At 48.5% G+C, this 57,671-nt stretch carries 49 protein-coding genes, 1 riboswitch and 1 other annotated feature (1 of these 51 only partly in view); of the genes, 12 read left to right on the top strand and 37 right to left on the bottom strand.

Annotated elements, in window-relative coordinates; all coding sequences use genetic code 11:
- Positions 1 to 316: 316 nt before the first annotated feature.
- The 5 genes from AB3N00_RS28615 to AB3N00_RS28595 all read right to left on the bottom strand — a co-directional run bounded on the left by AB3N00_RS28615 (position 317) and on the right by AB3N00_RS28595 (position 6,563).
- Positions 317 to 1,693: an NCS2 family permease gene (locus AB3N00_RS28615; RefSeq protein ID WP_413037546.1), complete on the bottom strand. Its 1,377-nt coding sequence runs from the start codon at positions 1,691 to 1,693 to the stop codon at positions 317 to 319.
- A 176-nt stretch (positions 1,694 to 1,869) separates the two neighbouring features.
- Positions 1,870 to 1,969: riboswitch (purine riboswitch) on the bottom strand.
- A 204-nt stretch (positions 1,970 to 2,173) separates the two neighbouring features.
- On the bottom strand, positions 2,174 to 3,019 hold the full coding sequence (locus AB3N00_RS28610) for a carbohydrate ABC transporter permease (protein WP_413037545.1): 846 nt from the start codon (positions 3,017 to 3,019) through the stop codon (positions 2,174 to 2,176).
- A gap of 45 nt (positions 3,020 to 3,064) precedes the next feature.
- Positions 3,065 to 3,940 (bottom strand): carbohydrate ABC transporter permease, encoded by an 876-nt coding sequence (locus AB3N00_RS28605; RefSeq protein ID WP_175395381.1) that lies wholly within the window; start codon positions 3,938 to 3,940, stop codon positions 3,065 to 3,067.
- Positions 3,941 to 4,051: 111 nt separating this feature from the next.
- The gene (locus AB3N00_RS28600; RefSeq protein WP_413037552.1) at positions 4,052 to 5,269 is read right to left on the bottom strand and encodes an extracellular solute-binding protein; all 1,218 of its coding nucleotides are present in this window, start codon (positions 5,267 to 5,269) and stop codon (positions 4,052 to 4,054) included.
- Positions 5,270 to 5,579: 310 nt separating this feature from the next.
- A complete protein-coding gene (locus AB3N00_RS28595; RefSeq protein ID WP_413037544.1) occupies positions 5,580 to 6,563 on the bottom strand; it encodes a family 43 glycosylhydrolase in 984 nt (327 codons plus the stop codon).
- Positions 6,564 to 6,861: 298 nt separating this feature from the next.
- Between AB3N00_RS28595 and AB3N00_RS28590 the strand changes: the two genes are divergently transcribed.
- On the top strand, positions 6,862 to 7,785 hold the full coding sequence (locus tag AB3N00_RS28590) for an ArsR/SmtB family transcription factor (protein WP_413037543.1): 924 nt from the start codon (positions 6,862 to 6,864) through the stop codon (positions 7,783 to 7,785).
- A 174-nt stretch (positions 7,786 to 7,959) separates the two neighbouring features.
- Here the strand turns inward: AB3N00_RS28590 and guaA are convergent, their stop codons facing one another.
- From guaA to AB3N00_RS28565, 5 genes are all read right to left on the bottom strand, one after another.
- Positions 7,960 to 9,498 carry a glutamine-hydrolyzing GMP synthase gene (gene guaA / locus AB3N00_RS28585; RefSeq protein WP_413037542.1) on the bottom strand — a complete coding sequence of 513 codons (1,539 nt, stop codon included), beginning with the start codon at positions 9,496 to 9,498 and terminating at the stop codon, positions 7,960 to 7,962.
- 274 nt (positions 9,499 to 9,772) lie between these two features.
- Positions 9,773 to 12,091: a DUF4129 domain-containing transglutaminase family protein gene (locus tag AB3N00_RS28580; RefSeq protein WP_413037541.1), complete on the bottom strand. Its 2,319-nt coding sequence runs from the start codon at positions 12,089 to 12,091 to the stop codon at positions 9,773 to 9,775.
- Positions 12,078 to 13,352 carry a DUF58 domain-containing protein gene (locus AB3N00_RS28575; RefSeq protein WP_413037540.1) on the bottom strand — a complete coding sequence of 425 codons (1,275 nt, stop codon included), beginning with the start codon at positions 13,350 to 13,352 and terminating at the stop codon, positions 12,078 to 12,080. The genes AB3N00_RS28580 and AB3N00_RS28575 overlap by 14 nt, the downstream gene beginning before the upstream one ends.
- Positions 13,352 to 14,326, bottom strand: coding sequence for an AAA family ATPase (locus AB3N00_RS28570; RefSeq protein WP_413037539.1), 975 nt, complete (start codon positions 14,324 to 14,326; stop codon positions 13,352 to 13,354). The genes AB3N00_RS28575 and AB3N00_RS28570 overlap by 1 nt, the downstream gene beginning before the upstream one ends.
- 119 nt (positions 14,327 to 14,445) lie before the next feature.
- Positions 14,446 to 15,765 carry a polysaccharide deacetylase family protein gene (locus AB3N00_RS28565; RefSeq protein WP_413037538.1) on the bottom strand — a complete coding sequence of 440 codons (1,320 nt, stop codon included), beginning with the start codon at positions 15,763 to 15,765 and terminating at the stop codon, positions 14,446 to 14,448.
- 308 nt (positions 15,766 to 16,073) lie between these two features.
- On the opposite strand from AB3N00_RS28565, the gene AB3N00_RS28560 reads away from it, so the two are divergent.
- Positions 16,074 to 16,724, top strand: coding sequence for a DedA family protein (locus AB3N00_RS28560; RefSeq protein ID WP_413037537.1), 651 nt, complete (start codon positions 16,074 to 16,076; stop codon positions 16,722 to 16,724).
- Between the two features lie 44 nt (positions 16,725 to 16,768).
- Here AB3N00_RS28560 and AB3N00_RS28555 read toward each other — a convergent pair whose 3' ends face one another.
- From AB3N00_RS28555 to AB3N00_RS28535, 5 genes are all read right to left on the bottom strand, one after another.
- Positions 16,769 to 18,013 (bottom strand): MFS transporter, encoded by a 1,245-nt coding sequence (locus AB3N00_RS28555; RefSeq protein WP_413037536.1) that lies wholly within the window; start codon positions 18,011 to 18,013, stop codon positions 16,769 to 16,771.
- A gap of 229 nt (positions 18,014 to 18,242) precedes the next feature.
- Entirely contained in the window at positions 18,243 to 18,707 is a 465-nt protein-coding gene (bcp, locus tag AB3N00_RS28550; protein ID WP_413037535.1) for a thioredoxin-dependent thiol peroxidase, read from the bottom strand.
- Between the two features lie 46 nt (positions 18,708 to 18,753).
- Complete coding sequence (locus AB3N00_RS28545) at positions 18,754 to 19,539, bottom strand: ABC transporter permease (RefSeq protein WP_175395397.1); 786 nt, start codon at positions 19,537 to 19,539, stop codon at positions 18,754 to 18,756.
- A 4-nt stretch (positions 19,540 to 19,543) separates the two neighbouring features.
- Positions 19,544 to 20,338: an ABC transporter permease gene (locus tag AB3N00_RS28540; protein ID WP_413037534.1), complete on the bottom strand. Its 795-nt coding sequence runs from the start codon at positions 20,336 to 20,338 to the stop codon at positions 19,544 to 19,546.
- Positions 20,339 to 21,385, bottom strand: a complete 1,047-nt coding sequence (locus AB3N00_RS28535) for an ATP-binding cassette domain-containing protein (RefSeq protein WP_175395399.1) — start codon at positions 21,383 to 21,385, stop codon at positions 20,339 to 20,341.
- 212 nt (positions 21,386 to 21,597) lie between these two features.
- Here AB3N00_RS28535 and AB3N00_RS28530 point away from each other — a divergent pair, with 212 nt between their 5' ends.
- Complete coding sequence (locus AB3N00_RS28530; protein ID WP_413037533.1) at positions 21,598 to 22,641, top strand: LCP family protein; 1,044 nt, start codon at positions 21,598 to 21,600, stop codon at positions 22,639 to 22,641.
- 96 nt (positions 22,642 to 22,737) lie between these two features.
- A complete protein-coding gene (locus AB3N00_RS28525; RefSeq protein ID WP_413037532.1) occupies positions 22,738 to 24,063 on the top strand; it encodes a glutamate-1-semialdehyde 2,1-aminomutase in 1,326 nt (441 codons plus the stop codon).
- A 97-nt stretch (positions 24,064 to 24,160) separates the two neighbouring features.
- On the opposite strand, the gene AB3N00_RS28520 is transcribed toward AB3N00_RS28525, so the two are convergent.
- Positions 24,161 to 25,537: a PLP-dependent aminotransferase family protein gene (locus AB3N00_RS28520; protein WP_413037531.1), complete on the bottom strand. Its 1,377-nt coding sequence runs from the start codon at positions 25,535 to 25,537 to the stop codon at positions 24,161 to 24,163.
- Positions 25,538 to 25,696: 159 nt separating this feature from the next.
- Between AB3N00_RS28520 and AB3N00_RS28515 the strand changes: the two genes are divergently transcribed.
- The 5 genes from AB3N00_RS28515 to AB3N00_RS28495 all read left to right on the top strand — a co-directional run bounded on the left by AB3N00_RS28515 (position 25,697) and on the right by AB3N00_RS28495 (position 31,988).
- Positions 25,697 to 26,632, top strand: a complete 936-nt coding sequence (locus AB3N00_RS28515; RefSeq protein WP_413037530.1) for a DMT family transporter — start codon at positions 25,697 to 25,699, stop codon at positions 26,630 to 26,632.
- A 27-nt stretch (positions 26,633 to 26,659) separates the two neighbouring features.
- Positions 26,660 to 26,986, top strand: a binding site (T-box leader).
- A gap of 159 nt (positions 26,987 to 27,145) precedes the next feature.
- The gene (gene trpS, locus AB3N00_RS28510) at positions 27,146 to 28,141 is read left to right on the top strand and encodes a tryptophan--tRNA ligase (protein WP_413037529.1); all 996 of its coding nucleotides are present in this window, start codon (positions 27,146 to 27,148) and stop codon (positions 28,139 to 28,141) included.
- A 136-nt stretch (positions 28,142 to 28,277) separates the two neighbouring features.
- Entirely contained in the window at positions 28,278 to 29,384 is a 1,107-nt protein-coding gene (locus AB3N00_RS28505) for a GerAB/ArcD/ProY family transporter (RefSeq protein ID WP_413037528.1), read from the top strand.
- Positions 29,365 to 30,834, top strand: a complete 1,470-nt coding sequence (locus AB3N00_RS28500) for a spore germination protein (RefSeq protein ID WP_413037527.1) — start codon at positions 29,365 to 29,367, stop codon at positions 30,832 to 30,834. Before AB3N00_RS28505 ends, AB3N00_RS28500 begins: the two co-directional genes overlap by 20 nt.
- Before the next feature lie 29 nt (positions 30,835 to 30,863).
- The gene (locus AB3N00_RS28495; RefSeq protein WP_413037526.1) at positions 30,864 to 31,988 is read left to right on the top strand and encodes a Ger(x)C family spore germination protein; all 1,125 of its coding nucleotides are present in this window, start codon (positions 30,864 to 30,866) and stop codon (positions 31,986 to 31,988) included.
- 61 nt (positions 31,989 to 32,049) lie between these two features.
- Here AB3N00_RS28495 and AB3N00_RS28490 read toward each other — a convergent pair whose 3' ends face one another.
- From AB3N00_RS28490 to AB3N00_RS28460, 7 genes are all read right to left on the bottom strand, one after another.
- Positions 32,050 to 32,466: a sensory rhodopsin transducer gene (locus AB3N00_RS28490; protein ID WP_413037525.1), complete on the bottom strand. Its 417-nt coding sequence runs from the start codon at positions 32,464 to 32,466 to the stop codon at positions 32,050 to 32,052.
- Positions 32,467 to 32,518: 52 nt separating this feature from the next.
- Positions 32,519 to 33,700 carry a rhamnogalacturonan acetylesterase gene (locus tag AB3N00_RS28485; RefSeq protein WP_413037551.1) on the bottom strand — a complete coding sequence of 394 codons (1,182 nt, stop codon included), beginning with the start codon at positions 33,698 to 33,700 and terminating at the stop codon, positions 32,519 to 32,521.
- Between the two features lie 101 nt (positions 33,701 to 33,801).
- Positions 33,802 to 34,641, bottom strand: a complete 840-nt coding sequence (locus tag AB3N00_RS28480) for a carbohydrate ABC transporter permease (protein WP_413037524.1) — start codon at positions 34,639 to 34,641, stop codon at positions 33,802 to 33,804.
- A gap of 2 nt (positions 34,642 to 34,643) precedes the next feature.
- Positions 34,644 to 35,546 carry a carbohydrate ABC transporter permease gene (locus tag AB3N00_RS28475; RefSeq protein ID WP_175395411.1) on the bottom strand — a complete coding sequence of 301 codons (903 nt, stop codon included), beginning with the start codon at positions 35,544 to 35,546 and terminating at the stop codon, positions 34,644 to 34,646.
- Positions 35,547 to 35,685: 139 nt separating this feature from the next.
- Positions 35,686 to 36,969, bottom strand: coding sequence for an ABC transporter substrate-binding protein (locus tag AB3N00_RS28470; RefSeq protein ID WP_413037523.1), 1,284 nt, complete (start codon positions 36,967 to 36,969; stop codon positions 35,686 to 35,688).
- A 223-nt stretch (positions 36,970 to 37,192) separates the two neighbouring features.
- Entirely contained in the window at positions 37,193 to 38,746 is a 1,554-nt protein-coding gene (locus tag AB3N00_RS28465; protein WP_413037522.1) for a response regulator transcription factor, read from the bottom strand.
- Positions 38,721 to 40,508 carry a histidine kinase gene (locus tag AB3N00_RS28460; RefSeq protein WP_413037521.1) on the bottom strand — a complete coding sequence of 596 codons (1,788 nt, stop codon included), beginning with the start codon at positions 40,506 to 40,508 and terminating at the stop codon, positions 38,721 to 38,723. Before AB3N00_RS28460 ends, AB3N00_RS28465 begins: the two co-directional genes overlap by 26 nt.
- Positions 40,509 to 40,822: 314 nt before the next feature.
- On the opposite strand from AB3N00_RS28460, the gene AB3N00_RS28455 reads away from it, so the two are divergent.
- The gene (locus tag AB3N00_RS28455) at positions 40,823 to 42,307 is read left to right on the top strand and encodes a serine hydrolase domain-containing protein (RefSeq protein ID WP_413037520.1); all 1,485 of its coding nucleotides are present in this window, start codon (positions 40,823 to 40,825) and stop codon (positions 42,305 to 42,307) included.
- A 2-nt stretch (positions 42,308 to 42,309) separates the two neighbouring features.
- Here the strand turns inward: AB3N00_RS28455 and AB3N00_RS28450 are convergent, their stop codons facing one another.
- The 7 genes from AB3N00_RS28450 to AB3N00_RS28420 form a co-directional block, all read right to left on the bottom strand.
- Positions 42,310 to 43,632, bottom strand: a complete 1,323-nt coding sequence (locus AB3N00_RS28450; RefSeq protein ID WP_413037519.1) for a stalk domain-containing protein — start codon at positions 43,630 to 43,632, stop codon at positions 42,310 to 42,312.
- A 218-nt stretch (positions 43,633 to 43,850) separates the two neighbouring features.
- Positions 43,851 to 44,117 carry a hypothetical protein gene (locus AB3N00_RS28445; protein ID WP_413037518.1) on the bottom strand — a complete coding sequence of 89 codons (267 nt, stop codon included), beginning with the start codon at positions 44,115 to 44,117 and terminating at the stop codon, positions 43,851 to 43,853.
- Positions 44,118 to 44,384: 267 nt separating this feature from the next.
- The gene (locus AB3N00_RS28440; protein ID WP_217506375.1) at positions 44,385 to 45,248 is read right to left on the bottom strand and encodes an inositol monophosphatase family protein; all 864 of its coding nucleotides are present in this window, start codon (positions 45,246 to 45,248) and stop codon (positions 44,385 to 44,387) included.
- Positions 45,249 to 45,355: 107 nt separating this feature from the next.
- Positions 45,356 to 46,357 (bottom strand): UV DNA damage repair endonuclease UvsE, encoded by a 1,002-nt coding sequence (gene uvsE, locus AB3N00_RS28435; RefSeq protein WP_413037517.1) that lies wholly within the window; start codon positions 46,355 to 46,357, stop codon positions 45,356 to 45,358.
- A gap of 158 nt (positions 46,358 to 46,515) precedes the next feature.
- Positions 46,516 to 46,839, bottom strand: coding sequence for a hypothetical protein (locus AB3N00_RS28430; protein ID WP_413037516.1), 324 nt, complete (start codon positions 46,837 to 46,839; stop codon positions 46,516 to 46,518).
- Positions 46,840 to 46,863: 24 nt separating this feature from the next.
- A complete protein-coding gene (locus AB3N00_RS28425) occupies positions 46,864 to 47,964 on the bottom strand; it encodes a D-alanine--D-alanine ligase (RefSeq protein WP_413037515.1) in 1,101 nt (366 codons plus the stop codon).
- 131 nt (positions 47,965 to 48,095) lie between these two features.
- Positions 48,096 to 49,115, bottom strand: coding sequence for an amidase domain-containing protein (locus tag AB3N00_RS28420; protein ID WP_413037514.1), 1,020 nt, complete (start codon positions 49,113 to 49,115; stop codon positions 48,096 to 48,098).
- A 362-nt stretch (positions 49,116 to 49,477) separates the two neighbouring features.
- Here AB3N00_RS28420 and acnA point away from each other — a divergent pair, with 362 nt between their 5' ends.
- Positions 49,478 to 52,192 (top strand): aconitate hydratase AcnA, encoded by a 2,715-nt coding sequence (gene acnA / locus AB3N00_RS28415; protein ID WP_413037513.1) that lies wholly within the window; start codon positions 49,478 to 49,480, stop codon positions 52,190 to 52,192.
- A 153-nt stretch (positions 52,193 to 52,345) separates the two neighbouring features.
- Here acnA and AB3N00_RS28410 read toward each other — a convergent pair whose 3' ends face one another.
- The 7 genes from AB3N00_RS28410 to AB3N00_RS28380 all read right to left on the bottom strand — a co-directional run bounded on the left by AB3N00_RS28410 (position 52,346) and on the right by AB3N00_RS28380 (position 56,840).
- A complete protein-coding gene (locus AB3N00_RS28410; RefSeq protein ID WP_413037512.1) occupies positions 52,346 to 52,660 on the bottom strand; it encodes a hypothetical protein in 315 nt (104 codons plus the stop codon).
- A gap of 29 nt (positions 52,661 to 52,689) precedes the next feature.
- Entirely contained in the window at positions 52,690 to 53,040 is a 351-nt protein-coding gene (locus AB3N00_RS28405; protein WP_413037511.1) for a hypothetical protein, read from the bottom strand.
- A 262-nt stretch (positions 53,041 to 53,302) separates the two neighbouring features.
- Entirely contained in the window at positions 53,303 to 53,509 is a 207-nt protein-coding gene (locus tag AB3N00_RS28400) for a hypothetical protein (protein ID WP_413037510.1), read from the bottom strand.
- 12 nt (positions 53,510 to 53,521) lie between these two features.
- Entirely contained in the window at positions 53,522 to 54,073 is a 552-nt protein-coding gene (locus tag AB3N00_RS28395; protein WP_413037509.1) for a VanZ family protein, read from the bottom strand.
- Positions 54,074 to 54,101: 28 nt separating this feature from the next.
- Entirely contained in the window at positions 54,102 to 54,965 is an 864-nt protein-coding gene (locus AB3N00_RS28390) for a D-alanyl-D-alanine carboxypeptidase family protein (protein ID WP_413037508.1), read from the bottom strand.
- Positions 54,966 to 55,063: 98 nt separating this feature from the next.
- Positions 55,064 to 56,152, bottom strand: coding sequence for an ATP-binding protein (locus tag AB3N00_RS28385; protein WP_413037507.1), 1,089 nt, complete (start codon positions 56,150 to 56,152; stop codon positions 55,064 to 55,066).
- Positions 56,145 to 56,840 (bottom strand): response regulator transcription factor, encoded by a 696-nt coding sequence (locus tag AB3N00_RS28380; protein ID WP_413037506.1) that lies wholly within the window; start codon positions 56,838 to 56,840, stop codon positions 56,145 to 56,147. The genes AB3N00_RS28385 and AB3N00_RS28380 overlap by 8 nt, the downstream gene beginning before the upstream one ends.
- An 83-nt stretch (positions 56,841 to 56,923) precedes the next feature.
- Here AB3N00_RS28380 and AB3N00_RS28375 point away from each other — a divergent pair, with 83 nt between their 5' ends.
- Positions 56,924 to 57,671, top strand: the 5' portion of a protein-coding gene (locus AB3N00_RS28375) for a helix-turn-helix transcriptional regulator (RefSeq protein WP_413037505.1). The gene runs 203 nt beyond the window's last position; the window shows 748 of its 951 coding nt (coding positions 1-748); the start codon lies at positions 56,924 to 56,926; the stop codon falls past the right edge of the window.

Here is a 57,671-nt window from a genome sequence, read left to right as displayed (position 1 = left end):
CCCTATGGTCTAACGATTACACCATCCGAATTACTCACATCGCAAATCCGATTTTGTGCTTCGCTGCCAATTGGAGAACCGTATTGTACGAAACTCCTCTCGATGTACAGGGACCTTTTCCGAATCAACAACCATTGGATCATAACTCATTGTCAGCCCCTCCTACATAATAGAACGAAAAGTTTCTACTATATTTAGTAGAATAAAGTTCAAGCACACATTTTATAGAGTTTCGAGTCCCTTATAGATAAAAAAAGAACGAAAGCTCTGGTAACGTCCAGAAGCTCCCGTTCTTTTTCATCAATAGATGACTGAACTATTCTCCGCCCATAAAGATGTAGCGGCATAGAACAATGATTGCGAGAATCCACATCAACCAGTGAATTTTCACTTTGCGATCCGTAACCAGGTTACTGAATACAGCCAAAATGACATAAGACAGGATACCTGCCGAAATTCCGTTTGCAATTCCGCCTGTGAAAGGCATCAGTACAATTGTAAGGAATGCAGGGAAAGCCTGAAGGAAATCATCCCACTCAATGCTTCGCACTTGGCTCATCATCAATACTCCTACGATGATCAGTGCCGGAGCTGTAGCAGCGGACGGAACAACCAGTGCAAGCGGCGCGATGAACAGAGCCAGAACAAACAAAACCCCTGTTGTTACCGAAGTCAGACCTGTACGTCCACCGGCTTCAACGCCCGATGCACTTTCTACGAAAGCAGTGATTGTGCTTGTACCTAATGCCGCACCCGCACTGACACCCACTGCATCGACGAACATCGCTTTACCGATCGTTTTCTCGCCTTTTTTCTTGTCATTCATAATCCCCATCCGTGTTGCAGTCCCTACCATCGTACCAAACGTGTCGAACAGTTCAACGAAGGTAAAGATAAAGATAATTTCGAACAATCCGAGACTGATAGCACCTTTCAGGTCCAGCTGTCCAACAGCCAGATCACTGAAGTTAGGTAGCCAGCTTGCACCGGACAGTCCACTAAGATCCGTAACACCCATCGGAATACCGATCAGAGTAGTAGCAACGATACCAATGAGCAGCGCACCCTTAACGCGCATAACCATCAGTATAGCGATAAGGATCAAACCAATCAGAGCCAGTAATGCGTCATGATGCGTTACAAAGTTACCTAGCGACAGATTGAAGCTGCTGCCCGGAATCGGTTGGCTCAGATCCGCATCAGGCGCAACATTTACTGTGACAGCAACGAGATTGGCCAGTTTGAAACCTACAATAGTAATAAAGAGACCGATACCGACCGTGATGGCCATTTTTAACGTTTGTGGAACGGCAACAAGCAGCATCTGACGAATCTTGGTCACGGTCAAAATAATAAACACGATACCCGAAATGAATACTGCTCCGAGAGCGGCTTGCCAGGTGATTGCACCATTAGAGCTCAATACCACAGTCATGAAGTAGGCGTTCAATCCCATACCCGGTGCAAGCGCAATCGGGATATTAACGAACAATCCCATAATGATGGTCATTAGACCAGCGCCTACGGCTGTTGCAAAAAATACTGCGTTATCTGACATCCCAGCCCCGGCAGACCCGAGGAACAATGTGTTGACAAAAAGAATGTACGCCATTGTCATAAAGGTAGTGAGACCCGCAACAATCTCCGTTCTAACATTTGTTCCGTTTTCTTTTAGTTTAAAGAAACGATCCATAATTCACTAACTCCCCCTTAGAGATGTTGAAGCCATATTGAAAAACGACAAAAGACCCTGGTGTTCTTGCTCCACCCAGGGTTAGCTATAAGGAGAGGCTTCGCCTTTCGCTAAGAACAAAAAAAATTCTAATGTGCGTCCAATATTGTAAATCACGCAGTCATGTAGAATTTATGTGCTTAGCTTCTCCTGTTCGTAGCCAGATCATTAGGGTGATCTCGTAGAGACTCCCGGGCCAATCCCCAGGATTATACGAAGTAGTATGCGCTATTTGTTTGTTTCCCATCACTATTTTAGAAGCGTGACCCGTTTCTGTCAATGGTAAAAACGAATGTTTTGTGTGTAAGTCTACGGAAACGTTCGTGTTCAAACGAAGGCCATAGTATAAACGCAAAAAAGCCACCGCAAATCACGGCAGCTGATGTATTTAAGTAATGCTTTCCTAGACCTTACTTAAGCCGAATCAGAAGCAATAGGGCGTTATCCTTTAATCCCCGAATTCAAGTTAATGGATTGCAGGAAATACTTTTGTGCAAAAATAAACAGAACGAGCGTTGGAATGATCGCCAGAATAGCCGAACCCATCAGCTGTCCAATCATCCGGTAATTGCCGTAAATATCCTGCAGCAACAGCAGTCCGGCGGTGATTGGCATTTTCTCAACGTCTGTGTATACGATGACAGGCCATAGGAAATCATTCCAGGACCCGATGAACGAGAATAGACCACACACGATCAACACCGGTTTCACCAGCGGTAAAATGATGGAGTAATAGATCCGGAAGTCGCTTGCACCGTCTACCTTTGCAGACTCGTCCAGTTCCCCCGGTATCCCCTTCATGAATTGACGAACGAGGAAGATATTGCCCATACCTGCCAATCCGGGAATGATCATTGCCCATGCAGTATTGACCCATCCAAGTGCTTCAATGATTTTATATGAAGGGATCAGGTTAACGACACCCGGGAAAAACGAAATACCGAGAAGTGTGAAGAACAAGGCATCTCTTCCTTTGAACTTCAACCTTGTGTATCCGTATCCTGTAAGAGAGATTATAAAAACGACAAGCAATGTATGAGAGACCGCAATGATCAGTGAATTGCTCAACCATCTCAGAATCGGAGCGGTTGACGTGTTTTCCAGTATGGCAACGTAGTTGTTAAAGTCCCATTCTTTAGGAAATAGGCGGAAGCCAGCCGACACCACTTCTGCCTGCGAGCGAAATGAAGTCGTAATCCCGAAAATAACGGGCACCACCCAAACGACACAAATGGATACCAAAAATAGATACGATATATATTTGGATATACTTATTTTTTTGACCATGTTGATATACCTGCTCCTTCCCGATCCACGTTCGATCCTGCTCCTTTAATTGGCATTCCGGTTCATCACGTAATACTGCAATGCGGAGATGACCAGAATAACCAGTCCTAACAGCACAGCCATGGCGGAAGCCATACCTGCCACTGACTCACCGGAGCCGAACGCAAGCTGGCGAATATACATCATGAGAACATGGGTAGTCTGCTGCGGTCCACCATCGGTCATCATCAAAGGCTGACCGAAAACGTTGAACGCACCAGCTGTCGTCATGACAAACGTAAAAATCAGCGGGAAACGGATGGAAGGCAGCGTAATACTGAAAAATCGACGTACAGGTCCAGCACCATCCATCTCGGCTGCTTCATACAGATCACTGGGAACTCCATTAATGGAGGCACGATAAATAATCATGTTTCCTCCGACAGCTCCCCACACCGATATCACAATAATAATGATCCAGGCATACGGTTGATTGGCTGCCCAGGATACCTCCGATCCGAAAACATTACCGGTGATACCAAGCTGTTTATTGAAAATAAGAGACCAGATCAACGCCGCAGCTGAAATGGAAATCATGCCTGGAATGTAGATAATCGCCTGCATGAATCCTTTGAATTTCACTTTTTTATGTTCAAGAGCTACAGCAACAAGCAATGGAATGATGATCAACGGCGGGACACTCAGCGCGACGAAGATCAACGTATTCTTCAAGCCATTGAAGAATTGAAAATGAAATGAAGAATCCTGGTCAAACAAGATGGTTCTATAATTTTCAAATCCGACCCATACCGGATCGTTTATCAAATTCCATCTCGTAAATGAGGCATATATTCCGTAGATCGTTGGCAGCAGTATAAACACCAGAAACAGGATCAGATGAGGACCAACAAACAGGAACGGTGCAAATGATCGTTTATTCATATCCTTTCATTTCTCCTTTGGGAAAAGCAATGTGCCACCCTTGCGGCACATTGCTTCTATTACAGTAGAATGGCGGGATGTGCAGCACATCCGTTTTATGCGATTCAAATGTTATTGGGCTCCACTGCTTCCTTGAGCAATTTTGTCCTCAACCTCTTTTTGCATGGTCTGCAGTGTCGCATCCAGCTCAACATTGCCGCGCACGATATCTGCAGCGTATTTGTCAACCGCTTCAGCTACATAAGGATAGTGCTCGTACGTATAGATGTAGAGTGATTCAATCTCCTTCTCGTTGGACGTGAAGAACGATTGCATGTAGTCTTTGTATTCCGGGCTCTCAATGACCTGTCTACTCGCAACGGTCTGCCCTGCTTTGGCCCATTCCATTGAATTTTGGCGGATAAACTCCAGGAATTTCCCTATACCCTGTTCCTTCTCATCTGTTCCGGCCTCATTCTTCAACATCGTAAACAGGTGAGAGGAAGAACGGTTTGTAAACTTATCAGCAGTAGATGAATATACATTCGTTACACCGAAATTCAGCCCTTCAACAGTCGCATGTGCAGTTGAACTCCATGTACCATCTGTGGAAAACAGTACGTTACCGGATTGGAACATCAAGTAACCATCTTCACCGAACGGGGTCATGAGACCCGCATCTGCAATCTTTTTGACACTTTCAAAAGCAGCCTTCATTTCAGGTGTGTTCAGCGCCGGCTTTCCGTCTTTCTGTACATCACCGCCCACATTTTGCAGCTGGCCAAGGATAACCCATCCGAGCAAAGCGTCATTGACAACAAAGTCTCCTTCGTCCAGCTTGCCCTGTAAAGAAAGCATCTCGTCAATTGTAACAACATCATCGTCCAGGAAAGATTCCGCGTTATACTTTTTCAGCAAATCCTTGTTGTAATACATGACATTACTATGAATATCGAGAGGCACAGTATATTGCGTTCCATCAATGGTTCCCGTTGACCATGCTTGCGGCAGATAGTTCTCTTCCTTGATCTCTGGCTGTGCAGCCAGCATTGCCGTCATTGGCTCAAGCACGTCTTGTTTTACAAAGCCCGGTACACGGTCAGCATGGATAATAGCCAGATCAGGAATACCCTTGCCAGAGTTGATTACCGTCGACAGCTTGGTGTACATATCAGAGGTGATCACATGTTTTAATTTGATTTCTGGTTCGGTGGCGTTATATTCTTTAACTAACTGGTCCATATAGGCGCCATCCTCTCCAGTCAGTGGTGTCCAGAACGTAATCGTATTTTTGTCGTCCGAACTGCAACCGGACAGTACAGTGACCAGCAGGAGTAGCATAGATACCATGGTTACAAAACCTTTTTTTGTACGTTTCACACAAGAACCCCCCTAGAATGATCAATCCTAAGCACATTTGTAAACGCATTCAATTAATCAAGAAAATCACAGGGCGCTGCAATTTTCTCCTTGGAAACCGGCCCTGCTTACAATGTAGAACTTGCTGAAGGAAGCTTGCCTAGGAGCACTCCCTTCATCCTTCTTCCAAACATTAATGTATTAATTAATCATTAATGTTTATGTGAATTTATCGTAATTCATAGCGCTTACATTTGTCAACCACTTTGTTCCACTTTTTTAGTGAAAGTTCGACTTTTTATTATGCATTCACCTGTCTACCATCCGGAACGGGTCTGCCGAAGTGTGGAAATCCATGCTCATCCCATCCAAAAACCTGCGCTCGCATATGGCGGTTGGGATCATAAAGTGGGTCTCCCTCGATTTCCTTGTAATTCCGAGCATGATAGACCAAAATGTCCTGACTTCCGTCCGGCGATACGGTAAAGCTGTTATGCCCAGGGCCGTATTGTCCCGCCTCTTCATCGGTTTGGAATACAGGTGCAGGCAGCTTCGTCCAGCTCTCGGGCGACAACAGGTCGCTACCTTCCTCGGCATACAACAGACCCATACAATAATTGTGGTCTGTAGCACTTGCCGAAAACGAAATAAAAATTTTTCCATTTCTATTCAGGACAGCTGCACCTTCATTGACCAGGAATCCGATTTTCTCCCAATCATGTGTCGGTTCGGCGATCATGACTTGCTCGGAAGCAAGCGTCCACGGATTTTCCATTGACGCAATGTACAGGTTGGAATTGCCAACGATGTTTGGATCCTTCTGTGCCCATACCAGATATTGAACACCTTTATGCAAGAATGAGGTTGCATCAAGTGCGAAACTTTCCCACTTCGTCTTGATTTGCCCCTTTTCTTCCCAAACGCCTTCAAGCGGATTGGCCGAAGCATTCTCCAACACGAACATGCGATGGTCGAAAAGTCCTTCCACCGTATCCGTTGTACGTGCTGCAGCGAAATAGATGTACCATTTACCTTGGAAAAAATGAATTTCTGGCGCCCAGATGTTGGCACTCATCGGTCCCTCATCGTACTTACGCCAAACCACAACGGGTTCTGCGTTATCCAGTTCTTGAACTGTACGGGCCCTTCTGACCTCGATCCGGTCATATTCAGGTACTGAACCAGTAAAGTAATAATAGCCGTCAGCATGTTTATATACCCACGGATCGGCTCGTTGCGGTATAATCGGATTAACAAATGATTCCTTCTTCGAAACTGTACTCACGCTGTCATCTCCTGTTCTGCAATGAATAGTTAATGCTTTTGTTTATAAATTCGTAAATATGTTATTAATTCACCTAAATATTAAGATACAGAGCATCGTGTGTCAATATTGAAGCAGGATTTTTTTGGTTATTTCATGGTTTGTTTTTACATTTTTCTGAATTATTTTGTTTTTGTGTTGTATTTTTGGTATTATTTATCTAAATCCGTTGTGATTATATCCAGAATCCGATATTATAATATTCTACGTTTACCATTCATATAAATGTTAATATTTCATTTCTTTCGGAGGAATTACATTGAAAATCGACCTGAACGAAAAAAACCTGCATATCTTCGAAGCCCTATCCAGCAGTGTACGCATTCAGATCGTTCATCTGCTGTCCAAGAACTCTATGAATATAAAAGAATTGGCCGAAGCCCTTGGACTTAGCAGCGCCATTATGACCATGCATGTCAAAAAGCTGGAAAAGGCTGGTGTCATTGAATCCAACATGGCGCCGGGTAAAGGCGGAGCTGCCCAAAAGGTCTGCTCTCTTCGCATGGATACTCTTGAAATCGCATTCCCGACCAAGGACGTCATTCAACGGGAGATTCACAAAACTGAAATCTCTGTAGGACATTTCACTGATCTGCAGATCAAACCGACTTGCGGCATATGTACAAGGGATTCCATTATCGGAATTTTTGATGATCCCCGTTATTTCCTGGATCCTGATCGGTTGAAGGCAAAAATTCTGTGGTTTGGGCAAGGTTACATTGAGTACAAAGTACCGAATTATTTAATGGGAGATGAGAATCCCGAGGAGCTTGAAATTTCGATGGAAATTTCCTCGGAGGCCCCCCTGACCAACAACAATTGGCCTTCTGATATAACGTTTATCGTTAATGATGTTGAGGTAGGGATGTGGACGAGCCCGGGTGACTTCGGAGGAAGAGGCAAGCTGAATCCGCCTTGGTGGTTCGAGAGTGTGAACCAGTATGGACTGCTGAAGCATCTGATTATCAAAAAGGAAGGCACGTTCATGGATGGCGTAAAATTGTCTGATGTAACCATCGATGATATCGGCATTCGCAACAGTTATTGGTCTCTTCGCATTGCTGTCAAGGAGGATGCAGAGCACATTGGTGGGGTGACAATATTCGGACAAGGATTCGGTAACCATAATCAGGACATCATTTTCCGTTTGTACTACACACAAAATAATGAAAAACCTGAATAAAAACGTAGAGGTTCTGCAAGCAGGATGTTATGCCACACCTCATACATTTCTGAAGTTATGTTGTCTCCAATCAGTACTTCGGAGTTAGGTATCTCTAACCGAAAAAACTCCCTTTAACATGTGCGATACATGTTTAAAGGGAGTTTTTTAGTTATTTACCGTTTGAACGTAAACCTATTCCCACTCGATCGTTGCTGGTGGTTTGGATGTTACGTCATACACGATACGGTTAACGTTATCGACTTCATTAACGATACGTACGGAGATTTTCTCCAGCACATCCCAAGGGATACGCGCCCAATCGGCGGTCATACCGTCAATGGATGTTACGGCACGAATACCTACAGTATAGGAATACGTACGAGCATCACCCATAACGCCTACGCTCTTCATGTTCGGCAGAGCCGTGAAGTATTGCCAGATTTCGCGGTCCAGACCCGCTTTGGCAATCTCCTCGCGCAGGATGTAATCCGAATCACGCACGATTTTAAGCTTCTCTTCCGTAACTTCACCAAGAACACGGATCGCAAGACCCGGACCCGGGAAAGGCTGACGGTGTACGATTTCGTCCGGCAGACCGCACTCGGTACCCACTTTGCGCACTTCATCTTTGAACAGGGTGCTCAGTGGTTCGATAAGCTTAAAGTTCATATCTTCAGGCAATCCACCCACGTTGTGGTGAGATTTGATCGTTTGAGCTGTCGCTGTGCCACTTTCCACGATGTCCGTGTACAGTGTACCTTGAGCCAGGAATTCAAAATCATCAAACTGCTTGGACTCTTCGTCAAAAACGTAAATAAACTCGTTGCCGATGATTTTACGTTTTTGTTCCGGATCATCCACACCAGCCAGCTTGGACATAAAGCGCTCTTGTGCATCAATTTTGACAACTTTCATGTCGAATTTGCCGACAAACGTCTCCATTACGCTCTCCGCTTCGCCTTTGCGCAGCAGACCATGGTCGATAAACATACATGTCAATTGATCACCGATCGCTTTGTGAAGCAGTGCCGCAACAACGGAAGAATCCACACCACCGCTCAGTGCGCACAGCACTTTACCGTCGCCCACTTTTTCGCGAATATCTTTGATTGTATCATCGATAAATGTTTCCATGCTCCAGTTGCCTTCGCAACCACAGATTTCGAACAGGAAGTTGCGAATCATATCGTTACCACGAACAGAGTGACGTACTTCCGGATGGAACTGAACAGCATACAATTTGCGCTCCTCGTTGCTCATCGCTGCGATTGGCGCACTTTCCGTGCCTGCATCCAGTTTGAATCCTTTCGGAAGAGAAACCACGTGATCCCCGTGACTCATCCATACCGTATGATCGCCTTCAATACCTTTTGCCAGAGCAGCACCTGGAGCAAAAGCGATATCTGCCTTACCGTATTCGCGCTTCTCGGAACGTTCTACTTTACCTTCAAGCTGCTGGGCCATAAGCTGCATACCGTAGCAGATCCCGAAGATCGGAACTCCCAGGTCATAAACACCTGGATCCACGTGCGGAGCGTTCTCAGCATATACGCTGGATGGGCCTCCGGAGAATACGATACCTTTTGGTGACAATTCTGCGATCTTCTCAGCCGGTGTGTTATACGGCAAAAGCTCGCTGTATACGCCAAGATCCCGGATTCTTCTGGCGATTAACTGGTTGTATTGGCCCCCAAAGTCAAGGACAACCACAATTTCATTTTGCTTATTCATTACCGTGCCTCCCTCAATTAATGAAACTAATTATACGCAACGACAAAACATACCGTCAAGGAAAGACGAAACTCCTTTTTGTGGACGGTTTGAACATTTGATATGAAGGCCCCTTTATTGCCAGTTTTCCTACAGAATTCCCACTTCCAATCAATTCATTCCCGAAAGAGTTATTTATGCCAATTTAATGAGAAAATACACAGGCAATATACCGAAAAAAATCGTCGAAAGACGCCTCGCTCGCATGCAGCGAGGAAGGCGTCCATGGACGATGTTACGGTGCCAGCAGGCGCCGGGCCAGACGAAGTGCCCGGCGCAGGAAATCTAGACTGTCCGCGCGCAGCGGACGGTCTGGCCCGTACAGCAGCCGTTCCCAGTCGGCTGCAAACCGCGCGATGTCCGCGCTGTCCGTGCCTGCGGCCAAGGCGGGTGACGCTGCATATTCACGCAGCGTCATCCCCGGCGGCCGCGGGCCGTACCGGCGCGCGAGCGCGGCCCAGACCGGAGCGGCGGCGCTGAGCAGCCGCTCGCGGTCGGGAAAGCTGCTGCGCGGCCACGCCAGCAGCAGCCCTAGCCGCAGCGCGGGGCGAAGCCGCCGCATGCGCACGGCCCCGGCAGCGGCCAGCAGAGCCGCTGCCGCAAGAGCTGCCGCGAGCCACGGCTCCGCGGCAAGAGCACGCACGCGCGCCAGCAGCCAGGCGCCCGCACTCCCCAACCCACCGCCAGACTGCGGTGGGTTCACCTCGCCGGGCTGCGCCTCGGCGGCCACTGCGGCGTCTGTGCCTTCGCCTTGCGGCATGGCAAAACCCGGCGTAGCCTCAAACGGCATCCAGCCTGCGCCGGGAAAATACACTTCCACCCAGGAATGGGCATCCCCCTGGGTAATGATGTACTGTCCCGACACCTCTGGGTCCGGAACCCCGGCTCCGAATCCCTTCACCCAACGTGCAGGAATACCTTCTGCGCGCAGCAGAACGACCATCGCTGTTGAGAAGTGATTACAGTACCCCTCTCCCGTAACAAACAGAAAGTCATCCACAAAATCTGTCCCGCGGGGCGGCATACGTGTGTCCAAGGTGTATTCCGCGTGCTCTGCCAGATAGGTACGCACCGCCTGGACCGCATCATAACGCGTTTCACTTTCCTGGATAATGTCACTTGCAAGTGAGCGTACCCGCTCAGGCAAAGATGCCGGTAGCTGCAGATAGGTTCTGCGAATTTCTGCCGGATCTTGGCTCGTACTGCTCGGCTTCCCTAATAAACGAAGCTGTTCCGGCGTTGCGGTGGGAATCATGACATCTGTTGTATAGGTCTTGATCGGTTCACGATTGCTTGAACCTGCGAGCCATAGCGTAGCCGAATCTGCATTGGAGAGCAGGGAAAGCCTGTTTTTCTCGTTATGATCATTCTTATCTTGAAAGGACAGGTTTAAGGGTACTCCGCCGGTAAAGAGCGGATTCGGCCCTCTCCAATCCCGCTTCAGCGTGACCGTTTGACGAATGCGAGTCCAGTAGGCCTGATTCTCCCAACCATCGGTACGGAAAAGAGCTGCCGGACTGGCCGTTTGGAAGTTTTGTCCAGGATCACTCCATGTACTGCCGTTATAATATGAACGAGTCTCTCCTCGCCAATACGTAACTTCAGGACTTCTCGCTGTAAAAAAGATGGCGTCCCCTTGAACCAACGGGGAACCCATCGGCGCATCCGCCGTGCTGTACCCCGTGACCGATGCTGAAGCAGGGATGCTGCCGTTTGGTGTATAACCTGCCCAGCGGGCAAGACGTTCCCCCATTTGTTCCAGGGATATTCGCTCCGGCCCAGGGACGGTGGCAACTCGGCCCGGCACAACAGAGATCAGCACCATGCCCACTGCGGCAGCAACAGCCACCGCACACCAGCGTCCAAAGGGATATCGGCGGAAGGTTGGTGTCGTAACTCCTTCAAGCAGACGGAGCAATTGCAGTATGGCCTGTATCAGCAAAATCCATAGAACAGACCGGACAACGGAGGCATACACATCCAGCCCGGCCAATGTTTCCAGGAGCAGCAAGTAGAGCAGGGTAGCACTCCCGAACAGCATGACACTTCGCCGCATCAACACAAGGGATTGTACGGAAGCCATGAGCATGCTCCAGCCACACATCATCAGTAACCCTCTTGTCTCTGTACTGATGGAATAAAAACGCCTGCTCTCCATAAATGAACGGATATCCTCCATCCATGTTCCCGGATATTCCAGAGCCCACCCGGCAGGATCACTGCCTCCATACATCAGGCATAGAGCCGTCAGAGCCATGAGCAAGCGAAGCAGTATCCCCATAATCCAGCCCACACGCAGCAGTCCCGCGATAAGGAGCGCACCTGTTAGGCCCGCCATCACTGCCAGAAAACGCTCGCTTCCCTGTTGTCCCGAAGACGTGACCGGATAGATCCACTCCAGGGACAGGAGCAGCAAAATGGCAGAAATGCTTATGCTGTAAACGGCAGGCTCTCTCTTGGAACGGTTGGCTTTGGCATCCAAACCGAGGTTTGGAATCTCTTCCGCAGATTGGAAGCCCGACGTCGATGGATTACTGTAACTACGCTCCCACATCCGAGACACCTGCCTTTCCCGCGGAAGGCACTGCACTGTCTGCGATTGTACTGATCTTCACCCCGCTGAGACGAAGCTGTTCCGTCCACTGTACTGATGGGTGCTCCGCCCCTTCCGGTACAGTATTCGTTGTCACTTTTTCCTCATCAAAAGGTGTCTCGGTCAGCTGTACTTCTATCTCGTGTCCCCGCTCAGCAGCGCCCAGTATCCATTCAGTCAGTACAGCGTCCAACCTGCCGGTTAGGACGACGACGCGTGTACCGGTTGGCCATTCGTCCAGCATCGTTGGTTCCAACAGGGATGAGACGGATGAGGCAGCACTTGCTATGTTCGCTTGGGCCAGCCTATCCAGTGAGAGATTTACATGCTCCGCATGGATTAAGTCACTTAACCAATACTTTTCCCCGTTCGAACCCGCATCTTCACCTGTTCTCCACAGCTGGTAGGGTACATGATCCCGAACAGCTGTAAACACCCAGCGGGCAGCCATGTTAACCGCACGTTCAAAAGCAGGATGCTCCTTCGCCTCCTGAGTTCGACGTCCATATCCTGTCTTGCCTTCGTACACTATTATGCCTAATGACGTTGATTCTGATATTTCGGGCAAAAAGGTTTGAAGCTTGCCTGTCTTGGCCGTGCTTTTCCAATGAATGCGTCCCATCGGATCTCCTGGCTGATACTCACGGAACTCGGGACTCCGACTTCCCTGACCCGTTATCCGTTCAATAGGAGCCCCTTCATCTGTATTCGCAAATGATGCAGACTCACGATCTGCGTACGTTGATCCGGATGGAACAACAACGAGGGGTGTACTGCCCGCTGTCTCTGCAGCGACCGTATTCCAGCCAAACGCATCCCCCCAGTACAATTGTCCTGAACCCCATTGATACAGGCCTCTTCGCAAACCGGACATTTGATATTGATAGGCGAATTTGCGCCTGTTTCCCGGAAAAAATAATTTGCGATGCACGCCAGCAGGAGTATCTTCACAGAGCACCATCCACAGTAGTGGAATGCGGGATTCAAACTCCACTTCCACCCGAACCCGCACTATTTCCCCAACCATAATCCGTTCCGAGTTCATTTGCCGGCGAATGCGAATCCGTTTAGGCCCCAACAAATGAATGATCAGACCACTGATCAGGATGAGGGACATCATAATGGACAGAAACAGTGCAGCCTTCCCCCCATGCCATATATATAAGGAAGTGAAAGCTGCCACCAGAACAGCATGAAACAACCATTGAACAGGGGCTGTCATCACCGCCGGCCCCTTCCCTGAACTGTCATTTGCACAGGTACGGGAACAGATGATAATGCATCCTGAATGACCTGTTCCTGCCCCTGGAATGCCTCTGTCCTGTTCTGGGCTTTCAGCCCAATCCGATGTGCAAGAACCGGAAGAGCCATCTCTTTCACGTCATCCGGAATAACATAGCTGCGCCCCTGCAGGTAGGCATATGCCTGTGTGGCAGTCATCCAGGCCAATGTTCCGCGCGGGCTGATGCCAAGTCTCACCGCCGGATGAATTCGAGTGGCAACAGCGACAGCAACCAAATATTGTTTGACCACGGGATCAACATGCACATGCCTGATCTCACGCTGCATTGCAACCACTTCTTCAGCGAGCACGACCGGACGGAGTTCATCCAGCAATTCTCTACTGTGCACTCTGGTTAGCAGCTCCACTTCCTGTTCCGGCTCAGGATAACCGAGCCCAATTCGCATAAGAAAACGGTCCAGCTGAGCCTCAGGCAAACGATATGTGCCTTCAAACTGCAGCGGATTCTGTGTAGCCAGCAAGAAGAATGGCCTTGGCAAAGCATGTGTTATACCGTCTACCGTAATACGCCGTTCTTCCATGGCTTCAAGCAAGGCAGACTGAGTCCGAGGTGAAGCACGATTAATTTCATCTGCCAGTACAATGTTGGACATGACTGGGCCGGGCCGAAATGTAAACTCACTTGTGTGTGGATGATACATGGACGTACCCGTTACATCTGCAGGCATGACATCGGATGTGAATTGAATACGGCCCATGGAGCAGTTCAGTGAAGAAGCGACAGCACGAACCAGCATTGTTTTCCCCGTCCCCGGTACATCTTCCAGAAGCACGTGACCCCCACTGAGCATTGCTGTAAGAACATATTGAATCTCTTGTTTTTTGCCAATAATCACACTTTCGACCCGTTTGGTAACCCTGTTCAACAGCTCGACCGCATGTTCATGTTCCATTCGAATATACGACATATCCCTCATTCTCCTTCCATCCATCGGCATTCCCAGAGTCATAGTAATCTATGATTCATTGTTGCCCGGAAGTAGAGAGATTAGTCCTGCCTGAAGCAGTTTATTCAGATTGTTCGGTGCAAATAGATGCTTAATGCTGCTGCAAGGGGCATATTGGCTTTCACAACCCACTCCGAGTCATTTGCATGTAATGAAGATAGATTCAGTCCCATCATCTCCAGTAATTCCCGCAGCGGAACCCAGATGGTTCCTCCCTGGCTCTGCACCCCTCCCTGAATGGTCCTGTCATTCAATAGACTCGTCGATGTGGTTTTCAGTTCCCCGCTGACACTGTCAGCCTGAATAACTCTATCCTTCCATACTGCGGTTGCCGTTCTGGATTCCACGTCCCAGCGGGTGCTGCCGCCAAACTTTTTCATAAAAGGTCGTAGTGGCACCATGATCCGCTGATCTTCCACGCGAAACTCGCCTTGTTTCAATGTGGCTGCCGCAAGACCAATCTCGACCTTCAGTTCCTTGCCGGTCAACCACAGGTTACTGTTTGCTTTCACATGATCCTCTATCCATTCGTTCCCCGGTGCTTTGCGAGATTTATATTTTCCTTCGGGATGAACACGGAATTGCACAGGTTGATCCTCTGCCTTCATTGTGTCAAAACGATATCCATGATCGCGGTAGTATTGGATGATTTCCGGCAGCGCCTTTACCGTCTCCGCATGCGCACCGCCATCGTGCATTAACACAATCACTGAGCTGGTTCCGGCAGGCACCTTGGTCGCATTACGCAAAATTTCTTTGGCAGGAACACCCTTGCGCTTCGAATCACCACTGTCTACGTTCCAATCCATCACGGTATACCCGCCCAACTCGAGCAAATCGAAGTAGTTTTGATCAAAATGTCCATACGTCCCGCCAGGTGCCCGCACCAGATTGGGGCGGAACCCTGCAATACGGTTCACAATTTCTTCCGTCTGTTTAACCTGTTTCCAGAACGATTTAAAATCACGATACAGTTCATCATAATGATGGTTATACGTATGATTGCCAAGTGCATGTCCCTCTTCCACAGCTGCCTGAATCAGTTCAGGATATCGTTCTGCCTGCTCTCCAAGCACGAAGAATGTAGCCTGAACCTGTTCTTTGCGCAAAATATCCAATACTTCACGGGTATGCTTGCCCGGTCCGTCGTCAAAACTCAGATAGACTACCTTTTCCTTGTTACTCTCTTTCTGGGAACCAACAGCTTCAGCGCCAGCGGCGTAAGAAGGGTATGCTGCCCAAACATAAGAAGCAAATACACATATCATCACTGCAAGACGAAGCAGATATACCGACCATTTAGGGAATCCATGTTTATGTACGGGTTTAACTTTTGCGGATTGCTGCTCATTATCCACCATTACGAATTCCGCTCTCTGCACCATTTACGAATCATCCTCCAACGTCTCTAGTGATTCTGCTGATAGACTTTAGCAGATTTGTTAGAATTATATGGAGGCTTCGCGGAAAAAAGACGCATTTCTGTTTTATATTTTTCACAATTTTTTGTAGCTCATGATTGATTCTTTGCCTGGGATTGGGTAGCATAATGAGCAGGCACATATCACCGGAACCACTGCTGTGACAGGGATAAGCCACCGTAAGCGTTCATATGCCGGATCGTTGCAAACATCGTATACAGGACAGCATGGAGAGTCAGCCGATTCCCCTGTCTTCAGGAGAGTGAAATCTATTGGAATTGCTTGAAAAGGTCCAGCATCTGTTTGGATCCTACGGATACAGCGTTTTGTTTTTTGGATTACTGCTGGAGTTTATCGCTCTTCCTTTCCCGGGAGAGACAACAATGGCTTACGCGGGATATCTATCGTACAAGGGACAACTGGACTTCGGGATTCTCGCCATCCTTGCTTTTCTGGGAACGACGATCGGTATGACCATCACTTATTTCATTGGGGCCAAAGCCGGCTTACCCTTCATTGTCCGTTACGGAAAATGGTTTCTGTTCAAACAGGACAAGCTGGATAAAACGCAAAAGTGGTTTGCCAAATACGGCAATGCTCTGATTTTCATTGGGTATTTCATACCTGGTGTACGCCATTTCACTGGATACTTCGCAGGTATAGCCGCTGTTCCTTTTCGCAAATTCGCTTTGTATGCGTACTCGGGTGCCTTATTCTGGGTCGTGTTGTTTTTGGGTATAGGAAAAATTTTCGGTCCACAATGGAATGCAGTGTTCCATCTGGCGCATCAATACGCAGCATATATCGTTGCAGGCATTGGACTGTTGCTGATTGCAGCCGTGCTGTACCGCTACCGAAAAGCGTGGGGACAACGCTCCATTCGCAAGTCCTCTCCGATTAGACAGAAACAGAATGCAGAATGAAGCATGGTCACGGGTCGCGATAATCGCGACTCTTTTTGTTTATCTTATCTTTTTGTGAAAACATCTCGTGCACGAATCCACGCGTAAGCTGCAAGCAAAAGAGCAATCACCGCAAATCCCAACCCTCCTGCAAATCCAAGCCTACGCGGTTCAGTCACTTCCAGCAGTATCCCTGTACCAAACATGGAGAACCCAAGCATGGAACTGCTGCATGCCGTCACCAAACCATAGATAAGCCCGCGGTATCGCTCAGGCGTTTCTCGCATGAGCAACGTATCCAGACAGGCATTCCCTATACCTGACATAAAAGCGAGCAAAACATACATCAGAGCAGCAATTGCAGCGAGCTTGGTCTCACTTAACAGCATTAACAAGCATCCTTCTATCAACAAACATGCAACAACTCCGGGGAGCAGCCAGTGCTGCAAGTAACGAGAACCCCAACTGCTGAGCACAAGTCCAATCCCAAGTGCTGCGTAAAACAGTCCTACACCCCAGTCACCAAGTTTAAATACTTCAATCGCATATACACTGATCAGTACATTATCAATCCCGTTTATAACAGGGACCCATAACTCAAAGGCAACGATGATCTGCAAAGGGACAGATGAGCAGATTAACTGCCACAACACATGAGTCACTCCATCCTCCTTTTTTGCTAGCAGCCTCTCCATCATTCCATCTGACCGATCCGTGCTGATGGGTGGAAACGAAATCTTACGAATCAAGGCAGCGGCAATCAAAAAAGCGAGTGCATTTGTTACAAAAGCTGCCCGAGGGCCCATTATGGATGAAACAAGTCCACCCAGAAACGCCCCCACAATGAGGACAGACCCGTTCATGACCTGTTCAAGCCCATTCATCTTGTGCAGATTATCCGATTGAACAAGCAAGGGGATTCCTGACTTGCGGACAGGTGCATAGACCGCTTCTGCACAAGCCAGCAGCGTACTTGCTGTATACAGAATCCATAAGTCATCTGCACTGTGCACAAGCAAATAACTTAAAGCCAGAGGCGTTCTTAAGATATTGGTAACCACCATAATTGTTCGCCGGCTAAAATACAGCGTTAATATACCTCCAAGCGGAGCCAGAAGAAGAAAAGGAAATACACGCAATCCAAGTGCCAGTCCTACGGCAAGACCCGAGCCGGTTGTACTGAGAATCAAGGCGAGCATGGCTACCTGACTGAATCGATCTCCAATCCCATTTACCAATCCTGCAATGAAGAGTCGTCTGTATTCCGGTTCTGATTGCAATAAACGTTTAGAAACCAAACTGAGTGACATGATATTACCTCGTTTTATAATTTAGATTATAATCTAATTAGATATTATTCTAATCAATTGGATTTGGCAATTCTACTTTTGTATTTGTAATGTTTTTTGCATCATTTCTTTTTTTTCATAGGCTACGATCTCAGAAGCAGAAACAGACTCCCAAACGTTTAACCACATAAAAAAGGCAGTGTCCACGGTGATTCCCGCAAACACTGCCTTTCGTTGATTTGGTTACTTTTTAAAGGGACTTCACAGCCTCTAAAGCGGCTTCGATATGCCCTTTGACCCTCACTTTGGACCATTCCTTGAGCAGCTTCCCCTCTTCATCGATGAGGAACGTGGAACGGACAATGCCCATATATTCCTTGCCATACAGCTTCTTGAGCTGCCATACCCCGTATTGTTCGGCAACCTGATGTTCTTCATCCGATAACAGGGTGAACGGCAAACCGTATTTGGCTATAAATTTATCATGCCGATTCATCGGGTCTGTGCTAATGCCCAATATAACCGTGTTTAACCCCTGAAACTCCTCATGACGATCACGAAAGTCACATGCCTGCTGTGTACATGCCGAGGTCATGTCCTTGGGGTAAAAGTAGATCAGGACCCGCTGTCCGCGGTAATCCGAGAGCTTTACCGTCTCCCCTGTACTTGACGGCAGCTCAAAGTCCGGGGCTTGCATCCCTTCAGTTAATGTCATCTCTCTTCCTCCTTTATCCATCCTGAATCTGTATAGGTTTCTCGCTCTACGATCCAGCACCACGGTAGCGTTTTACGCCGTAATTCCACAGTGTAAGTCCGATGGCTCCAAAGACCAGACCCATTACCGGTGTCAGCAGCGCCATGCGGTGCATCTCCGATCGCTCCAGAAACAGTGCTGCCGGATAGATCCCGACAAAGGCAAACGGAATGATCCAGGTTAACAGCACCTGAATGGCACGATTGTAGATTGTCACCGGGTAACGCCCATAGCCCTGAATGTTGTACATCAGCGGAAGAATACCGGTCGGTGCATCCGAATAAAAGGACAGGGAAGTCAGTGTGGTATAAATTCCCGCGTAGATTAACACGGAGCTGATCGCCAAAATAATTAACGCCGGAATATGCCACCATTCCAGGACAAGTCCCATCTCCGCTCCGCTGAAGATCATAATAATCAGGCCGATCAATGAACCAACAAGTGCTGGCGGATCCACATTCTCAAGTAAAATCTGAAACAGGTTATGCGCAGGGCGCGTCAGGATACGGTCCATCTCGCCTTTGACGATATACCGTTCGCTGAATCCCCACAGATTGATAAAACAGCTGAAGATGCCATAAGGCACCATAAAATAACCGTATACAAAGAGTACTTCACTCTCACTCCAGCCGCCCAGATTATCCGTATGACGGAAAACCACGAAGATAAAGATCAGATTCGTTGCCTGGAACAACAGATCTGAAATAATCTCGACCCAGAAGTCGGCACGATACGTAAGTCGTGTTTTCATGTAGTTTTTTAAATATTCCCAGATTAGACCGATGTAGTACATGCTGTTAACCCCCTTGCACGAACAGACGCTTGCGCGCCTGACGCCAGATCAGCATCATTGGAACGAGCAGGATGGCAAACCAGAACACCTGAATGCCAAGGACGCTCCAAATTCCGGTTCCTTCGACTCTCCCGGTGAAGACCGAACCCGGCAAATACGTAATGGCCTGAAAAGGCAGTACCTTCATTATGGCCGCCAGCCAGCCTGGATAAAGACTGATTGGTATAATCAGACCGGAGAACAGATCCACCACAACACGCTTCATGCGCATCATGCCTTCATTGTTTTCCACAAAAAATGAAGCCAGTCCCGTGATGACATTAATCTGGGAGTTAATGAGGAAACTGAAGAACAGCATGACGAGAAAGCCAATCCACGCCGAAGGCGCTGTAGGCAGCTCGACAGGGAACAACAGGATCGCAATGAGCATGCCCGGAATCATGAGAAGCAGGAAGCGGAAGATACCCTCGCCAAGACCCTGCATCATCTTGACCATCACATAGTTAATTGGCCTGATGAACTGAATCGCGATGGAGCCGTCCCGAATGTCCGTGGCGATCTCCCGGTCCAGGTTATTAAAATAAAACGCACGTGCCATCCAGGACACCGCTACATACGTTGTCATCTGGGCGGCCGTAAAGCCTCCTATTTCTCCGCTGCCTCCGTAAATAGCCTGCCAGGTAAAGTAATACACGCCGATATTCAGCGTATATATCAAAATGCCGGAATAATAATTCACCCGGTACGCCAGCATCGTGAGAAACCGGATCCGCATAAAATCAAGAAATGCACTATTCATCTAAGATGCACCTACCGTTCCGTTCCCTGCTCCCACAATCTCGGGACGCTCGGCGGAACCGGATTGGTAAATACTGCGTACGATCTCATCCGTATTAATCTCAATAATCTGAATATCGGTAATATCGGCTTGTCCAACGACACGTCCAAGGACATCCGACACGTTAAGTTCCAGTGGAATCCAGACGGATGCGGACAACTCATTCTCTACAGTCCAACGTACCGGCATGGCGGCAGTCCATTCCTGCATTTGTTTCATGGTGTGACCCGTACCGAACTTGAAGCGGATTTCCCGTTCCTTACCCCATTGGGATTTCAGGTGATCCAGACCGCCATCATAAATGATATTTCCGGCATCAAGCATAATAACTCTGGAACAGAGCGCCTCGATGTCCTGCAAATCATGAGTGGTCAGCAAAATGGTTGTTCCGTGTTCCTTATTCATGTCTTTCAGGAATTCACGAATCTCCGACTTGACGACGATATCCAGACCAATGGTTGGTTCATCCAGAAAAACAATACTTGGATTGTGCAGAAGTGCAGCAACCAGCTCACAGCGCATGCGCTGACCGAGACTGAGTTTGCGTACCGGGCGGTTTAACAAGTCCTGAAGCTGCAACCGCTCGACCAGTTCATCCAGACGTTTGCGAAAATCGGATTCATCCACACGGTATACTTTGCGCAGCAGATGGAATGATTCAATCACACCAATGTCCCACCACAGCTGACTCCGTTGACCAAAAACAACGCCAATATTTTTAACAAACTTCTCCCGTTCCTGATGCGGAACATATCCACCAACCGATATATGCCCTGAAGTAGGCACCAAAATGCCGGTCAACATCTTGATCGTTGTTGATTTTCCGGCACCATTCTCTCCAATATATCCGCATATTTCGCCCTGCGGAATCTGAAATGAAATATCGTTCACAGCCAATACTTCCTGGTATTGACGTGCAAACAGATCCTGAAACGCGCCCTTCAGCCCACCTCGGCTTTTCTGAACGCTAAACGACTTGCGCAAATCTTTGACATCAATCGCCAGCATGATTATACCTCACTTGGATTTTGTTGAAATTGCTTGTAGCCCAAAAAGAAATTATAATGGTATCAGTCAAAATTCAGCAAGCTTTTAAAAATAGTTTGGAGCTGCGTCCTCTGCCTGCTTTGGAAGAGACGTGCACGGAAAGCTTCAGCTACGTTACTAAGGCAACCCGAACTCGTTTTTTTATTTTATCTCAAATACAAAGGAGAGCTAGCATGACCAGAAAGACGAAGAGAACCATCTGGATTTCTCTTGCCGCCTTCGTGCTGATTGTTGGAGGCGCAGCGGCATTTTATTTCGGTTCTATTCTCAATCAGTTGAATGGCTTGCAGAAGGAAGGCGACGAATCTCCGTTCGCCAGTATCGAAAATATTGAAAAAGTAAATACACCAGACCCTCCGAAATGGGAAGGCACTGAAACCGTAAATATACTGGTTATGGGTGTTGATGCCCGCGGCCTGGAAGAAGGGGAAATCCCCCGTTCTGACAGCATGATGGTTGTGTCACTCGATCCCCTCACCAAAAAAATTAATTTGTTCTCCATTCTGCGAGACACTTACGTCAATATAGACGGATACGGCAAGGAACGGATTAACACCGCTATTACTCATGGTCCCAATGCAGCAATGAAAGCGGCTGGCGACCTGCTGGGGATCCCTGTCCAGTATTATGTGTATACCGATTTCCAGGGATTCATCAAATTGGTGGATGCCGTTGGCGGTGTGGATTTTGACGTAGAGAAGGACATGCACTATACAAGCAAGGCAGACAATAACGAATACGATATTGATCTCAAAAAAGGTTATCAGCATCTCGATGGAGAAACAGCACTCATGTACGTGCGTTTCCGACATGATGCGATGTCCGACTTCGCGCGTTCCGAGCGGCAGCGGGAATTCCTGAAGGCCGTAGCGGCGAAGATGCAGTCGACGACTACAATTGCCAAGCTCCCGACCATTCTGGAACAGGTTAGCCCTTATGTGGATACCAACCTGAGCCTCTCGGATATGTGGAAATTGGGCGGACTTGGATACCAGAGCAGCATGAACGGAAGTGAGCAGATCCCGCCGATGAACATGCTGAAGGAAGAGCGGACCGCAGGTGGAGCTCAAGTCCTGACGGTCTCCAATGAAGAGAAATTGAAGCAGCATATTCAGGATATCATCCATCCACCTGCTGAACCGGAAGACAGCACGACCGGAACCGAAGATAAAACAGCAAGTGGTGAAGACCAAACGTCGGAGCAACCGGCTCAGTAATGTAAATAAACAGCTAGAGGGCAGCCATTCACGCTGCCCTCTAGCTGTGTTGTTATGAAAATTGCAATCAATCCAAAGCCGAAAGGAAGTAATCCCATGAACTCATTTTCATCCCGTTCCCGTTCCGAAGCCTTGTATGAAGAGGCACTTGAGCATATTGTAGGTGGCGTTAATAGTCCCTCCCGCTCGTTCAAAGCCGTTGGAGGCGGCGCACCCGTATTTATGAAAAAGGCGCAAGGCGCGCATTTCTGGGATGCTGACGACAACCGTTACATCGATTATCTGGCGGCGTACGGCCCAATCGTAACAGGACATGCCCATCCCCATATCACCCAGGCGATTAGTGAAGCCGCAGCAAACGGTGTTTTATATGGCACACCAACCGAGCTTGAAATCAAGCTGGCCAAAATGCTGAAGGAAGCCATTCCGTCCATGGACAAAGTGCGCTTCGTCAATTCCGGTACCGAGGCGGTCATGACCACGATTCGTGTTGCCCGTGCTTATACCAAACGCAACAAGATTGTAAAATTCGCCGGATGTTACCATGGTCACTCCGATCTGGTGCTTGTGGCTGCCGGCTCAGGCCCTTCCACACTCGGTATCCCGGATAGTGCAGGAATTCCTACCAGCATCGCGCATGAAGTCATCACGGTTCCTTACAATGATCTGGATGGCCTGAAAGATGCACTGGAGCGCTGGGGCGATGATGTTGCCGCGGTGATGGTTGAACCGATTGTCGGCAACTTCGGCATGGTCATGCCGGAGCCAGGCTTCCTGGAAGGACTCTGTGCCATGACACGGGCAAACGGCTCACTCGTCATCTATGATGAAGTCATCACGGCTTTCCGTTTCCACTACGGTTCAACACAAACTTACGCAGGCCTTGCCAACCATGCCGAGATCGAACCGGATCTGACTGCACTTGGCAAAATCATCGGTGGTGGTTTGCCAATCGGAGCCTATGGCGGGCGCAAGCATGTCATGGAACAGGTGGCTCCGCTCGGACCTGCTTATCAAGCCGGAACTATGGCTGGCAACCCTGCTTCCATCTCTGCGGGTATCGCTTGCCTGGAAGTTCTTCAGGGTGAAGGTGTGTACGAAGAAATGGAACGACTGGCCATTGATCTGACTACAGGTCTGCAGTCTTCTGCAGATCGTCATGGAATTGCGCTAACAATCAACCGGATTCGGGGTGCATTTTCCACACACTTCTGTGATCACCCGGTAACGAACTATGATGAAGCTCAGGATACAGATGGCGAACGGTTTGCCTCCTTCTTCCGTCACATGTTGAACCGCGGTATTAATCTGGCTCCATCGAAGTATGAAGCCTGGTTCCTGACCACTGCCCATACGGATGAGGATGTGCAAGCAACACTGGAAGCAGCTGAAGCGTCCTTCAAGGCCATGGCCCAGGAATAAGCAACAAGATCATAACAACACAACAAAGGCGTGCATACAGGCTGGATGGTCAGCTTGTTTGCACGCCTTTTATACTATCCGTCTACTTAAAAGAAATTTAACGGTTTCCACTCTGCAGTTTCAGTATCTCTTCTCGAATAATCTGCATCCCCTCTTCGATCCGCAGCTTCGGAACATTGGATATGTTCAGCCTGAGCATTTTGTCCTGCTGCGTTCCCTCCGGATAATATCGCTCAGTCGTATTGGCAATAACTCCTCGTTTCTCGAGCCGGGATAACAGCACATTCAGTGGTATATTGTCGGCCAATGGCAAAACGGTATGCTCCCCTCCTGTACGCGGTGCGTTCGCAAAAGGGCCGAAGTCGGGAAATAAATCGAGCTGCTCATGAACTTTCTGCATCCGGGCAGCATAGCGGCTGCGAATGACCTTTCCGTGATGTGCAAACATGCCATTGCGTATGTAGACCTCCAGTGCAGCCTGAGACAGCACGGAGGTGTCGATATCCAGCATTTTTTTATGCCCTCCGAATGAGTGGGCAAGAGCAGCGGGCAAGACCGCGACACCAATGCGCAGGCCGGGAAACAGAATTTTCGAGTAGCTTTTCAAATAGATGACCCTTCCTCCGGTATCATAAGAAAATAACGGATCCTGCTTCGTGTTTTCCTCCAGATCAGCCAAATAATCGTCCTCCACCAAGTAGACATCATATCGCTCTGCCAGCCTGATTAATCTCTTCTTCTCGGCCGCGGTCAACGATGTCCCGAGCGGGTTGTGAAAACGCGGCATGACGTAAAAGAATTTAATGTCACCTTCACCAAATTGCTGCTCCAGTGTTTCCCAGTCAATTCCCTTCAACGTACGTCTTACTCCGGCTATGGGTACATTCAGTCCTTCCAGTAGCGATGGCATATTGTGATAGCCTGGAAGTTCAAGCAGAACCCGGCTCTTGCCATTTGGAAATGCCATCAGGGCCAGTACAGCGAGTGCCTGCTGCACCCCAGAGGTGATAAAAAATTGCCCTGCATGGGCAAACACCTGATAATCGGCAAATTGCTTTTGCAGCAATTCAATCAGTGAAGGCAGCCCTCGCTCAGTCCCGTATAGAAATAACTCCGCCTGATTGTTCTCCATCGCCTGATCAACACAATGACGAAAATCCGAATACGGAAATACCCGCGGATCGGGAGCAGCCGAGGCGAAATCCAGCGGCCCTTCCCATTCAACGTCCTCTGCGCCCACTCCGTTCTGTACAGCGTAATATCCGGATTGAGGGACAGCGTACACCAGATGTCGCTGCTCCAGCCATTCATATGCACGAATCACCGTGCTGATACTGCATTGATATTGTTTCGCCAGCACACGCACCGCAGGAAGTTTGATCCCCTTATCCATCCATTGCCGATTACCCTGCTGCTGCAACTGTTCGAGTATCCACTGCTTCAGCGACTCGGCGATCATTTCATATTTTTTCATAAAGGTCATCTGTCCCCCTCTCAATTGTACCGGTACAGTTCATACTTTGAACTATTGTACCACGGTTTACCTGGCAGTATATTGAAAAAGGACCTTACAACATGAGGTACCTTATGTTTGTCGGGTCGATCGGGATAAACAGCTAATTGGAGGAACGACATGAACAAGACACGTACCCGGGCATATGCCTATACTGCAGCCGTGATGTATGCGGCTATTATCGGTTTATCTTTTTTATTGGTAAAAATGACCGTCGATGTGGCCCACCCCATGGATGTGCTGGCACACCGCTTTGCCCTGTCAACGCTCGTTGTCAGTATCCCTGTCATTCTGGGATGGATCAAAATCCGGCTTACCCTGCGGGATCTATGGCGAATCATACCGCTGGGTCTGCTCTCTCCGGTTTTATTTTTCGCCTTTCAGGCATTCGGGCTTGTATCATCCAATTCATCGGAAGCCGGTATCATCCAGGCCATGGCCCCTGTCTTCACACTCATACTCGCTTCGATTTTCCTGAAAGAACGGACAACTGTGCTGCAAAAGCTGTTCCTGCTTCTCTCGGTTACCGGAGTCATCTTTATCTTCGTAATGAAAGGCAGCGGAATGACTTTGGGCAACTTCAAGGGTATTATCCTGCTGCTGCTCTCCACGGTCTGTTTTGCAGGGTATGGCGTGCTTGCCAGACCACTGACCCAGAAGTATAAACCGATGGAACTGACATGGGTTACCCTGGTGGTCGGCTGCATCGTTTTTAACGCGTCCGCACTCATCCGCCATTTATCCAGCGGTACAATCAGCGATTATGCCAAGCCCTTTGGAGACACATCTTATCTGGGTGCATTGGTCTATCTTGCCATTCTCTCCACCATGATCTCTACCCTGCTGTCCAGTTACGCGTTAACCCATCTGGAAGCTTCGAAGATGAGTGTATTCGGCAACTTGTCCACCTTAATTTCCATCGCAGGCGGCGCCTGGATACTGCATGAACCGGTAAGTGGGTACCACTTCATCGGTGCCATCCTGATTATTGCGGGTGTGCTCGGGACTAATATGAGCGGAAGAAAACACGGGCTGGTCAGCCAGGCCAAAGCGTGATACACTGTGAAAAATTGTAAACGGACGTTAGCAGCGATGATGAAGAGAAGTACATGCGGCAGGATGCTCCAGAGAGCCGGCGGATGGTGGGAGCCGGTGCATCGGTCGTATGGAAATGGGCTTCGGAGTTCCGAGTTGAACACCGTCTGTCCCCTGCAAGTCAGGAGCCCGGACGGTCAGTAGGCAAGGCGGCATGTTCAGCCGTTACCCATGGACAGGATATCGATTAAGGCACGGCCGGCTCCTGTTGGGTTTCTCAACGGAAGGCCAGAAGCCTTGATCCGTATCCCTCAAGCGGGCCGCAACCAGCGGCCAATTAAGGTGGCACCGCGAGGCATTAGCTTCGTCCTTCTATTCTGTTTCCTCACGGGGAATCAGGATGAAGGACGGAGCTTTTTTTATTTTGATACTCAAACCTTGGAGCAGGCTGAAAGGGGGTGATGGTCGTGGAAGATGGCTGGTGGCGTCATCATATAAGGATTAACCCATTACACAATCAAAGGAGAACGAACCATGAACAATACCAAAGATATTATTTTAACCGGAGACCGGACGACAGGACAGCTTCATCTCGGCCATTACGTGGGCAGCCTGCGCAGCCGGGTGCAGTTGCAGAACGAATACAAGACATATATTTTACTGGCAGATGTCCAAGCGCTAACCACCCATTATGATCAGCCGGCCCTGATTGCGGACAGTGTTCATCAAGTGACTCTCGATTATCTGGCTGTTGGCATTGATCCAAACAAGGCCACGCTGTTTATCCAATCCATGATCCCGGAGATTGCAGAACTCACTGTGATCTTCTCCATGTTTGTCACCGTGAATAGTCTTCGGCACAATCCAACCATCAAAACCGAAGCACGGGATCGTGGATACACGGATTTGTATTATGGTTTCTTGGGCTATCCGGTTAGTCAGGCTGCTGATATTGCATTCTGTAAGGCAACCCTTGTTCCGGCAGGCGAAGACCAGATACCACATATTGAAACAGCCCGGAAACTGGTCCGGCGATTCAACGAATTATACGCCCCGGTTCTGCCTGAACCACGCATGTTAACCGGGGACCGACTCGGTGGACTTGATGGCATCGGCAAAATGAGTAAAAGCATGGGCAACGCCATCTCATTACATGCGAGTCCCGAGGATGTACATGCCAAACTGACCAAGGCGAAGACCGATCCTGCCCGCATCCATCGTACCGATCCAGGTCATCCCGACATCTGCCCGGTATTTGCCTACCATCAATTATTCCGGAAGGAGCACGCAGAGGAGATTCATGCCAGCTGCAGCCAGGGTTCGATGGGATGCAGAGATTGCAAGCGGATCGCAGGCCATGCGATTAATGATCTGCTGGCACCTTTTCGTGAACGCCGCAATGCATATGAGCAGCGAAGAGATGATGTGAAGGAAATTCTTGTCGAGGGTACCCGCCAGGCTCGCCAAGTCGCACGGGAAACGATGCTTGAAGTGCGAGAAGCCATGGGTATTCGTTATTTTGACCTCTAGGTTCTAGGATGAACTAGGTTGATGTAATCATCAGGATGAGTCGCCCATAATATCTGCTCAGGCTTACCTGTATGAAGCGTTCAAATGACGTTAACAATGCTGAGGACAGTCTATCGGGAAAAGGAGACCCCTCAGCATGAAACCTAGACAACCTTCTTTTTTGCAAGCCATGATGTTAATTATGTTATCCGTCGGCCTGATCAGCCACGTCCTGATCATTCCTGCCTTATTGAGTGCGGCCAAAAGAGATTCCTGGATCACCGTCCTGCTATCGGCAGGACCCTATCTTGTGTTTGCGCTTATGCTCGCCTATGTCTCTCGTTTTCTCCAGCATCAAACCCTTCATGAATGGCTGACTTCACATCTGGGCAAGCCTATTGGTCTGCTGATACGAATTGGAAACAGTCTCTTTTTTCTGTCCGTCATTTACTTTACCCTTCACGATACGACCACTTGGGCCAAAACCAATTACCTCACAGAGACCCCCATCTTGGTTACCAGTATTGCTCTCATGTCCCTTTGTGCTTATGCGGCATATAAAGGAATCCGCTCATTGGCATTCACAGCAGGATTGATTCTGCCCCTCGTTGTGCTGCTTGGCTTCTATGTCGCTATCGTAAATACCCAGTACAAGGATTACAGCCGTCTGCTGCCTGTGCTTGAACAGGGTTGGAATCCCGTGTTTCATGGTATGATTTACAGTCTTGCAGGTATGTTTGAGCTGCTTTTGATGTGGTACATACAGCCCCATCTGTCCAAACGGGTACGAGTATGGCAGTATGTCATGCTCGCCTTTATTATTCTTGGACTGACACTGGGCCCGCTCATCGGGGCTATTGTAGAGTTCAACCCTTTTGAGGCTGCCAAAATGCGTTACCCTGCTTTTGAGGAATGGCGGATTGCCTCCTTGGGGAAATACATCGCACAGACCGATTTCTTTTCCATCTATCAGTGGCTTGCCGGCTCGTTCACCCGAATCAGTCTCGCCATGTATATTGTGGTAGAAATTTGGAATATTAAGAGCGCCTCCAGAAGGATGATTAGCATGGTCTCGATCGCTGTTATATTTATTCTCTCCATGCTGTACCGTCTGGATGATATGACATTCGAAAAGCTGCTTGTCGATTACATATTTCCGTTCAATCTCCTATATCTAAGCGGACTTGCAATTATAGCGACGAGCGTTGCATTCATCAGTTCACGCCATCAGAGGAGGAAACATCATGGAGCACCAAGCGATTGACACCACGTCCCATGAAACACTGCTTGCTTCTCTCCAAGAGCAGTTCAATCCATGCGCGGATGTTGTGATCCAGACCTTTCTTGCCAAAGATGAAACCGAATTGCCGGTCATCATGCTCTATTGCGACGGATTAGTCGATGGCAAACAACTCAATCAGTTTATTATCCCCCGCCTGGAACAGCATTCTCTGCTTATCGAAGAAGAGCACCCCAAAGAATTGGGCTTAACATTAAATCCGGTGAAAGACCTTACAGATACGGAGAATCTAAACCTGTTGATTTTCAGCGGACAATTGCTGCTCATTTTCGGAAATGGCGCTCAGTCCTGCAGTTTGGATATTGCAAGCATCCCAGGTAGAAATCCTGAGGAATCAGCTATTGAGTCATCCATAAAAGGTCCTCGTGATGGATTCACCGAAGAATTAAACGTAAATATTGCACTCATTCGTAAACGAATGAAAACCTCTTCCATGTGTTATGAGAAATATGTAAAAGGTGGCCGTACCCAGACCTCGGTTGGTCTATTGTATGTAAAGGACATTATTAATCCGGAGATCCTGAAAGAAGCTCGCAAAAATCTGGACGAGATTGAAATCGATGGCATTCTCGGTACCTCCATCATGGAACGAGCAGTTATGGGAGGCATTCGCAGTATTTTCCCGCTCACCGACAATACAGAGCGACCTGATTATGTCGTTGATTCCCTGTTGAATGGACGCTTTGCTGTTCTAATGGAAGGTTCTCCCGTAGCCATCATCGCTCCAACCACACTGTTCAATCAGCTAAAATCACCTGAAGACGAAAGCACCCCTTTTTTCATCGTAACTTTTGAACGAATTCTGCGCATTGCGGGTTTGCTGATCGCCTGTTTTTTTCCCGGCTTCTATATCGGTCTAACCAGTTTCAATGTGGAACAGATCCCTCTTCCCCTTCTGGCAACGATTGCCGAAACCCGGATGGGTCTGCCCTTGCCGGTGACGCTCGAAGCATTCCTGATGATCTTCATGTTTGAGTTATTTAATGAGGCAGGCCGCAGACTGCCGCGTGCATTGGGCCAGACGGTCAGCGTAGTGGGCGGGCTCATTATTGGAGATGCAGCTATTCGTGCCGGGATTACTTCCCCCACCATCATTGTTTCGGTGGCCATCTCGGTCATTTCGAGCTATATTCTGGTTAACACCGTAATTAGTGGGGCCACAGCCCAGGTTCGGATTGGGATGCTCATTATTTCTTCGCTCCTTGGATTATTCGGTTTCATGCTAGGACTACTGGCTCTGCTGGTGCATCTCGTTTCCTTGGAATGTTATGGCGTCTCCTATCTGTCACCCGTCTCTCCCTATATCCCCGGAGATTTTAGCCAAGCGGTATCCATGCAGCCTTCCATGAAAAGGATTAAACGTCCTGCCGCTCTCCATACCCAGGATTCCACCCGTCAGAGGAAACGTCCGTGAGCAGATGGATACCTCTGTTGTGCTTTCTTATGAGCAGCCTGATCTTGCTCACAAGCTGTTGGGATTCCAAAGAGGTTCAGAGCATTAATTTTATTACGGGTATAGGAATAGATTATGAGGATAACAAATATATCGCTTACGCCCAACTGATCGATTTCTCCGGTATTGCCAAGCAAGAAGGGCCGACTTCGCGGGAGGCAAGTGATATTTGGATTGGGCGTGGCGAAGGCACAACGCTAAGTATGGCTATTAACGACCTCTATCAAACTTCACAGCAGCAAACACTGTGGACCCATGTAAAAGCGATTGTTTTATCGAAAAATGCCCTGAACGGGCGGCTGGAGGATATTTTTAATACACTGCTCCATTCGGGTCAGCTGAGATACACACCTTGGATCTTCGGTACGGAACAACGATTACCCGATGTCCTTTCTGCCTCAGCCTTGCTGAATCAATCAACCCAGACCATTGAACTATTTGAACCGATCAAGGTCTATAAGCAGCATTCTGCTTTTGAACCCATCCGCCTTCATCAACTTCTTGACGGGTTTCGCGAACCGGCTTCGGTTATCCTGTTACCTTCTATCACCAACAAGAACCAAACCTGGTTCAATGGGAAGGAAACACCTCCTCTAATTCAAACGGATGGATTTTTTGTCATTTCAAATGGCAGAAGCCAGGGCAAAGTGTCAGGCGAGGACGCAGACGGTACTCGGTTCGTGAATTATGATCGCGTCTATCAGTATCCGTTATACGTTTACAAGAATGGAGGCAAGACTCCTGATCTGACTCTCAGGCTCCATGACCCGCATACCAAAATCTCAGCAAGGAAGGACGGGAGCGAGGTCGCGTTCGACCTGGTTACTTCGGTTAAAGGCATCATCATCGAGGAACAGGGCTCTCATCAACCTCCACAAACGATGGAGAAAGCAGCTGAGAAACAGATCGAGTCTGAAATCCGCAAAACGTTCGAAAAAAACAAATCACGCAAGATTGATTCCTATGGTCTTGTGGAGCATCTGTATCGTCATGACCACGATCTGTGGATAGAACACGTTCAGAATCGGACAGATCCAATCAAACGACTCAAACTTGGAACAGTGAAAGTTCATGTGAAAATTCTCAATGCCAGCACATACAAATACACAGAGTAATGCACAAAAGACCAGCCACCTGCAGTGGATGCAGGTGGCTGGTCTTCTTTGCCTTGAGCATTTAAGTCAGCGGAAAAGCCATGACACTCATCAGGGCCAGTTCAGGCTGGGTGGTATCCAGCCGACTGTACTGGATGATGACAGGGACATTGCTGGTAACCGTGATTGCATAAGGAACACCAGCAGGAATAAACTGATCTCCGGAATGCAGTGATGCTGTTCGAATGTGTTTAGTTCTTCTCCCAGGCACGCTAGCTTCAATGTTCTCTATCGGCTCCCTGTCTTCAAAGAAGATCGTTATGCCCAGCTCTGCATCTTCCAAACCTGTATTCAGTACACATATACTTTCATGACTCTCCAGTGTTCCCCGACTGTCTGGGGGGATGTAACCATCCGGAATGACCCAATAGGTGTGACCTGTTGCTGCTGCTGCCGTGCTCTTCCCCAAAGTCCCTGCTTCTGTATGCTCTCTTGTCATTAGGTGCTCCTCCTTTATTAAAAAATTTGGCGCTTGCATGGCAGACGCATGCCTACCGTAAATACATTTGCAGCGGCTGAAGTCGCAGCTCGCGGATGGCTTCCGCCACCTGTGCAGCGAGACGCCGCGCACCACGCTCCTGAAAGTGCGTGTTATCCTCCACGCCTGCCGGGAAATTCAAATACTCCCCTGGCAGCACCCACATGAAGTCTTCCTTGCTGCCTTCAATCCCCGCCTGCTCGAAGAGAATTCGGCTGCGCTCAGCCAGATCGATCAACGGAACGTCTTCCTCTTCTGCCAGTTCCCTCACAGCGACAATATAATCACCATGTGTGTCAGTCAGCGTACCATCATCGGCGAAATAACGCCGATGCACGGGCGTTACCAGTACAGGGCGCGCACTGGCTCCGCGGGCTGCATCGATATACTTTTTCAAATATTCCTTATATGTTGTGAATGGTTCCGTCCCCCGCTCTGGGCCCGGTTTCTCATCATTATGACCGAATTGAATGAACAAGAAGTCCTCTGGTTTGATATGCTCCATAATTGCATCAAGTCGACCTTCATTGATAAAGCTGCGAGAACTTCGTCCCGACTGTGCATGGTTATCAACCGCTACATCATGCTTGAATTGGGCTGGCAGCAGCTGTCCCCAACCACAGTAGGGATACCCGCTCTCTGGTTGATCGGTTACAGTGGAGTCACCTGCCAGAAATACGGTCATTGTCTGATTGGCAAGCGTAATTTCCAGAGCATTGATTCGTGGCGCAGGGCCGGAGAAGGACAGTCGAAATTTCCCTCCTCTTACTACTACCGAGAATCTGACCTCCGCATATTGTCCAGGCAGGGTGTGAATCGTGGGCAGCATCAATCGGCCCTCACCTGCCTTCACCTTGGTGACCGTTTCGGCCGATTCATCTCCGGCAATGACCAGCACTTGATAGATACCATCTGGCACATCAACGATGAACGATGCCTTGAGGGGAATACAGAAGCTTGAACGCAATCGGGCAGACACATTGGCCTGCCCCGAATTTTCATGATTATCCTGCACGTTATTCCATTCTTCGTCCTCACTGATCCGTTGTTTCTCATAAACAAGGGAATTCCGCTCGAACCCATAACCGGTTATAGCTTCATAGGTGCTGTTGGCTGACACCTTCCGGTACCCTTCAACCCCGGTACCCGGACCGAAGTCGAATTTCCAGTGGGTCACCGACTCATCTCCGTCCACCGCTGCCTTGGTGGCTACAGCCTGACTGCCCACCGCTTTATCCAATAGAAACAACCTCCTTGTTCAGCGATCAGATCAACTATTGATCCGGTGAAAATGGTTTATCCTTTCAATCCGCTGGTGCTCATGCCCTGTACAATTTGTTTCTGGAAAATGAAGAACACCGCCACGACCGGAATGAGGCTGACGATGGACATCGCGAACATCGCTCCCCAGTTGGAGGCAGACTCGCTATCCAGGAACATTTTGAGCGCCATCGACACCGTATATTTCTCAGGTGAGTTCAGATATAGCACCGGACCCAGCAGGTCCTCCCATCTCCAGTAGAAGGAGAAAATCGCTGCAGTCGCCAATGAAGACTTGATCAGCGGCATAATGATCTGAATGTACAGTCTGAATTTGTTACAGCCATCGATGGTTGCCGCTTCGTCCAGCTCTTTCGGAATCGTACGAATGAACTGCACCATTAGGAAGATGAAGAACGGCATACCAAAAAATGTAGGTACTACAATGGGGAGAATCGTGTTCAACCAGCCCAGTTTCGTAAAGATAATATATTGAGGAACCAATACCACGTCATGCGGCAGCATCAGAGTCAGCATCATAAGGGAAAACCAGAAGCTGCGTCCTTTGAAGTTGAGTCTGGCAAAACCGAAGGCAATCAACGACGAGGATAACACAGCACCAATTGTGGAGATGACCACGATGACAAGTGAATTGGTGATGTAATCCATAAACGGTCTTCCGCCTGCACCTTTCCAGCCATCGACATAGTTGCTCCAGATCCATTCAGCAGGAAAAAGGGACTCTGCCGTAACGAAGATGGTACGGCTTTCCTTGAAGGAACTGAACAACATCCAGAGCACCGGATAGAGCATCAGGAGGGCTAAAGCTGCAACGAACAGATGATAAATGGGCCACTTTACATTTTTCCAGACCATCGTTACTTCCCTCCTTCAGATTCGTAGAACACCCAGAACTTGGATGTCAGGAACACAGCGACTGTGAGTATGCCGATCATAATAAGCATGATCCAGGCCATTGCCGAAGCGTAACCCATGTTGTTAAACATAAATGCCTGACGGAACAGGTACAGCGAGTAGAGCATCGTACCATCCATTGGGCCGCCCTCTCCTTTGGAGATGATGTATGCAGGTACGAAGGTCATGAATGCACCGATGGTTTGCATGATCAGGTTGAACAGGATGATCGGGCTAAGCAGCGGCAAGGTGATACTGAAAAATTTGCGTACCGGGTTTGCACCATCCACGCCTGCCGCCTCGTACATCTCGGGAGAGATATTTTTGAGACCCGCCAGGAAGATTAGCATCGAAGATCCGAACTGCCAGACGGACAGCGAGATGAGCATCACCAGGGATGCATCCGGATCACCGAACCAGCTTATAGGCCCGATTCCGATCGCTGTTAACGCACTGTTGATGACCCCTTCATTACTAAAAAGGTTACGCCACATAATCGACACAGCCACACTACCACCGATAATGGATGGCAGGTAGTACAAGGTACGATAAGTTCCTACCATACGGGAACCCGTATTCAGAATCATGGCTACGAAGAGTGCGAAGACCAGCCGTAGTGGCACACCTATGAACACATACAGGAACGTTACCTTAACCGAGTTCCAATACTTTGGATCCTCAAAAAACATTTTGGTGTAGTTGTCCATCCCGATCCACCGCGGGGAAGTGAACAGGTTATAACTCGTAAACGACATGTATAGGGATACAAACATCGGAATTAACGTAAAGCCCAGGAAACCGATAATAAAGGGACTAATAAACGCATACCCGGTCAGGTTTCTACGTAACGACGAATACTGCCTCAACGGAACGAACCTCCTTTATTGATCTGCTTGCTTCCCACAGCCTGGAACTAACGTTGGACGGGGAAAGGCCCCCGCGGTAAGCGAGCAGCCCCATTCCCGGCCATCCCGGTGGTGGGATGAGCAAGCAATCATTCAACTGTTACTTATTGTTGGCCAGAACCGCTTCGGCGTTTTTGCGGAACGTCTCTGCTGCCTGTTCTGGTGTAATTCTGCCAAAGTTCAGTTCCTCAGCGACATCCGCCAGAGCTGCAATGACCTCAGGTGATCCGACTGGTGGCGGCGGGCTCATTGGCGAAGCTTTTGGCTCCATTTCAGCAACAAAGTCAAATACCTGCTTCGTTGGCTCACTCAGCTCAGGTGCAATAGCTTCCTTGATTGCACCGGAGATTGGCACACCGCGCTCACCTTTGATCAGTTTGTTGGCTTCCACGTCATTCACCCAGAAATCAATGAATTTGGCCGCTTCTTCCTTCACTTTCGAGTTTGAAGTCACTGCCCAGTACATACTCGGCTGCATGTAAAGACCCTTCTCCATGTCCGGTCCAGGCATAGGAGCAAATTCCAGTGGACGGTCAGCGACTTGCTGTACGGCTACAAACTGGTTGGACCATTGCCAGATACCGATACCTTTGCCCTTGACCAAATCGGATTCCTCGATAATCCCCTTCGTTTGGTTAGCCAGATCCGGTGTAGGGGCCGCACCTTGCTCGATCATTCGACGCATCAATCCAAAAAACTCGACAAACAGTTTATCATCGTCATATCCAAGACCTGTTCCTTCAGCATTGTAGAGGGACAAGCCTTTCGTCCGCAGGAAGTAGTGGAAGAAGATATCCGGAGCTACCCCACCATCCAAAAACAGGCCTTTCTCTGCGGTTTGTTTACCCAACGCTTCGTACGATTCCCAAGTCAGGTTTTCCGGGAACGTATCTACCCCCGCTTTTTTGAGCAGAGCCGGATCATAGTGGAAACCCAGTACGTTAACCCCGGCAGGTACACCATACTGTTTGCCATTGATCAAGCCAGTGCTGATGACGTTTTCGGAAACATCATCCACCTTGATCTGATTGCCGAGGTATGGCGCCAGATCCTCCAGCTGACCATTTTGCGCATATTGGCTGATGTAGGAAATATCCATCTGAACAATGTCAGGCAACTGATTTGCTGCGGCTTGTGGAGCAAGCTTTTTCCAGTAGTCATCAAACGAGGCATACTCGACATCAATTTTGACATTCGGGTTTTTCTCTTTGTACAGGTCAATGACCTTCTGAGTGTATTCGTGACGTGCATCCGAGCCCCACCACGCGATACGCAGCGTAACCGATCCATCCGCGGATGTTCCTCCCGATCCTCCATCTGAACTGCAAGCCGCCGTGAATACTAGCAGCACAGCCATCATCAGGAATATTGCCTTTTTCACCATGCCAATCTCCCCTTTTTTGTGTTGATATGGTTATGTGAATGGGTTATCTACACCTTTCTGATAACGCTTTCACAAACTTGATATTGTCATTTTCGCAAATGTACGACCAGAGTTGAATACACAAATCCGTCTTGTTGGTTCAAAAAACAGAGGAGGAGAACATCCACCTCTTACGGTGCTGTTCGTCCCCCTCATTCATTGGCCCAGGAGCGATGACCAATTGTTATATGCCGGATCTTCGATATTCCGTCGGTGTCATACCGGTCCACTTTTTGAATACTTGACTGAAATATTGTGAATTACCGCCGAAACCAAACAGCTCCGCAAGCTCAAATACCTTCACATCCCCGCTCCGGCGAATGTGCTCACATGCCCGCTCGATGCGCAAACGATTCACGTAGTTGGAGAAGTTTTCTCCTGTCACCTTTTTGAAGATTTTGCCCAGGTAATCCGGGTTCATATACAGCATCTGATGGGCGACGCCATTCAATGAAAGATCGGCCTCCCCATAGTGTTTATCTACAATATCCATCATTTTCTCCACGGCTGAGGACTGGCGGCTGATATGATTTTTGTAATACCCAGAGGTCAAATTGGCTGCGCTGTTAGCCACAAACGATTTCAGCTCAGACAGCGTATCCATATGAGGCAGCTCCGCCATCCGCTTAGTGAACTCTGTTGCCTCCTCAGGCGGACAGACATGAATCATGGCCGAATACAGCTGAACGACATAAGAACGGGTAACCTCAATATCCAGCTGTTGACCGGATAAGCGCTCAAACAGACGGTCAACCTCAGCCCCAGCTTCCTCCGTACTGCCCGACTTGATTAGCTGGCATAACTGTTCTGCATCCTGCTCGGCATGAACACCTTCACATTCACCGGCAATCGCGACATCATTCTTGGTGATCAGCTTGTCTTCCCCAATGAAGAAGCGATGGTTCAGGCATTGCGATGCCTCGCGATACAAACGCCGTGACTGGACCATGTGATCCGCTTCGCTGAGCGCAGCCGTCACTTGCAACTTATAGAGTCTGGTGAATGCTGCTCGCACTTCCTCAATTCGCTCTCTCAAGTGAGCAGGGTCCGCCGCATCTTCCAACAGAATCAGCAGCTTGCCTTCAATGGTTGTGCTTAACAGAACATGCGGCAGCAGATCGCTGGCAATGTTCTTAATGGCAAATAAATGGCTGTAATCATGTTCATCCGAGATCCGGAACAACAATAGGCGAACTTGATTGGCTTCAAGCTTCAGATCAAACAGCTCCTGATAATATTCCAGATCAACCGGCCCGTACGTGCGATTGGTCATAAATTCAAGCAAAAACTGTTCCTTCACATGGGGAAGTACTCGCTGGAGCCGCTGTTTCATCTCCCCGGCCACATGTTCTTTCACCTGTGCATCCTGGTGCTCCTGAAGCAACTCGGACAGGGCATCATGAATCTGGTTTTCATTACAGGGCTTAAGCAAGTAATGCTTCACACCGTACTGCATGGCCCGGCGTGCATATTCAAACTCCTTGTAACCGGACAGCATGATAAAACGAAGTCCGGGATAAGCTTCGGATGCTTTTTCGATCAGTCCAAGACCATCTAACCCCGGCATTGAAATATCCGTAATGATAATATCAGGTCTGGAATGCCCGATTTTGTCCAAAGCCTCAATTCCGTTTCTGGCGGTATCCACCAATTCTGTTCCGGCTGCCGCCCAATCCACCACTTGGGAGATCCCCTCCAAAATCACACGTTCGTCATCTACGAGCATCACTTTGTACATCGTCATCGTCCTCCCTGATCCAAGGTATTCTGATCGATACTACTGTCCCGGCACCGGGTTTGCTGCTCATGATCATACTGCCCTCCTCACCGAAGGTCAGTCTGATTCGTTCCTGGATGTTGGATAAACCTATTCCCTGCCCTCTTGTCTGAATTCGCCCTTCCTGTAATTGCTGCAGAAACTCCGGGGTCATGCCCGGACCGTCATCCTCCACTTCAATGACGACCTTGTCACCTTCTGCCCGTGCACGAATCCGAATTTTACATGGGTCGATACTCGGTTCAAGTGCATAGTGAATGGCATTCTCCACCAAAGGCTGCAGCGTCAACTTCGGAATGCGTGCATTCCCCACCTCAGGGGCAATCTCCATATCAAAATCAAGTCTTTCCTCAAACCGCGTGCGCTGAATCGTCACATAACTGCGAACGATATCCAGCTCCCTTTCCAGCGTAATCCACTTCTCGGACATGTTCACTGAACTGCGCAGCAGGAATCCAAGTGCCTCAACCATTTCGGAAATTTGACGCTGCTTCTGTACTTTGGCAAGCCAGTTAATGGACTCCAATGTGTTGTAGAGGAAGTGTGGATTTATCTGTGCCTGAAGCGCTTTCAACTCGGTCTCCCGAATAACCAGCTGCTTCGCATAATTCTCATCTATCAGTTCCCGGATGCGCTGCAGCATCATTTTAAAGGTGCGATGGAGCAAACCAACTTCATTCTGGGAAGACACCGGAACGTTGCCAAGCGCGGCTTCCTCCAGCTTATCCAGATCCCCTTTTTCAATATTACGCATCTTCTTGATCAACTGGGCAATCGGCTGTGTGATGCTGCGGGAAAGCTTGGCTCCAAACACAAGCGCGACAAGCAAGATCATAAAGAAAATGACCGTCACCAATTGTTTGACAAATTGAATCTGCTTGAACATCTGGTCAAACGGAGTCATATAAAGGTACACCCAATCCGTATATGACGAATGGGCGCGGGCGACAAAATTTCTCCCCTGCTCGAACATCGCAATCCCGTATGGCTGGGTACGCTTCAGTTCCGATTCAAGTTCGGCATCACTAACTGTGGATTGCGTGGGATAGATGACTTCCCGTCCATCCGTTATCAACAGCTGCGAGTCCTCTGCAGGATGCTGCATCTGATCCTGAACAATACGGTCCAGTCGTACACGGATAATCAGCGTTCCCAGCTTCTCCAGCGTGAAGGCCCCGCCTGTGAAGGACTTGACCTGTCTTACGGATAAAAGTCTGGCTTGCTGATCTCCACTTGTATACCATGCATTGGAGCCTGAATATTGCTGCCCCAGTGCAACCAGTTCCGTCTGCATGGATTCCGATATTCCCTCCCGGTTCCCTGCAGCCATAACATTATTATCATTATCGATAAATATCATGGAATAGACGTACTTCTCAGACCCCGCATACGCGACAAGCCTGTTCGTTATTTTTTTGAGCAGGCCATTTTTCTCATATCCCGATTCAGCCTTATCCAGCTGAAGAAGATACTGCTGGAGCGGCTCGTCGGACATGACCTTGAAGGAAAGATTGGAAATTTCGCGCAGCTGATTCTCAATGCCCACGGAAGACATGTTAAGGACCTGCGACGATTTTTCATAGATTTGGCGATCATAGATTCGGAATACGTATCCAAGGACAGACACATAAAACGTAAAGCTGATCAGCATCAAAAGTCCGATGAGAAGAATGGTTTTGTGATGGATCGGCAGGGTTGTGAAAGCGTTCTTAATTTTTCTCATCCAAAGCGCTCCTTTGGCCCCGAGAAGGGTGCAGGCAGGTGTGAGAGTCTCGTTCTACTGTAAGTTATTTTCATATTTACACATCCATGGGCAGATGACAAGTCATATTTATGCAACATTTGAGGTCATTTCAGAAGGTATACACCCTTTGATTTGAAAAGTGGATGCTCATTACTCATTGCCGTAGCAAACAATGGGTGTGACAAAAATGTAAGTTGGACCGTGGAAATGAGAGGTCAATCGATGGAAGAAACTCTCATATGTTTTATACTTGGATTAACCATCATAACGTTTAAGCAAAGAGGAGCACATCGATGAGTATTTTGAAAAAAGTACCCGTATTACTTGTAATTATTTTATGTATTTGGTCGCCTGACTTATCCTTCGCCGGAAATATGGATGACTTTAAGCTTCATCTGGATAGAAAAATCCCTCAACTTCAACAAAAGTATGGGGTTGCGGGGGTTGCTGTTGGTATTGTTCAAAACGGGAAACCAGCCTACATACTTCACTATGGATATGCAGACAAATCTCGTAGAACCGCCTTGAATGAAAATACGTTGTTTCAGGCGGGTTCCATTTCCAAAAGCCTGACCGCATGGGGAATACTGCATCTGATTGAAGAAGGTAAACTGTCACTCGACGATCCGGTTGAGAAATTTCTTACACGTTGGCATCTGCCAGAGGGGAGTTATAGCCATAAAGAAGTCACCATTCGAAGACTGCTGAGCCATACAGCCGGTTTTCCTGCACATCGTGGATATATGGGCACAGCACCAGGAAAACCTCTTCCCACTATTGAAGAATCCTTATCGGGTAAAGGACTGCTGAATACCCCCTTAACAATTGATCACAAACCAGGAAGTGAACCCCTGTATTCAGGGGCAGGGTACACTTTGCTGCAGCTTGTTATTGAAGAGGTTACAGGCATGCCTTTTGACCGATACATGGATGTACAGGTCCTAAAACCGCTGGGCATGCAGCATAGTACATTTCAACAAGAGCCGGCAAACCCCGCTCTATCCAAAACCTATGGTTATTTCGGGCAACAGATTCCTGCTTATCAATTCACCGAGCAAGCTGCGGCCGGCTTGCAGACAACAGCCAGTGATATGGTAAAACTCATTTTGGCCAGCATGGAAAGTAAGAATAATGATAATCTGGGCCGGGGAGTCATTTCAAGCAAACTTGTTAAAGAGATGCAGACCCCCGTCATTTCGGAGAACGCTTTAGGCATATTTTCAAGGACATTATCCAATCAAGACACTCTTCTCTATCATCCCGGGGACAACCGCGGATGGCATTCCTTTTATGGCTGGATTCCCTCCACAGGAGACGGGTTAGTTATACTGACCAACAGCGAGACCGGCTTAGAATTGCGTCAGGACGTATATCACGACTGGATCGAATCCCAAACCGGAATTCAGTCTGAAAGACAAGATGAGCTTATGCAGGCTGAAAGAGTCAACGCCTTGATCGCTGTCGTTCTTGGTGCATGGGTTGGTGCATACCTCCTGCTATTCTGCGTTTCACTATTTCAAGGAAAACGATTATTTATAACAAAGCACCCCCATAAACACGTTGTTCGATTAGCCTTTCGTTCCATCATGCTAGCGCTCATTAGTTCAGCACTGTTTTATCTGTCTTATGAAGCAACCCTTGTGGACCTGCATTCACACAAAAAGAGCATCTTGGTTTGCATCCTGATCTGGCTTGGGGCAGGGTTCGTCACCGGCTTTTTCCCCAAAAAAAGAATCCATATTGATCGTATAACCAACATGGATTCCAACGAGCTTTAACTTTATGGATTAACAAATACGGTTTTGAGCTTCGCTACATACTGCACATCAAAACCAAGACCTTCGGCTACCATCGCAAGAGGTACATACGTTTTGGACTCTTTGCCTACCTTGTTCAGGAACGCGGGTGTATCCACGGTCACGGATGCTCCGTTAACCTGAACAGCGTTGGCACCGATTTTCACGGCTACTTTGCGGTCTCCGTATGTAATGGTTGCCGTGGAGGTTTTATTATCCCAGACGGTGGTAGCCCCTACAGCATTCACGATATCCTGAATCGCCACAAAGTTCTTCCCACTGCGAATGATTGGCTTATAAGGGGTATCCAGCGTTTTGCCGCTGACGATGATGTTCATCGGCTCACCTGCTGCAGGTGCGGTCAGTTTCGTGTAATCACCCCAGATCGTTTCTGCAAACACCTTGGCGATCGCTTCATAACCAAACTGGTTCGGGTGGAAATCCCGATCCTTGATCATATGTGTCATTGTTCCCTCGCCGCCAACAAATTCCTTGGCTACATGCGCCACTTTTACGTCCATGCCCTGAGCAGTGAACTGGGCTGCAATCCCGTCAATCGTTGCTGTGAAACCCTGGGATGCCTCCATGAGTTTGGCATACAATGCTTTGCCGGCTACTTCAGGCATAGGCTGATATTGATCGGCAATGACAATCTTGGCATCGGGATTAATTGCCTGAATGTTACTAATCGCTTCGCTGACATTGGCCGTATACGTTGTCAGCAGTTCCTTCACTTTTGCTTCCAATTCCGCATCACTGAGTTGATCTGCCGTACCGAGCAGTTCGGATACGTCATTCCCCCCAATGGTGATCGCTACAAGATTGGCAGCCGCCACGCTCTCGCGAATTGCAGCGATGTTGGCTCCCATCTGCCCTGCTCTTGGATCTGGCAAACTCGGCTGAATCGCTTCAGGGGTAAGGGTCTTGCTCTCATTGATTGCAGAGGTAAAGTTCTTCAAACCAATACTCTTCAATCCGCCTATACCGTAGTTATCCACCTGAGTGCGGCCGTGAAGCAAACCTTGCTCCTGCAAGCGCTCTACATAACCATAAGGCAGTCCTTTCGCATTCGGCTCGTATCCTACAGTGATGGAATCTCCCAATGTGACGATTCGGAATTCCTTTGTTACGGCTGCAGCATCCTTCTTCGCAGGGGTGGCTGCCTCTGCTGTGCCTGCAGGTAGTGAGCTGATGCTCGTATCTGCGGCTTGTGCAGGCAGTGCAGTTGATGCAAACAGCATCATTCCCGCCAGCATGCCGGCTGTTAATCCAGCCGCTGTGTTACTCCATGTACGTGTACGCTTCATCCGTGGTAACACTCCTTTTCTCATATCTATAAGATGATAACCTGAACTTAATTACACGGTTGATCTCCGGTGGAAGAAGTTCACATATCCCTATTCTACCATTAAAAATTAGGGATGTCGTTTGGACTTCTGCCTGCTCACAAAATAACAGACTCCCCTGTACGGGAAGTCTGTTCACCTATAATCCTAGCCATGTATTGGTTTGTTGCATCCGCGATTCATTTGTCTTTTGCTTCACTTTCTGATGAGTTGAATTTACCGGCAGAGCGCTCCAGGTAACGATCATATCGATCATCCACTTCACGCGCCATATTCCGGTACAACAACGTTTCCTGGGCAATCGGGTCACGTTCCGCCTGAATGCGCACCTCATATTTGGGAGGAATCAGCTGACGTTCACGCTTGTCGGTGTCGCCGGACTCCTCCATCTCCCCTTCAGTCAGCATATCACTCAAACGTCGTTCCAGTTCCTTGGATTCATCCATCGTTCATCGCTCCTTTAATTAAGTTCATAAATATACAACCAAATACTATTGCACCTACACTTCGATGGACAGAACAATCTTTCGATCGCTGTTATCCCCATATTTTCTTGTTTACTTTTTAAAGGGAAAAATTCGGGGATAAAGGCTGGTTTATGCTTCCGAAGCAGCTTTCTTTCAGAAAGCTTTTAACTTCGCTTCTCCAGATTTTTTCTGTCCCTCGTTCATGTGCAATATAAGCTTGTTGAATCATTTAAGAAATTAATAAACTCACTCCAAACCGGTTGCTTTGGCTTCCTTGAGCACATCTGTCAGTGCATCATGAATCTTGCCATTGGTGGCAACTACATGGCTGACTGACAATTGATAAGGTGTACCGATCGTATCCGTGACCTTACCGCCGGATTCCTCCACGAGCAGTGCACCTGCGGCGATATCCCACGGTTTCAGTCCGACTTCGGTGTATGCGCTAAGGCGACCCGCAGCAACATAAGCCAAATGCAGAGCTGCCGATCCACCTGCACGCAGGCTCCGTACTTGCGGCGCAAGAGCCTGCACAGCAGCCATATTGATTGGAAGTGCATAGGTGGTATCTGCCGGGAAGCCAACCGCCACCAGGCTCTGAGCCAGCCCCTGCTCGCTGGACACCGCCATCCGGTTTCCGTGGACATAGGCCCCTTTGCCCTTTTCAGCTACAAACAGTTCGTCTCTTGAAGGGTCGTATATGACCCCTACTATCACTTCACCATGATGAGCCAAGGCGATCGATACCGAGTAAAACGGGAATCCATGTACAAAATTTGTTGTTCCGTCCACAGGATCCACGATCCAGAGGAACTCTTCTTCCTGTGCCTCTTTCAGTGCTTTGGCCGAAGCTTCAGGCCCCGGCTCAACTCCCTCTTCGCCAAGAATGGCATGGTCGGGAAAATGGGTCAGAATCAGGCGGCGGATCATCTGCTCCGCTCCTTTGTCCACTTCGGTCACAAGGTCCTGCGGAGAATATTTGGTTCCGGGTTCGCCTATTGTTCCAAGACGACTCTTGATCCACTCACCCGCTTTGGAAGCCGCATTGATGGCAACGGCAGTATAGCTTTTGCTTGTCACGACATAAGGTATTTTTTCCTTCTCATTCAAAGCGTTCACTCTACTTTCTATATCAATCTACGAAAATATAAAATACTTGTTAAAAGTATACGCCTCACATGTTGTAAAGTTTCTTGCTGCCCAAGCCCCTTTTGGCTCTATGGATGAATGATCACCGTAGACTCGTCCACCCATTCCACGCCTTCCTCGTGATAGAATGCCAGCTTCTGCATGAGCTGCACCAGTGCTTCATCCTTGCGCTTGGCCTCAATCATGACATCCAGTTCCGGCGTATCTGCAGCGATATGACGCAAAAAGGAAAGCAGCGGCTCCACTTCAACGCCATCCGCATGCCCTCGGATATCCTTTTCGCTCTTCGGGCTGGACACGTGAATTTTCGGCGGCAATGGCCGATCTGCCGGAGAATCCGCCTGAGCCAGCGGAGATTGCCACGTCTTCCATATGTCAGGCCACAAGTCCCATGGCTGTTCGCCTTCATTATTGACCCACTGATGGTGGATATCCAGCACCATCGGCAGTCCCAAATGCTGACATACAGCCAATGTCTCGGGTACGTTGAATGTTTTGTCATCATTTTCAAGAGTCAATCGTTCCTGAATATCCCGATCAAGTTTCAGAAAGTTTTCTTCAAAGCGGAGCGCAGCACTAGGCTTGTCCCCGTATGCACCACCAATATGTATATTGTTCTTGGCAGTGGCATTCAGACCCATGGCATCCAGCATCCGAACATGATGACGAAGGTCACGCATGGAGTTCCGGAGCACTTCTTCCCGCGGTGTGCTAAGAACGGTAAAATGATCCGGATGAAAGGATACACGCATCCCGTTCTCCTTAACAAAATCACCAATGGCTTCAAAATCCGACTGAAGTGCCGGGAACGGATCCCAATCATTCAGATCTTCATGTGTTGCCAGTGGAATCAATTTGGAGGAGAAACGATATACATGAATGTGGCTGCCTTTGTTGTGCCTCAGCAAACGTAACGTATTATGCAAATTCTCAGCTGCAATCCGTTCCAGCTTGCGGATGGCTGCATCCCTGTCATCGATTTTCTTGAAGCTGGCCATGGTCATCGTGCGGGAAGGTGAAGCATTCTCTACCAGCACAGACATCGCCACATAACCAAAACGTACAAGCATGATGTTCTTCCTCTCTGTTTAGGGCGGAATTCCTGTCTGAACATGAGCCACAGTCAGGCTTTCCCGTCACGGTATATAACCAAGTTTTACCCTAAAAGAAAGACCATAATCGCTTGCCGGACAATTCCGTTCATTGGTCCCACATCCGAAATCGCAGTTTAGCCTTGCGCCTGTTCACCAAAAAACATCTCGTCTGCCAAAGCGGTCTGAACACGAGATTCTTCTTCATTCAGCTTGCGGATGAGCAGCATCTCCACTTCAGTCACTTCCTGACCCTGAAAATTAATCTCTGCAATGGAGGCAACGATCTTCACGATGGCTACAGCCACGTTGTCAGGTGTATAGGCAATAACCTTCTGTCCGGTTGGAAATACCCGGAAGCCTTGTTTTACCATTTTGCCGCGGCCGTATTCCAGCAGCTCGAACATCTCCTGCTCGCTCTTGAATTTGCACACGGAATTGAATTCAGTCTGAAATCCCATCCATACCCCTCCTTATACTGTCTCCTACGCCTGTACGCCGTTCTCGTAATTCAGTGCCTGTTTGCGGCTGTAACGCTCCAAGGCCAGCTCAATCATGCGATCCAGCAGCTCGGCATACGATACACCTGTCTCACGCCACAGCAATGGGTACATGCTATACGGAGTGAAGCCAGGCATTGTGTTTACTTCATTAATAAGTAGTGCCCCATCCGATTTGCGAATGAAAAAGTCAGCCCGGGAAATACCGTTGCCTTCAATCGCACGGAATGCCTGCAAAGCTGCCTCGCGGATGCGATCAGCGGCTTCAGGATCCAGCGGAGCGGGGATCAGCATCTGTGATTGACCATCAATGTACTTGGCTGCATAGTCATAATATTCACCAGAGGATACGATTTCTCCTGGCACCGATGCCATGGGCTCATCATTACCAAGCACACTGACTTCCACTTCACGTGCTTCAACGAATTCCTCAATGACAACCTTCGTATCATACCGCAGCGCAAATTCAACAGCTGTCTTCAGTTCATCACGGTTGCGTGCTTTTGAAATTCCCACACTGGAACCAAGATTGGCGGGTTTAATAAAACACGGATAACCCAGCTGTTCCTCCACTTGCAGAATCATCTCGTGTTCAGTCTGCTTCCACTGGGTAGCATTAAAATACGTAAAGGCACATTGGTCGATTCCGGCTTGTGCAAACAGCTTCTTCATGACCACTTTATCCATGCCGCCTGCCGAAGCGAGTACACCTGCTCCCACATAAGGCATATCCGCCATCTCAAACATACCCTGGATCGTGCCATCCTCACCGAACGTACCGTGCAGCAGCGGGAACATAACGTCCAGTGCCTCTTCTCCGCCATACAAACGTGCAAACAGGGCGTTCAGCGCTTCCTGGGTTCCACCTGCTGCCTGTTCCAGTTTCAAATCCTCGATCTGCGCGAATGGCGCGTGCATTACTGAACCCTTTTTCCACGTCCCCTGCTTGGAGATATAAAAAGGAACCAGCTCATATTTCTCATAATCAAAAGCGTTCGTTACAGCAAACGCCGTTTGCAGCGATACTTCATGTTCACCTGACTTCCCGCCGTAAACGACGCCAACTGTCAATTTATCCATACTCATGCGTAACCTCCGATTATCTGTGCATGATGCCGCCATAACTGCATGTTTAGCATCAATTTTATTCTTGTCTTGGGACTCATTTTACACGGAACTGGATATCCCCGTCACCCAATCCCTTAATATCAACTTCATTAGAACTCATCTGCAATATGAAAAAGCCGGTACACCGTCCGCTCCGTCCAAGCGTAAGAATCCCGGTAATCCCAATAGCGGTGGCGGCTGCTGACCGTGTGCGCATTGACAAGCGGCATGCCTCCTGCATCAAAGGCGGTGACAACAGTACTATGCTGGAACCTGCCGTCACCGTCCCAATCATAGAAAATGACATCTCCGAGCATCAGCTGCTCCGGGCGATCCACTTCGGTTGCCGTTAAGCCCCAGCTGCTGCTCGCCAGATACCGCTCCAGACTATTGGAAACGGCCCAGCTGTAACTCCACATTTCGGCGCCATTCACGTAGCCCTTGTACCACCAGCCCGCTTCTCTTCTACCAGTATAGTGGATGGGTGCTCCCCCTGCAAAGAGACATTGAGAGATGTAATTGGTGCAGTCTACCTCGAATTCCTCAAATGCCGGGTTGCCCGCATTCCACCAACGATCCGCATAAGCGACCGCCAGGTCTCGCCGATATAACTGCTGTCTTGAACTTCTTCCTTGACCCAGTACTTCCCTGTTTAGCAGCGGCCGATTGATCGCCTGTACAAAATCCGCTTGCTGAAAAGGTCTGCCTTCCCCTGCCGGACGACGCTCCGGAACTTCCCTTTCCACCCGTCCAATGATCCATGAACCGTTCTGCCGCAAAAAGGTAAGCCGCTCCCGCTCAATCCGGTCTTCCCGGTGGGTAATCCCGCTTTTCTCATAGAAAAGCCTGCTGTACAGTTGAACATCCACCACCGATTCTTCAGGACCTTCCGTTACCGTACGCACAAGCTTGGCACTGGTCTCGCTGCGAAGAGGCACTGCACGCCGTTTACGATACCATTCGTCCAGTCTGGCCATACGTTCTCCCCGCTGCAGCACAAATTCCGGATCTGTGACAATCCGCTCGGTCGTTTGTGGACGATAGTCGATCTCACAGCGATTGTACTGGTTCACATAGGTGTATAAGGCACTCTTCCATTCCCGTTCCAAGCCTGTGTCCCCCTTTGGCATTAAATTCTGTCTGGAAAATTCAGTGCGTGCAAACTACTTCTATTCATATGAGGAGTTTATCGGTTGTATGTGTTTCGGACAGGGATCACAGGTCGAAATTCGGAGACTCGGAGGACAGAATGTGTCGTGTTCAACAAGTATTCACGAAAACGCCTTCATTGTTCTCAAAGCTTGTTTGGACAGGCAAAAAGCCCTTTACGTATGGAGGTGAAAACGGTATACTTAAAACTAAAGTTGCAATTATGAAATTACGTTTCATCTGATGAAACCAGCGAACAAGGACACGGAACGATGAAGGCCTGTTCTTTTACCTAAATGAACTTTATCTTCATCTCACCGACACATTTTAAGGAGGTACATGTATGTCAGCCAAGAACCATTTCTCCGCAGCCCGCAATCTTGAGGTCGGAGGCAAGTCTTACCGCTACTACAGTCTCGATGCTCTTCAGGAAGGCGGCTACGGCGACCTTTCCAAGCTTCCCTTCTCCATTAAAGTGCTGCTCGAAGCAGCAGTTCGTCAGTTCGACGGACGCGCGATTACCGAAGAACATGTGAAACAACTTACCGGCTGGGCAGAAGGCCGTGACAATAACAAGGAAATTCCGTTTATCCCTGCACGTATCGTCCTGCAGGATTTCACCGGCGTACCGGTTGTCGTGGATCTTGCCGCGATGCGTGATACCGTAAAAAAAGCTGGCGGCGATCCAAAACAGATCAACCCGCTCGTGCCGGTCGATCTCGTTATCGACCACTCCGTTATGGTTGATGCATTCGGAACCAACGATGCACTCGACTACAATATCAAGGTTGAATTCGAGCGTAACGAAGAGCGTTACCGCTTCCTGCGCTGGGCGCAAACGGCATTCAACAACTTCCGTGCTGTTCCGCCATCCACAGGGATCGTTCACCAGGTCAACCTGGAGTATCTGGCTTCCGTCGCTGCAACCAAAACGATTGACGGCGAAACGGTTGTGTTCCCGGATTCCCTCGTAGGTACGGACTCCCACACCACCATGATCAACGGACTCGGCGTTGTTGGCTGGGGTGTTGGCGGAATCGAGGCCGAAGCAGGCATGCTGGGCCAACCGCTCTATTTTGTAACACCGGACGTTATCGGTTTCAAATTGACAGGCAGCCTGAGCGAAGGCGCAACAGCAACGGATCTGGCGCTCACTGTCACTCAAATGCTGCGTAAAAAAGGCGTAGTCGGCAAATTTGTCGAGTTCTACGGCCCAGGCCTTGCCAACATCAGTCTTGCTGACCGTGCAACAGTTGCCAACATGGCACCGGAATACGGCGCTACGATTGGTTTCTTCCCTGTCGATAGTGAGACGTTGAACTACATGCGCAGTACGGGACGTACTGACGAGCAAGTGGATCTGGTGGAAGCCTATTACAAAGCACAAGGCATGTTCCGGACTTCCAGCACGGTTGATCCTGAATTTACAGATGTGATCGAACTGGATCTTGCTTCTGTAGTGCCAAGTCTCGCGGGTCCTAAGCGTCCGCAGGATCGCATCGAATTGACACAAATGAAAGAAAGCTTCAACAGCATCATTCGCACACCTGTTGATAAAGGCGGATACGGGCTGAGCGACGAGAAAATCGAAGAAAAAGTGCCTGTGAAGCACCCTGACGGTTCCACAAGTGAACTGAAAGCAGGCGCGGTTGTCATTGCAGCTATCACAAGCTGCACCAACACATCCAACCCAAGCGTTATGCTCGGAGCGGGTCTGCTGGCGAAAAAAGCGGTTGAGCGCGGTCTGACCACACCAGGCTACGTAAAAACCAGCTTGACTCCAGGTTCCCTCGTTGTTACCGAGTATCTGGAAAAATCGGGGCTGATCGAATATCTCGACAAGCTCGGATTTAACGTTGCCGGTTACGGCTGTGCGACATGTATCGGTAACTCCGGTCCACTGCCGGACGAAGTAAGCGAGGCGATTGCCGAGAATGATATGACCGTAGCGGCTGTACTGTCCGGTAACCGTAACTTTGAAGGTCGTGTACATGCTCAGGTCAAAGCCAACTACCTGGCCTCTCCACCACTCGTGGTAGCTTACGCTCTCGCGGGTACGGTCAATATTGATTTTGCTACCGATCCAATCGGTTATGATACGAACAACGAGCCAGTCTTCCTGAAAGACCTCTGGCCTAGCTCCGAGGAAATCAAGGATGCCATTGCAAGCTCACTGAATGCTCAGATGTTCCGCAACAAATACGAGAACGTATTTACTGCCAACGAGCGCTGGAATAACATCCCTGTACCGGAAGGTGAACTGTATGAGTGGGATCCAAACTCCACATACATTCAAAACCCTCCGTTCTTCCAAAACCTCGGCGACAAACTGACCGATATCGCAGATATTCGCTCTGCACGCGTCATGGCACTGCTTGCTGACTCCGTAACAACGGATCACATCTCGCCAGCCGGTAACATTGCTCCATCCAGTCCAGCTGGATTGTACCTGAAAGAGCATGGCGTAGAACGCAAAGACTTCAACTCCTACGGCTCACGTCGTGGTAACCATGAAGTCATGATGCGCGGTACGTTTGCCAACATTCGTATTCGTAACCAGGTGGCTCCGGGTACGGAAGGTGGTATTACGAAGTACCTGCCAACGGATGAAGAGATGTCCATCTACGATGCTTCCATGAAGTATCAGGACGAAGGTCAGAACCTGATCGTTATTGCAGGTAAAGAGTATGGTACAGGAAGCTCCCGTGACTGGGCGGCAAAAGGTACATTCCTGCTCGGCGTCAAAGCCGTTATCGCCGAAAGCTTCGAGCGTATTCACCGCAGTAACCTGGTTGGCATGGGCGTAATGCCACTGCAGTTCCAGGAAGGACATGGCTGGTCCAGCCTGGGTCTGAACGGACGTGAAACGTATGACATTACAGGCCTCAGCAATGATGTGAAGCCAGGACAAGAATTGACGGTTACGGTAACCCGTGAAGACGGAACCAAGTTCGACTTCCCTGTCATCGCTCGTCTCGACAGCATGGTTGACGTGGATTACTACCACAATGGCGGTATCCTGCAAACCGTATTGCGTCAAATGATGAAAAAAGCTTAATTGCATTAACCTTTAATGCGATTGATCAATACGAAAGCTCCTCATCTCGTGCCAAACGACACGTGATGGGGAGCTTTTTTATGATTTTCTTTGAATGATCGATATGCTACATTTCTGCAATTAGATTGATTAAGATTCGGATACCGCACGCTATTAAAAATCAATCTTCAATCCAACTTCTGAATCATCAGGTGGCGAAGGAATGCGGTATATTCCCCTGCAGTTTAATTTCTCCACGTTGATCCAGTCCATAAAGTCATCCCCTCCGAAACAACGTACAAAAACAGCGTATTCCAATTTACCCTCATAATTGATGGACTCTGTGTACTGGGTGAATGGATGCTTACACTCTAAACTCTGCAGAAAATCAGAAAATTCAATTCTCCACTCATCCATTTGCTCTGCATATTGATCGGGGACATAATAATAGAATCCATCCGGCGTATAGTATGAAATTTTCATTATCATCTAGCAGACCTCCTGTAGTATAACTTTGTTTATAGTTTTAAGATCTCCATACCTTCTTTAAGGAGCCGCGATACAATCGTGTTATCCTCAATCCTCTTCGCAAGTTCCTGTTTTGTTTTATGTACCAGATAGTAAGAGTATTTTTGCATCAGTTCAGGCCCGGTTAACTCAATGGGTAAATGAATTATTTCAATTTCATCCGAGTTAAAATGGTAACGATACCCTCTCTCTGATTGTCCAACTTTCATCACCGTCTCTATGACTAACAACTCATCCCGTGTACAGGTGGTGATCAAATCTGATCTTTCTTGTTCTAAAACACTCACTTCTTCACAGCGGTGAGCACTTTCAGATTCAGCAATTTCACTTTCGATTTCCATGATCGATCTCATTCTACCTGCCAAGTTTATAGCCAATGAATACAACAATAATTATCCTCCTTTGTTAATATGTAGGTTAATAGGGTTTAATCTCTACTGTACCTCAATAGTGATTCAACTCGCAAATTGCTCATTACTTTCCACCCTATACGTGTTATCCCGTGGAGATAAAAAAACTCCCCGCCATGTGTGGTCGACACGTGATGGGGAGCCTTATTTTGATGGGGTGTGAAGAATGTGATTCGTTTGAGGGTATCTTTCTCTAATGTCCAATATGATGTGAGGCTTCATCCAGCAGTTGCAGTGCACCCATGAAAAGAAACAGGGCTGACACCGTGATCAGCGAGTACCCAATCCACCTTGAGGTTTCTCGATTGGTAATTCTTTTATCCGAAGAATGTGTTACATACCGAGGACCAACCAAAAACATGATGCCTGTACCCATCATGACAGCTGTCACGAAAACCATGCAATCCCCTCCTTAAACGTGACTCTCCTTAGAATTATAATTTTTCTTCGCCACGCGCGATTCTCCTCCCACCAACAACTGTTTCATGCCGATAACCATGGTGAAGATTATATATCCAATCAAACCACCCAAGGTGTTCAGAAGAAGATCGTCCACATCGAATATGCCCATGCCAGTCAACAGTTGTGTCACTTCGTAGCTAAGGCTTAAAAGAAGAGACAGCAGGAATACGTTTGCCCCTGACAACCATTTGTTGCCCATAAGCAATGGAATGAACACACCCAGCGGGATAAAGGCCAATACATTGCCTACCAGATGAATTGCGGTACCCGGACGATGTAAAGATAGGCTGTTCCAATCTCTTGAAATTTCCTGAAATGGCGTCAGATTGACGGTCCGCATATGAATCAGATCCGGTTGGTGAAGAAAAGCCATGAACTGGCCCCTCACGATTTCGAAGTCGACTGGACCTCCTTTAAACAGAATCAGCTTGGTTAGTAGATACAGATAAATCATTAACGTGGCAATCCAAAGGATTTTATGCGTGAACTTTTTCTGCCTCATGTTGATGAACCTCCTTTGTGCAGCCCTGTTATTCCTTTACCGTGACAATGACTCCATCCATATTATCTCCCGATATTTCATATTGGCCATGCTCAGGTATGTAAACAGTCGCATCTCGGGTGGCCTGATAATAGCGGATATGATATTTCTCACCCTCCACCTCAACAGTAATGTTCTCCTTCTCTTTTAGCAAATCCAGATACTGTTCCAGCACCAGATTATTCTTATACATGACAGCACTATGCGGCAGGCCCACATATCGAAAATGCCATGGTTCATATTGAATACCCGTGATGCTCACCTTGTCCTTCGGGTAACGTAGAATGAATCCGTATTTCCATGCATTTTTCTCCAGCCAGGCGCCCTCTGGCGCTTCACTCATGGTGGTCAGCGTAGAGCCAATATCCAGGGATAGTCCGAGATTATGCTCACTGTGCCCCGCAGGAAGTGCGTAGTCTGAACCCTTTTCCTGATAAAGCTCCTCCTGTTTCGCCAAGTCCCGGTATCCGCTGCTAAAGAGAAAATAGCGCACTCCCTCTTCCCCCGCTGCTTCGACCATTTTCTGAAACGCTTGCGCTACCTGTCGTGACAGCATGATATTCTGATCCAGCAGTCCGTATCCACGTACCAAATCGTCCTGCTCGGCCACATTTACAATATCGGTTTGAACGCCTTCCGGATGAATTGGATATGTTGAATTAACAAGCAGCAAGTTGCCCTTATGTACCTGATCCCGGATATTTCCGGTGATGGATACGGTATTTCCTGCACGGTTTTCACGCGCATCCTGAATTTCGATAGACATCTCATCCTTTTGCAAAAAAGACGCCGGCGATCTCGCAACCATATATCCAATTAAAATGATGCATATCAATAAGCCCCACTTCTTCATCCTTGCTCCTCCTTTGCCTTGTAACATCAAGGATAGAGAAAACTAGTTAAAGAAAAAGCAGGGCAAAATTAAAGTTTTTCTTAAATTTGAATACAACCTCATTGGAGAACCGGCAGGCGAACCTCAAATACGGTCCGTACCACATCACTCTGGGCAGAGATGATGCCGTCATGCTGCTCCACAATATTCCGGGCAATGAACAGGCCAAGGCCCGTCCCACCCTCCTGTTGGGTCCGGGCACGATCTCCGGTGTAATACATATCGAAGATATGCGGCAAATCCTCTGGATGAATATGCCCCCCATAGTTGGTCACCTGAATGATGACCTGCTCTGCTTCGCGATAGCCGTTAATATCCACGTAGATGCCATCCTTGCCATGACGCGCAGCGTTAATCAGCAGGTTCTCAAACACACGGGCCAGCAACTCGCCATCTCCAGAGATGGTGAGATCAGCGTCAATATTTAATCGGGTGACCAGACGATTTTTCTCAAACACAGGATAGAGCTCTTCATTCATCTGCTTCAGCAGCTCGCTAAGATCAAGCCGTGTTTTCTGTATGGGCAGCATGCCATAGTTCATGCGGGTAATTTCAAACAAATCATCAACCAGCTTCTCCAAACGCTGCGATTTGGTGAATGCAATCGACGTAAAGTGCCGAACCTGCTCCTCCGTCAGCTGATCATCCTTCATGAGCAGATCTAAATAGCCAAGTACAGAAGTGAGCGGCGTTCGCAGGTCATGCGCCAGATTCACGACAAGCTGGTCCTTGCTATTTTCGGCAAAATCCCCTCGTTTCACCGCCTCCCTCAGCTTCTCACTCGCCAGATTCACATCCTCCGCGATCGTACCCAATTCGTCCTTCGAGGAAATCTGCACCCGATGTTGAAAGTCGCCATTGGCCAAATGACTGATTCCTGTAGAAATGTCTTTGAAATAGGTCACGTAGGGCTTGGTAAACCAGAAAAAGAATAAAATGGCGAGCGGGATGAACAGGAGCAGGAAGAAATAGATATCTCCAATGCTTTTCATAAAATGACGATATTCAGCGAGCTGATCTTCTGCACGGACACCCGAATAATAATATTGCAAAAGTTTGTAAACCCCATAGGTGATCGCGCCAGAGGCAAGCATGCTTAATCCCAGCAGCATAATCATGGTCGTCCGAAAACTTCTTCGTTTAGTCATTAAACGTGTACCCCACACCCCAGATCGTTTTGATAAACTTGTTCTTGTCCACATCTTCCCCGAGCTTTTTGCGCAGGGTTCGAATATGGACCATTACTGTATTACCGCTCTCATAATAGGCCTCTCCCCATACCTGTTCAAAAATGCTTTCCGCACTGAACACCTGTTTGGGGTGGCTGGCGAGCAGATACAGAATATCGAACTCCTTCGGTGTTAGTTCCACTGGTTTGCCGTAGAGTGTAACGCTATGTTGGTCTGGCGAGATGATAAGTCCGCCCTTCTCCAGAATGGAGCGCTGGACTGGCGCAGACTGGCTGAATTGCAATGAACGGCGCAGCTGGGAGTTCACCCGGGCAACAAGCTCCATCGGATTGAACGGCTTGGTCATATAATCGTCCGCTCCCATCACAAGGCCCGTAATTTTATCCATGTCCGATGTTTTGGCACTAAGAAAAATGATCGGCAAGTGATACTGCTCCCGAATTTTGCGAGTCACCTCGTACCCATCCATGCCAGGCATCATAATGTCCAGGATCGCCAAGTCTATGGCTTGCGTCTGAACAGCTTGCAGCGCTGACTTTCCATCGAATGCTTTAACGGTGTAATACCCTTCTTTTTGTAAATGCAATGCAACCAGATCAGCGATCTCAACTTCATCGTCCGCGATCAAAATGGTAATTCGCTTCATTGCTTATTCCACTCCTATATGTGATGCTCAACAATATAACATATCTGAATCCAACTTATAAATGATTGAAAGGAATCCAATATATGAAACTGGACCGTTTATTAGCCATCGTTGTGCTGCTGATCAATCGCGGACGTGTACAGGCCAAGGATCTGGCAGATACGTTTGAAGTTTCCATCCGCACAATCTACCGTGACATTGACACCCTGGGCCAGGCAGGCATTCCTGTCGTGACATACCAGGGCATGAGCGGCGGCATTGGCCTTGCAGAAGGTTATCGTCTGGACCGAAATGTGCTGACTGACCGGGATTTGGCCTCCATCGTCACCGCACTGCGCAGCGTTTCCACTTCTCATACTAATGTAGCACGGGAGCTGCTGATGGAGAAACTTAGCAGCATCGTGCCGGAAGCGAAAAACGAGGACTTCCAGGCTGACACAAACCGCTTTATTGTCGATTACTCGATGTGGACCCATCCTGAAGCGCTGCAGAACAAACTGCAAATCATCGAACAGGGACTGGATCAGTTGCGGCCCATTACCTTTACCTATTGCAGTGCCGAAGGAGCCCACACTCACAGAACAGTCGATCCTCATACCCTTGTTCTCAAAAAGCACTCCTGGTACCTCTATGCGTTCTGTCATGCGCGCAATGAGTTTCGGATGTTCAAGCTGGTCCGGATGCAGGACGTTACACTTGCCGAAGGTAACTTCGAACGTAAACCGGTCAATCCCCAAGACAGGCCCTGGCAGCAGGAATGGGCAACTCCCGGGAACACGGTTGCCATGACGATGAGATTCCACGCCCGTGTCCGTCATATTGCCGAGGAGT

Origin of the sequence: Paenibacillus xylanilyticus (assembly GCF_047246825.1) — a bacterium.
In the GTDB taxonomy this organism is placed as follows: domain Bacteria; phylum Bacillota; class Bacilli; order Paenibacillales; family Paenibacillaceae; genus Paenibacillus; species Paenibacillus xylanilyticus_B.
The sequence above is the reverse complement of the archived record's forward strand: the minus strand, read 5'-3'. Positions and strand labels throughout refer to the sequence as shown.

What these genes read in the sequence shown, in the direction of transcription:
- AB3N00_RS28615 (WP_413037546.1), bottom strand. Translation starts at nt 1,693, where the DNA reads ATGGATCGTTTCTTTAAACTAAAAGAAAACGGAACAAATGTTAGAACG.
- AB3N00_RS28610 (WP_413037545.1), bottom strand. Translation starts at nt 3,019, where the DNA reads ATGGTCAAAAAAATAAGTATATCCAAATATATATCGTATCTATTTTTG.
- AB3N00_RS28605 (WP_175395381.1), bottom strand. Translation starts at nt 3,940, where the DNA reads ATGAATAAACGATCATTTGCACCGTTCCTGTTTGTTGGTCCTCATCTG.
- AB3N00_RS28600 (WP_413037552.1), bottom strand. Translation starts at nt 5,269, where the DNA reads ATGGTATCTATGCTACTCCTGCTGGTCACTGTACTGTCCGGTTGCAGT.
- guaA (WP_413037542.1), bottom strand. Translation starts at nt 9,498, where the DNA reads ATGAATAAGCAAAATGAAATTGTGGTTGTCCTTGACTTTGGGGGCCAA.
- AB3N00_RS28580 (WP_413037541.1), bottom strand. Translation starts at nt 12,091, where the DNA reads ATGTGGGAGCGTAGTTACAGTAATCCATCGACGTCGGGCTTCCAATCT.
- AB3N00_RS28575 (WP_413037540.1), bottom strand. Translation starts at nt 13,352, where the DNA reads ATGACAGCCCCTGTTCAATGGTTGTTTCATGCTGTTCTGGTGGCAGCT.
- AB3N00_RS28570 (WP_413037539.1), bottom strand. Translation starts at nt 14,326, where the DNA reads ATGGAACATGAACATGCGGTCGAGCTGTTGAACAGGGTTACCAAACGG.
- AB3N00_RS28565 (WP_413037538.1), bottom strand. Translation starts at nt 15,765, where the DNA reads ATGGTGCAGAGAGCGGAATTCGTAATGGTGGATAATGAGCAGCAATCC.
- AB3N00_RS28555 (WP_413037536.1), bottom strand. Translation starts at nt 18,013, where the DNA reads ATGTCACTCAGTTTGGTTTCTAAACGTTTATTGCAATCAGAACCGGAA.
- bcp (WP_413037535.1), bottom strand. Translation starts at nt 18,707, where the DNA reads ATGACATTAACTGAAGGGATGCAAGCCCCGGACTTTGAGCTGCCGTCA.
- AB3N00_RS28545 (WP_175395397.1), bottom strand. Translation starts at nt 19,539, where the DNA reads ATGTACTACATCGGTCTAATCTGGGAATATTTAAAAAACTACATGAAA.
- AB3N00_RS28540 (WP_413037534.1), bottom strand. Translation starts at nt 20,338, where the DNA reads ATGAATAGTGCATTTCTTGATTTTATGCGGATCCGGTTTCTCACGATG.
- AB3N00_RS28535 (WP_175395399.1), bottom strand. Translation starts at nt 21,385, where the DNA reads ATGCTGGCGATTGATGTCAAAGATTTGCGCAAGTCGTTTAGCGTTCAG.
- AB3N00_RS28530 (WP_413037533.1), top strand. Translation starts at nt 21,598, where the DNA reads ATGACCAGAAAGACGAAGAGAACCATCTGGATTTCTCTTGCCGCCTTC.
- AB3N00_RS28525 (WP_413037532.1), top strand. Translation starts at nt 22,738, where the DNA reads ATGAACTCATTTTCATCCCGTTCCCGTTCCGAAGCCTTGTATGAAGAG.
- AB3N00_RS28520 (WP_413037531.1), bottom strand. Translation starts at nt 25,537, where the DNA reads ATGAAAAAATATGAAATGATCGCCGAGTCGCTGAAGCAGTGGATACTC.
- AB3N00_RS28515 (WP_413037530.1), top strand. Translation starts at nt 25,697, where the DNA reads ATGAACAAGACACGTACCCGGGCATATGCCTATACTGCAGCCGTGATG.
- trpS (WP_413037529.1), top strand. Translation starts at nt 27,146, where the DNA reads ATGAACAATACCAAAGATATTATTTTAACCGGAGACCGGACGACAGGA.
- AB3N00_RS28505 (WP_413037528.1), top strand. Translation starts at nt 28,278, where the DNA reads ATGAAACCTAGACAACCTTCTTTTTTGCAAGCCATGATGTTAATTATG.
- AB3N00_RS28500 (WP_413037527.1), top strand. Translation starts at nt 29,365, where the DNA reads ATGGAGCACCAAGCGATTGACACCACGTCCCATGAAACACTGCTTGCT.
- AB3N00_RS28495 (WP_413037526.1), top strand. Translation starts at nt 30,864, where the DNA reads ATGAGCAGCCTGATCTTGCTCACAAGCTGTTGGGATTCCAAAGAGGTT.
- AB3N00_RS28490 (WP_413037525.1), bottom strand. Translation starts at nt 32,466, where the DNA reads ATGACAAGAGAGCATACAGAAGCAGGGACTTTGGGGAAGAGCACGGCA.
- AB3N00_RS28480 (WP_413037524.1), bottom strand. Translation starts at nt 34,641, where the DNA reads ATGGTCTGGAAAAATGTAAAGTGGCCCATTTATCATCTGTTCGTTGCA.
- AB3N00_RS28470 (WP_413037523.1), bottom strand. Translation starts at nt 36,969, where the DNA reads ATGGTGAAAAAGGCAATATTCCTGATGATGGCTGTGCTGCTAGTATTC.
- AB3N00_RS28465 (WP_413037522.1), bottom strand. Translation starts at nt 38,746, where the DNA reads ATGTACAAAGTGATGCTCGTAGATGACGAACGTGTGATTTTGGAGGGG.
- AB3N00_RS28460 (WP_413037521.1), bottom strand. Translation starts at nt 40,508, where the DNA reads ATGAGAAAAATTAAGAACGCTTTCACAACCCTGCCGATCCATCACAAA.
- AB3N00_RS28455 (WP_413037520.1), top strand. Translation starts at nt 40,823, where the DNA reads ATGAGTATTTTGAAAAAAGTACCCGTATTACTTGTAATTATTTTATGT.
- AB3N00_RS28450 (WP_413037519.1), bottom strand. Translation starts at nt 43,632, where the DNA reads ATGAAGCGTACACGTACATGGAGTAACACAGCGGCTGGATTAACAGCC.
- AB3N00_RS28445 (WP_413037518.1), bottom strand. Translation starts at nt 44,117, where the DNA reads ATGGATGAATCCAAGGAACTGGAACGACGTTTGAGTGATATGCTGACT.
- uvsE (WP_413037517.1), bottom strand. Translation starts at nt 46,357, where the DNA reads ATGCTTGTACGTTTTGGTTATGTGGCGATGTCTGTGCTGGTAGAGAAT.
- AB3N00_RS28430 (WP_413037516.1), bottom strand. Translation starts at nt 46,839, where the DNA reads ATGGGATTTCAGACTGAATTCAATTCCGTGTGCAAATTCAAGAGCGAG.
- AB3N00_RS28425 (WP_413037515.1), bottom strand. Translation starts at nt 47,964, where the DNA reads ATGAGTATGGATAAATTGACAGTTGGCGTCGTTTACGGCGGGAAGTCA.
- AB3N00_RS28420 (WP_413037514.1), bottom strand. Translation starts at nt 49,115, where the DNA reads ATGCCAAAGGGGGACACAGGCTTGGAACGGGAATGGAAGAGTGCCTTA.
- acnA (WP_413037513.1), top strand. Translation starts at nt 49,478, where the DNA reads ATGTCAGCCAAGAACCATTTCTCCGCAGCCCGCAATCTTGAGGTCGGA.
- AB3N00_RS28410 (WP_413037512.1), bottom strand. Translation starts at nt 52,660, where the DNA reads ATGATAATGAAAATTTCATACTATACGCCGGATGGATTCTATTATTAT.
- AB3N00_RS28405 (WP_413037511.1), bottom strand. Translation starts at nt 53,040, where the DNA reads ATGGAAATCGAAAGTGAAATTGCTGAATCTGAAAGTGCTCACCGCTGT.
- AB3N00_RS28400 (WP_413037510.1), bottom strand. Translation starts at nt 53,509, where the DNA reads ATGGTTTTCGTGACAGCTGTCATGATGGGTACAGGCATCATGTTTTTG.
- AB3N00_RS28395 (WP_413037509.1), bottom strand. Translation starts at nt 54,073, where the DNA reads ATGAGGCAGAAAAAGTTCACGCATAAAATCCTTTGGATTGCCACGTTA.
- AB3N00_RS28390 (WP_413037508.1), bottom strand. Translation starts at nt 54,965, where the DNA reads ATGAAGAAGTGGGGCTTATTGATATGCATCATTTTAATTGGATATATG.
- AB3N00_RS28385 (WP_413037507.1), bottom strand. Translation starts at nt 56,152, where the DNA reads ATGACTAAACGAAGAAGTTTTCGGACGACCATGATTATGCTGCTGGGA.
- AB3N00_RS28380 (WP_413037506.1), bottom strand. Translation starts at nt 56,840, where the DNA reads ATGAAGCGAATTACCATTTTGATCGCGGACGATGAAGTTGAGATCGCT.